The 57671-nt window shown below is 64.0% G+C and carries 50 protein-coding genes (1 of these 50 running past the window's edge); 23 read left to right on the forward strand and 27 right to left on the reverse strand.

All coding sequences use genetic code 11. The annotated features are described in order from the left end of the window. Window positions 1–543: 543 nt before the first annotated feature. From prpD to HOP58_RS02555, 6 genes are all read right to left on the reverse strand, one after another. Entirely contained in the window at window positions 544–2028 is a 1485-nt protein-coding gene (prpD, locus tag HOP58_RS02530) for a 2-methylcitrate dehydratase (protein ID WP_010627419.1), read from the reverse strand. Between the two features lie 108 nt (window positions 2029–2136). Continuing rightward, on the reverse strand, window positions 2137–3315 hold the full coding sequence (gene prpF / locus HOP58_RS02535) for a 2-methylaconitate cis-trans isomerase PrpF (RefSeq protein WP_010627418.1): 1179 nt from the start codon (window positions 3313–3315) through the stop codon (window positions 2137–2139). Window positions 3316–3383: 68 nt separating this feature from the next. Next, on the reverse strand, window positions 3384–5993 hold the full coding sequence (gene acnD / locus HOP58_RS02540) for a Fe/S-dependent 2-methylisocitrate dehydratase AcnD (protein WP_010627417.1): 2610 nt from the start codon (window positions 5991–5993) through the stop codon (window positions 3384–3386). A 78-nt stretch (window positions 5994–6071) separates the two neighbouring features. Beyond that, entirely contained in the window at window positions 6072–7199 is a 1128-nt protein-coding gene (gene prpC, locus HOP58_RS02545) for a 2-methylcitrate synthase (protein WP_010627416.1), read from the reverse strand. 49 nt (window positions 7200–7248) lie between these two features. Then, window positions 7249–8154: a methylisocitrate lyase gene (gene prpB, locus HOP58_RS02550; protein WP_234259446.1), complete on the reverse strand. Its 906-nt coding sequence runs from the start codon at window positions 8152–8154 to the stop codon at window positions 7249–7251. A gap of 32 nt (window positions 8155–8186) precedes the next feature. Further along, complete coding sequence (locus HOP58_RS02555; RefSeq protein WP_010627414.1) at window positions 8187–8900, reverse strand: GntR family transcriptional regulator; 714 nt, start codon at window positions 8898–8900, stop codon at window positions 8187–8189. A gap of 234 nt (window positions 8901–9134) precedes the next feature. On the opposite strand from HOP58_RS02555, the gene pabB reads away from it, so the two are divergent. Both pabB and HOP58_RS02565 read left to right on the forward strand, forming a co-directional pair. Further along, window positions 9135–10514 carry an aminodeoxychorismate synthase component I gene (gene pabB, locus HOP58_RS02560; RefSeq protein ID WP_035590583.1) on the forward strand — a complete coding sequence of 460 codons (1380 nt, stop codon included), beginning with the start codon at window positions 9135–9137 and terminating at the stop codon, window positions 10512–10514. Between the two features lie 113 nt (window positions 10515–10627). Beyond that, on the forward strand, window positions 10628–11248 hold the full coding sequence (locus HOP58_RS02565) for a phosphoadenosine phosphosulfate reductase family protein (RefSeq protein WP_026037996.1): 621 nt from the start codon (window positions 10628–10630) through the stop codon (window positions 11246–11248). Between the two features lie 54 nt (window positions 11249–11302). Here HOP58_RS02565 and cysB read toward each other — a convergent pair whose 3' ends face one another. The 3 genes from cysB to fdhF form a co-directional block, all read right to left on the reverse strand. Further along, on the reverse strand, window positions 11303–12271 hold the full coding sequence (gene cysB / locus HOP58_RS02570) for an HTH-type transcriptional regulator CysB (RefSeq protein WP_010627411.1): 969 nt from the start codon (window positions 12269–12271) through the stop codon (window positions 11303–11305). Window positions 12272–12398: 127 nt separating this feature from the next. Next, the gene (locus tag HOP58_RS02575; RefSeq protein ID WP_010627410.1) at window positions 12399–12884 is read right to left on the reverse strand and encodes a DUF1641 domain-containing protein; all 486 of its coding nucleotides are present in this window, start codon (window positions 12882–12884) and stop codon (window positions 12399–12401) included. After that, the gene (fdhF, locus tag HOP58_RS02580; RefSeq protein WP_234259447.1) at window positions 12884–15850 is read right to left on the reverse strand and encodes a formate dehydrogenase subunit alpha; all 2967 of its coding nucleotides are present in this window, start codon (window positions 15848–15850) and stop codon (window positions 12884–12886) included. The genes HOP58_RS02575 and fdhF overlap by 1 nt, the downstream gene beginning before the upstream one ends. 448 nt (window positions 15851–16298) lie before the next feature. On the opposite strand from fdhF, the gene trxA reads away from it, so the two are divergent. Beyond that, complete coding sequence (gene trxA, locus HOP58_RS02585; RefSeq protein WP_010627408.1) at window positions 16299–16622, forward strand: thioredoxin; 324 nt, start codon at window positions 16299–16301, stop codon at window positions 16620–16622. A gap of 12 nt (window positions 16623–16634) precedes the next feature. Here trxA and HOP58_RS02590 read toward each other — a convergent pair whose 3' ends face one another. Then, a complete protein-coding gene (locus HOP58_RS02590) occupies window positions 16635–17795 on the reverse strand; it encodes an AI-2E family transporter (RefSeq protein WP_010627407.1) in 1161 nt (386 codons plus the stop codon). A gap of 135 nt (window positions 17796–17930) precedes the next feature. Here HOP58_RS02590 and HOP58_RS02595 point away from each other — a divergent pair, with 135 nt between their 5' ends. Further along, window positions 17931–18692 (forward strand): SIMPL domain-containing protein, encoded by a 762-nt coding sequence (locus tag HOP58_RS02595; RefSeq protein ID WP_010627406.1) that lies wholly within the window; start codon window positions 17931–17933, stop codon window positions 18690–18692. Here the strand turns inward: HOP58_RS02595 and serS are convergent. Next, window positions 18670–19959 carry a serine--tRNA ligase gene (serS, locus tag HOP58_RS02600; protein WP_234259448.1) on the reverse strand — a complete coding sequence of 430 codons (1290 nt, stop codon included), beginning with the start codon at window positions 19957–19959 and terminating at the stop codon, window positions 18670–18672. The genes HOP58_RS02595 and serS overlap by 23 nt on opposite strands. Before the next feature lie 189 nt (window positions 19960–20148). Between serS and HOP58_RS02605 the strand changes: the two genes are divergently transcribed. The 9 genes from HOP58_RS02605 (at window position 20149) to HOP58_RS02645 (ending at window position 33706) form a co-directional block, all read left to right on the forward strand. Next, entirely contained in the window at window positions 20149–21924 is a 1776-nt protein-coding gene (locus HOP58_RS02605; protein ID WP_234259449.1) for an ATP-binding protein, read from the forward strand. Next, the gene (locus tag HOP58_RS02610; protein ID WP_234259450.1) at window positions 21911–23269 is read left to right on the forward strand and encodes a sigma-54 dependent transcriptional regulator; all 1359 of its coding nucleotides are present in this window, start codon (window positions 21911–21913) and stop codon (window positions 23267–23269) included. Before HOP58_RS02605 ends, HOP58_RS02610 begins: the two co-directional genes overlap by 14 nt. Before the next feature lie 205 nt (window positions 23270–23474). Continuing rightward, window positions 23475–24506, forward strand: a complete 1032-nt coding sequence (locus tag HOP58_RS02615) for a TAXI family TRAP transporter solute-binding subunit (RefSeq protein WP_234259451.1) — start codon at window positions 23475–23477, stop codon at window positions 24504–24506. A gap of 191 nt (window positions 24507–24697) precedes the next feature. Further along, the gene (locus HOP58_RS02620) at window positions 24698–26845 is read left to right on the forward strand and encodes a TRAP transporter permease (RefSeq protein WP_234259452.1); all 2148 of its coding nucleotides are present in this window, start codon (window positions 24698–24700) and stop codon (window positions 26843–26845) included. A 132-nt stretch (window positions 26846–26977) separates the two neighbouring features. Next, complete coding sequence (locus tag HOP58_RS02625) at window positions 26978–30274, forward strand: FAD-binding and (Fe-S)-binding domain-containing protein (RefSeq protein ID WP_234259453.1); 3297 nt, start codon at window positions 26978–26980, stop codon at window positions 30272–30274. A gap of 86 nt (window positions 30275–30360) precedes the next feature. After that, window positions 30361–31974, forward strand: coding sequence for an ATP-binding protein (locus HOP58_RS02630; protein ID WP_234259454.1), 1614 nt, complete (start codon window positions 30361–30363; stop codon window positions 31972–31974). Window positions 31975–32003: 29 nt separating this feature from the next. Then, window positions 32004–32723 (forward strand): response regulator transcription factor, encoded by a 720-nt coding sequence (locus tag HOP58_RS02635; protein ID WP_234259455.1) that lies wholly within the window; start codon window positions 32004–32006, stop codon window positions 32721–32723. 131 nt (window positions 32724–32854) lie between these two features. Next, the gene (locus HOP58_RS02640) at window positions 32855–33427 is read left to right on the forward strand and encodes a phosphoribosyl-AMP cyclohydrolase (RefSeq protein ID WP_234259456.1); all 573 of its coding nucleotides are present in this window, start codon (window positions 32855–32857) and stop codon (window positions 33425–33427) included. A 78-nt stretch (window positions 33428–33505) separates the two neighbouring features. Beyond that, window positions 33506–33706 carry a DUF2905 domain-containing protein gene (locus tag HOP58_RS02645; RefSeq protein ID WP_010627397.1) on the forward strand — a complete coding sequence of 67 codons (201 nt, stop codon included), beginning with the start codon at window positions 33506–33508 and terminating at the stop codon, window positions 33704–33706. Here HOP58_RS02645 and nosP read toward each other — a convergent pair. The 8 genes from nosP to trpC form a co-directional block, all read right to left on the reverse strand. Continuing rightward, window positions 33683–36040 (reverse strand): nitric oxide-sensing protein NosP, encoded by a 2358-nt coding sequence (gene nosP, locus HOP58_RS02650; RefSeq protein WP_276574756.1) that lies wholly within the window; start codon window positions 36038–36040, stop codon window positions 33683–33685. The two genes, HOP58_RS02645 and nosP, sit on opposite strands and share 24 nt — an antisense overlap. 63 nt (window positions 36041–36103) lie before the next feature. Next, window positions 36104–36583 carry a pyridoxamine 5'-phosphate oxidase family protein gene (locus tag HOP58_RS02655; protein ID WP_234259457.1) on the reverse strand — a complete coding sequence of 160 codons (480 nt, stop codon included), beginning with the start codon at window positions 36581–36583 and terminating at the stop codon, window positions 36104–36106. A gap of 66 nt (window positions 36584–36649) precedes the next feature. Continuing rightward, window positions 36650–37015, reverse strand: a complete 366-nt coding sequence (locus tag HOP58_RS02660) for an SH3 domain-containing protein (RefSeq protein WP_234259458.1) — start codon at window positions 37013–37015, stop codon at window positions 36650–36652. A gap of 63 nt (window positions 37016–37078) precedes the next feature. Further along, window positions 37079–37591, reverse strand: a complete 513-nt coding sequence (locus HOP58_RS02665; RefSeq protein ID WP_234259459.1) for a DinB family protein — start codon at window positions 37589–37591, stop codon at window positions 37079–37081. A gap of 21 nt (window positions 37592–37612) precedes the next feature. Beyond that, window positions 37613–38362: a class I SAM-dependent methyltransferase gene (locus tag HOP58_RS02670; protein WP_234259460.1), complete on the reverse strand. Its 750-nt coding sequence runs from the start codon at window positions 38360–38362 to the stop codon at window positions 37613–37615. 53 nt (window positions 38363–38415) lie between these two features. Further along, entirely contained in the window at window positions 38416–38826 is a 411-nt protein-coding gene (locus tag HOP58_RS02675) for a hypothetical protein (RefSeq protein WP_234259645.1), read from the reverse strand. Between the two features lie 79 nt (window positions 38827–38905). After that, on the reverse strand, window positions 38906–39289 hold the full coding sequence (locus HOP58_RS02680; RefSeq protein ID WP_234259461.1) for a VOC family protein: 384 nt from the start codon (window positions 39287–39289) through the stop codon (window positions 38906–38908). A gap of 130 nt (window positions 39290–39419) precedes the next feature. Then, window positions 39420–40226 carry an indole-3-glycerol phosphate synthase TrpC gene (trpC, locus tag HOP58_RS02685; RefSeq protein ID WP_234259462.1) on the reverse strand — a complete coding sequence of 269 codons (807 nt, stop codon included), beginning with the start codon at window positions 40224–40226 and terminating at the stop codon, window positions 39420–39422. 180 nt (window positions 40227–40406) lie between these two features. Here trpC and HOP58_RS02690 point away from each other — a divergent pair, with 180 nt between their 5' ends. The 4 genes from HOP58_RS02690 to HOP58_RS02705 all read left to right on the forward strand — a co-directional run bounded on the left by HOP58_RS02690 (window position 40407) and on the right by HOP58_RS02705 (window position 45366). Next, window positions 40407–41168 (forward strand): 4'-phosphopantetheinyl transferase superfamily protein, encoded by a 762-nt coding sequence (locus HOP58_RS02690; RefSeq protein WP_010627389.1) that lies wholly within the window; start codon window positions 40407–40409, stop codon window positions 41166–41168. Between the two features lie 91 nt (window positions 41169–41259). Beyond that, the gene (locus HOP58_RS02695; protein ID WP_234259463.1) at window positions 41260–41964 is read left to right on the forward strand and encodes a response regulator transcription factor; all 705 of its coding nucleotides are present in this window, start codon (window positions 41260–41262) and stop codon (window positions 41962–41964) included. Beyond that, window positions 41961–43316 (forward strand): sensor histidine kinase, encoded by a 1356-nt coding sequence (locus HOP58_RS02700; RefSeq protein ID WP_010627387.1) that lies wholly within the window; start codon window positions 41961–41963, stop codon window positions 43314–43316. The genes HOP58_RS02695 and HOP58_RS02700 overlap by 4 nt, the downstream gene beginning before the upstream one ends. Window positions 43317–43422: 106 nt before the next feature. Beyond that, complete coding sequence (locus HOP58_RS02705; RefSeq protein WP_234253904.1) at window positions 43423–45366, forward strand: TonB-dependent receptor; 1944 nt, start codon at window positions 43423–43425, stop codon at window positions 45364–45366. Window positions 45367–45502: 136 nt separating this feature from the next. Here HOP58_RS02705 and trpD read toward each other — a convergent pair whose 3' ends face one another. Both trpD and HOP58_RS02715 read right to left on the reverse strand, forming a co-directional pair. Then, a complete protein-coding gene (gene trpD / locus HOP58_RS02710; RefSeq protein ID WP_234259464.1) occupies window positions 45503–46525 on the reverse strand; it encodes an anthranilate phosphoribosyltransferase in 1023 nt (340 codons plus the stop codon). Window positions 46526–46552: 27 nt separating this feature from the next. Then, complete coding sequence (locus HOP58_RS02715) at window positions 46553–47137, reverse strand: aminodeoxychorismate/anthranilate synthase component II (protein WP_234253903.1); 585 nt, start codon at window positions 47135–47137, stop codon at window positions 46553–46555. Window positions 47138–47471: 334 nt separating this feature from the next. Here HOP58_RS02715 and HOP58_RS02720 point away from each other — a divergent pair, with 334 nt between their 5' ends. Continuing rightward, the gene (locus tag HOP58_RS02720; RefSeq protein ID WP_234259465.1) at window positions 47472–48506 is read left to right on the forward strand and encodes a zinc ABC transporter substrate-binding protein; all 1035 of its coding nucleotides are present in this window, start codon (window positions 47472–47474) and stop codon (window positions 48504–48506) included. 91 nt (window positions 48507–48597) lie between these two features. On the opposite strand, the gene trpE is transcribed toward HOP58_RS02720, so the two are convergent. The 4 genes from trpE to rpe form a co-directional block, all read right to left on the reverse strand. After that, complete coding sequence (trpE, locus tag HOP58_RS02725) at window positions 48598–50082, reverse strand: anthranilate synthase component I (protein ID WP_010627382.1); 1485 nt, start codon at window positions 50080–50082, stop codon at window positions 48598–48600. Between the two features lie 241 nt (window positions 50083–50323). Then, a complete protein-coding gene (locus HOP58_RS02730) occupies window positions 50324–50989 on the reverse strand; it encodes a phosphoglycolate phosphatase (protein WP_234259466.1) in 666 nt (221 codons plus the stop codon). Further along, a complete protein-coding gene (locus HOP58_RS02735) occupies window positions 50974–51270 on the reverse strand; it encodes a GIY-YIG nuclease family protein (RefSeq protein ID WP_234259467.1) in 297 nt (98 codons plus the stop codon). The genes HOP58_RS02730 and HOP58_RS02735 overlap by 16 nt, the downstream gene beginning before the upstream one ends. An 11-nt stretch (window positions 51271–51281) precedes the next feature. Further along, entirely contained in the window at window positions 51282–51980 is a 699-nt protein-coding gene (gene rpe / locus HOP58_RS02740) for a ribulose-phosphate 3-epimerase (protein WP_234259468.1), read from the reverse strand. Window positions 51981–52157: 177 nt separating this feature from the next. Here rpe and cysP point away from each other — a divergent pair, with 177 nt between their 5' ends. Genes cysP through HOP58_RS02760 form a run of 4 tightly spaced genes read left to right on the forward strand, consistent with a single transcriptional unit; the run spans window position 52158 to window position 55993 of the window. Next, window positions 52158–53168, forward strand: coding sequence for a thiosulfate ABC transporter substrate-binding protein CysP (gene cysP, locus HOP58_RS02745; protein ID WP_234259469.1), 1011 nt, complete (start codon window positions 52158–52160; stop codon window positions 53166–53168). Window positions 53169–53208: 40 nt separating this feature from the next. Further along, a complete protein-coding gene (cysT, locus tag HOP58_RS02750) occupies window positions 53209–54072 on the forward strand; it encodes a sulfate ABC transporter permease subunit CysT (RefSeq protein ID WP_234259470.1) in 864 nt (287 codons plus the stop codon). Continuing rightward, complete coding sequence (cysW, locus tag HOP58_RS02755; RefSeq protein ID WP_010627374.1) at window positions 54072–54899, forward strand: sulfate ABC transporter permease subunit CysW; 828 nt, start codon at window positions 54072–54074, stop codon at window positions 54897–54899. Before cysT ends, cysW begins: the two co-directional genes overlap by 1 nt. Beyond that, complete coding sequence (locus HOP58_RS02760; protein ID WP_234259472.1) at window positions 54896–55993, forward strand: TOBE-like domain-containing protein; 1098 nt, start codon at window positions 54896–54898, stop codon at window positions 55991–55993. Before cysW ends, HOP58_RS02760 begins: the two co-directional genes overlap by 4 nt. A gap of 6 nt (window positions 55994–55999) precedes the next feature. On the opposite strand, the gene HOP58_RS02765 is transcribed toward HOP58_RS02760, so the two are convergent. Next, the gene (locus tag HOP58_RS02765) at window positions 56000–56443 is read right to left on the reverse strand and encodes a GNAT family N-acetyltransferase (protein WP_234259473.1); all 444 of its coding nucleotides are present in this window, start codon (window positions 56441–56443) and stop codon (window positions 56000–56002) included. A gap of 213 nt (window positions 56444–56656) precedes the next feature. Between HOP58_RS02765 and HOP58_RS02770 the strand changes: the two genes are divergently transcribed. Continuing rightward, on the forward strand, window positions 56657–57247 hold the full coding sequence (locus tag HOP58_RS02770) for a YajG family lipoprotein (protein ID WP_010627371.1): 591 nt from the start codon (window positions 56657–56659) through the stop codon (window positions 57245–57247). A gap of 98 nt (window positions 57248–57345) precedes the next feature. On the opposite strand, the gene HOP58_RS02775 is transcribed toward HOP58_RS02770, so the two are convergent. Further along, a protein-coding gene (locus HOP58_RS02775; protein ID WP_234259474.1) for a thiopurine S-methyltransferase crosses the window boundary here: on the reverse strand, window positions 57346–57671 show its 3' portion. The gene runs 316 nt beyond the window's last position; the window shows 326 of its 642 coding nt (coding positions 317–642); its start codon lies off the right edge, out of view; it ends in the stop codon at window positions 57346–57348.

A 57671-nucleotide genomic window follows, 5' to 3' on the forward strand; every position in this document is an offset into this window, starting at 1 on the left:
CACCTCATCGACAAGCGCCCACATGAATTACCTGATCGATTGTTAAAGAGCGGCTCCTTTCCTCTTCAAGCCTCAGCCTGAAGAGCGGAGCGTCTCGCTTGCTGTCGGGGCCGTCGATCCTGCGACCGAGGGGCCTCGCCAGCGCCCTGCGAGGAAGGCGTATTCTACTGAAGCGCCGGAGTTTGTCAACTCTCTTCGAGGCCGTCACCGAGGTGACCCTGACATCGAAGACCGGCCTGAGCCGGCGACCGCAAGCCCGCTTCCGGACTTGCTTTCGAGTGGGGCGCATTCTACTGAATCCGCCGCGGGCGTCAAGTGCGAATTTTGCGAAGCGATCCGAAAAATCCAAACAACGACAACCACTTACCACTCTTCCCACCGCCTGCGACGTTGCTCGTCACCGGCAGCGGATGCGTACTTTAAGGGCTGCAGACCAAGGACGCAACCCTCCGCGTCAAAAAAATATAGCTCAGGTTTCTGGCAGCAGCCATGACGGGGATCAATTTTCTCATGACATGGCTGCTACGCCCGTGCTCGCGCCTCTCAGATGACGAACAGATCGACGAAACGATGCACCGGCATGGCTTCCAGCGCCCCCTGCTCCTTGCACAGTGAAATGATTCGCTCGCAGCGGCCGGCCGGGAAACGCGTCGCCAAGTTGCGGCGAAACTTCTCTTCCAGGATGGGGATGCCCTCGGCCCGGCGGCGGCGATGGCCGATGGGGTATTCGACTTCGATGCACTCCGTGGCAGTGCCATCGCTGAAGAAGACCTGGATGGCATTGGCGATGGAGCGTTTGTCGGCAGCCAGATAGTCCTGGGTATAGCGAGGCTCCTCGCTGACCTCCATCTTGCCCCGCAGCGTATCGATCAGCGAGTGCTGACGATGAAAGTCATCCTCGTAGTGTTCGGCGGTCAGATCGCCGAAGATCAACGGCACGGCTACCATGTACTGCAAGCAGTGGTCACGGTCCGCCGGGTTGGCTAGCTCGCCCTCCTTGGAGATGATGCGGATCGCCGATTCATGGGTGGTGATGACGATACGCTCGATCTCCTCGAGGCGGTCCTTGACCTGGGGATGTAAGCGCACTGCAGCCTCACACGCCGTCTGGGCATGGAACTCTGCCGGGAAGGCGATCTTGAACAGGATATTTTCCATCACGTAGGTGCCGAACTCGCGCTGGAAGCGAAACTTCCTCTCCCCTTCCGGTTTGATCGCCTGATCCTTGTTGGTCTTCGAGAAGAGCACGTCATAGAAACCCCACTGGGGTGCGCTGAGCACCCCGGGTATGCCCATCTCGCCACGCAGGGCAATATCGGCCAGACGCACGCCACGCGAAGTAGCATCGCCCGCGGCCCAGCTCTTGCGCGAGCCGGCATTGGGCGCATGGCGGTAGGTACGCAGACTCTGACCGTCGGCCCAGGCGTGCGATAGAGCCGACAGCAGCTGCTCCCGATTCGCCCCCATCAGGTAGGCGGCTACTGCCGTGGATGCCACCTTGACCAGTACCACATGATCCAGGCCAACTCGGTTGAAGGAGTTTTCGAGCGCCAGCACGCCCTGGATCTCGTGAGCCTTGATCATGGCCTCGAGCACGTCACGCATGATCAGCGGTGCCTCGCCCTGGGCAACTCGCTTCTGCGAGAGGTGATCCGCCACGGCGAGAATGGCACCCAGGTTGTCGGAGGGGTGCCCCCACTCGGCGGCAAGCCAGGTGTCGTTGTAGTCGAGCCAGCGCACGATGCAGCCGGTGTCCCAGGCGGCCTTGACGGGATCCAGGCGGAAGGAGGTGCCCGGCACTCGGGCGCCATGGGGCACGACGGTGCCTTCGACCAGCGGCCCCAGGTGCTTGGTGCATTCCGGGAAGCGCAGCGCCAGCAGGCCACAGCCCAGGGTATCGATGAGACAGTTGCGTGCGGTATCCAGCGCCTCGTCGCTCTCGACCCGATAGTCGAGAACGTAGTCGGCGATCATCTGCAGTTCAGGTTCGTAATCGGGACGGACGTTGCGTTCGACGGTGGCGCTCATGCTCCCTCCTGTCGCAGGCTCGATGTCGTCTCCACTTACTATAGAAAACGCTATATGAAACGCCCCGAGCCATGCGACTCGGGGCGAGTTGACGATCCCGCCGCTCTGCTAGAAGGCATCACCAGGGATGCGAACTTGCCCTTCCATCAGGACCCGCGCGCTACGGCTCATCACCGCCTTGGTCGCCGTCCACTGTCCTGCAACCTGCGAGGCCTGTGCGCCGACTCGCAGCGTGCCGGAGGGATGCCCGAAGTGCACCGCGTTGCGCTCGCCACCGCCCGCCGCCAGGTTGACCAGGGTGCCGGGCACCGCCGCCGCCGTGGCGATGGCCACCGCCGCCGTGCCCATCATGGCGTGGTGCAGCTTGCCCATGGAGAGCGCGCGCACCACGAGATCGATGTCGCCTGCCTTGATCGCCTTGCCGCTGGAAGCGACGTAATCGGCCGGCGGCGCGACGAAGGCGACCTTGGGCGTGTGCTGCCGTTCGGCCGCCTCGCTGACCTCCTTGATCAGCCCCATGCGCACGGCGGCGTGGGCACGAATCGACTCGAACATCGCCAGCGCCCGGGTATCGCCGTTGATCGCCTCCTGCAGCTCGGTGCCGCTATAGCCGATCGCTCCGGCGTTGACGAACACCGTCGGAATGCCGGCATTGATCATGGTGGCTTCGAGAGTGCCCACTCCCGGCACTTCCAGCTCGTCGACCAGGTTACCGGTAGGGAACATGGCACCTTCGCCGTCGGCCGGATCCATGAACTCGACCGCCACCTCGGCGGCCGGGAAGGTCACGCCGTCGAGTTCGAAGTCGCCGGTCTCCTGCACCTCGCCGTTGGTGATCGGAACACGCGAGACGATGGTCTTGCCGATGTTGGCCTGCCAGATCCGCACCGTGGCGATACCGTTCTCGGGAATTCGCTCGGGGTCCACCAGGCCGTTGCTGATGGCGAAGGGGCCGACGGCGGCGGAGAGGTTGCCGCAGTTGCCGCTCCAGTCGACGAAGGGCTTGTCGATGGAGACCTGACCGAACAGGTAGTCGACGTCGTGATCTGGGCTTTCGCTCTTCGACAGGATCACCGTCTTGCTGGTGCTGGAGGTGGCCCCACCCATGCCGTCGATCTGCTTCTGGTACGGGTCGGGGCTGCCGATGACGCGTAGCAGCAAGGCATCACGGGCCGGACCGGGCCGGCGTGCCGCCTCGGGCAAATCCTCCAGACGAAAGAAGACGCCCTTGCTGGTACCGCCACGCATGTAGGTGGCGGGAATCTTGATTTGAGGAACGTGGGCCATGGCGCTCGCTTCCTGAAATGACGGAGAACCCCGGCGATGTCCGCCGGGGCGTTCACGCGATGTGTGGATCAGGCCACCGCTTCGGACTCGAGGAAGTCCTGGGCGAAGCGCTGCAGCACGCCACCGGCGGAGTAGACCGTGACCTCCTCGGCGGTATCCAGACGGCAGATCACCGGCACCCGCTCGACTTCACCGGACTTGCGGTGAATGACCAGCTCGAGCGTTGCCCGGGGAGCCGGCTTGCCTTCCACATCGTAGGTCTCGGTGCCGTCGAGCTTGAGCGTATGCCGCGTGGTGCCCTCCTGGAACTGCAGCGGCATCACACCCATGCCTACCAGGTTGGTGCGGTGAATGCGCTCGAAGCCCTCGGCGACGATCGCCTCCACTCCGGCCAATGCCACGCCCTTGGCCGCCCAGTCGCGGGAGCTGCCCTGGCCGTAGTCGGCTCCGGCAATGACGATCAGCGGCTGGCCGCGCTCCATGTAGGTCTCGATGGCTTCCCACATGCGCGTCACCTTGCCTTCCGGCTCGATGCGCGCCAGCGAGCCCTGGATCACTTCGCCCTTGTCGTCCCGCACCATCTCGTTGAACAGCTTGGGGTTGGCCAGCGTGGCCCGTTGGGCGGTGAGATGGTCGCCACGGTGGGTGGCGTAGGAGTTGAAGTCCTCCTCCGGCAGGCCCATCTTGGCCAGGTACTCGCCCGCCGCACTGTCCAACAGGATGGCGTTGGAGGGCGACAGGTGGTCGGTGGTGATGTTGTCCGGCAGGATCGCCAGCGGGCGCATGCCCTTCAGCGCACGCTCACGCGCCATGTTGCCTTCCCAATAGGGCGGCCGGCGAATGTAGGTGCTCTGCGGGCGCCAGTCGTAAAGCGGGCTCTTGGCCTGCTCCACCTCGTCGAGGTTGAACATCGGGATATAGACCTGCTTGAACTGCTCGGGCTTGACGTGCTTACCGACGATGGCGTCGATCTCCTCGTCGGAGGGCCACAGCTCCTTGAGCGTGACCGGCTTGCCGTCCTTGTCATAGCCCAGCGCGTCCTTCTCGATGTCGAAGCGAACGGTACCGGCGATGGCGTAGGCCACCACCAGCGGCGGCGAGGCCAGGAAGGCTTGCTTGGCGTAGGGGTGGATGCGCCCGTCGAAGTTGCGGTTGCCGGACAGCACCGCAGTGGCATACAGATCGCGGTCGATGATCTCCTGCTGGATCTCCGGGCGCAGCGCGCCGGACATGCCGTTACAGGTGGTGCAGGCGTAGGCGACGATGCCGAAGCCGAGCTTTTCGAGCTCCGGCAGCAGGCCAGCCTCCTCCAGATAGAGACGGGCGACCTTGGAGCCAGGGGCAAAAGACGATTTCACCCACGGCTTGCGCACGAGACCCAGCTCGTTGGCCTTCTTGGCCACCAGCCCCGCCGCCACCACGTTGCGCGGGTTGGAGGTGTTGGTGCAGCTGGTGATGGCGGCGATAATCACCGCGCCGTCGGGCATCCTGCCGGCTTTTTCCTCCGCCAGCGCCAGCTCCAGGTTGGCGGCGATGCCGCGCTCGGCCAGCGCCGAGGTCGGCAGGCGACGATGGGGGTTGGAGGGGCCTGCCATGTTGCGCTCGACGGTGGAGAGGTCGAACGTCAGCACGCGTTCGTACTCGGCGTTCTTCAGGCTGTCGCCCCACAGCCCCACGGTCTTGGCGTAGTTCTCGACCAGCGCCACCTGCTCCGGCTCGCGGCCGGTGATGGTCAGGTAGTCGAGGGTCTGCTGGTCGATGTAGAACATCGCCGCGGTGGCGCCATACTCCGGCGTCATGTTGGAGATGGTGGCGCGGTCGCCGATGGTCAGGCTATCGGCACCTTCACCGAAGAACTCCAGATAGGCGCCTACTACCCGCTCCTGGCGCAGAAACTCGGTGATCGCCAGCACGATGTCGGTGGCGGTGATGCCGGGCTGGCGCTTGCCGGTCAGCTCCACGCCGATAATGTCGGGCAGGCGCATCATCGAGGGGCGGCCGAGCATCACGGTTTCCGCCTCCAGACCGCCCACGCCGATGGCAATGACCCCCAGGCAGTCGATGTGCGGAGTATGGCTGTCGGTGCCCACACAGGTGTCGGGGTAGGCGACACCATCGCGAGCCTGGATCACCGGCGACATCTTCTCCAGGTTGATCTGGTGCATGATGCCGTTGCCGGCAGGGATCACGTCGACGTTCTTGAACGCGGTGCGGGTCCAGTCGATGAAGTGGAAGCGGTCCTCGTTGCGGCGATCCTCGATGGCGCGGTTCTTGTCGAAGGCATCGGGGTCGTCGCCGCCGCACTCCACGGCCAGGGAGTGGTCGACGATCAGTTGGGTCGGCACCACCGGGTTGACCTTGGCCGGGTCGCCGCCCTTCTCGGCGATGGCATCGCGCAGGCCGGCCAGATCGACCAGCGCCGTCTGGCCGAGGATGTCATGGCACACCACTCGCGCCGGATACCAGGGGAAATCCAGGTCGCGCTTGCGTTCGATCAGCTGCTTGAGCGCGTCAGTGAGCAGCTCCGGCTCGCAGCGGCGCACCAGCTGCTCGGCCAGTACGCGAGAGGTATAAGGAAGGGTGTCGTAGGCACCGGGCTGGATCTCCTCGACGGCCTCACGCACGTCGAAGTAGTCCAGCTCGGTGCCGGGAAGCGATTTGCGGTATTGAGTATTCATGAGTCGACGGTCTTCGCGTGGTGTTGGATCGGGCGAGGGAGAGAGACGGCCCGCAGGCCGCCTCGTGCGGACGCTGGCTCAGTCACGCTCCTCGATCGGTACCCACTGGCTCTTCTCCGGGCCGACGTAGTCGGCGCTGGGGCGAATGATGCGGTTGTTGGCGCGCTGCTCGAAGACATGGGCACACCAGCCGGTGACGCGCGAACAGACGAAGATCGGCGTGAACAGCTTGGTGGGGATGTCCATGAAGTGATAGGCGCTGGCGTGGAAGAAGTCGGCGTTGCAGAACAGCTTCTTCTCGCGCCACATGACGTCCTCGACCCGCACGGAGACGGGATAGAGCACGGTGTCGCCGACGTCCTGGGCCAGCCGTTCGGACCACTCCTTGATGATGGCGTTGCGCGGATCGGACTCGCGATAGATCGCATGCCCGAAGCCCATGATCTTCTCCTTGCGCTCGAGCATCCCCATGATCTCGCGCTCGGCCTCTTCCGGCGACTTCCAGTTCTCGATCATGTCCATCGCCGCCTCGTTGGCACCGCCATGTAGCGGGCCGCGCAGCGAGCCGATGGCGCCGGTCACGCAGGAGTGCATGTCGGAGAGCGTCGAGGCGCAGACGCGCGCCGTAAAGGTTGAGGCGTTGAACTCGTGCTCGGCATAGAGAATGAGCGAGACGTTCATCACCCGGGCATGCAGCTCGGAGGGCGCTTCGTCACGCAGCAAGTGCAGGAAGTGAGCGCCTACGGACTCGTCGTCGGTCTCGGTCTCGATGCGCACGCCGTCATGGCTGAAGCGATACCAGTAGCAGATGATCGAAGGCAGCACCGCCAGCAGGCGGTCGGAAACGTCCTGTTGCTCGTCGAAGCTCTCCTCGGTCTCGAGGTTGCCGAGCATGGAGGCACCGGTACGCATCACGTCCATGGGGTGGGCGCTGGCCGGGATCTGCTCGAGCACGGTCTTGAGTGCCTGGGGCAGGCCACGCAGCCCCTTGAGCTTGGTCACGTAGGCATCGAGTTCGGCCTGATTGGGCAGCTTGCCCTTGAGCAGCAGGTAGGCGACCTCTTCGAAGCGCGCCTTCTCGGCCAGTTCCTTGATGTCAAAGCCGCGGTAGGTCAGGCCGGAGCCGGTCTGGCCTACGGTACACAGGGCCGTACTACCGGCGCTCTGGCCGCGCAGACCGGCACCGCCGATGGGTTTGTCTGACATGTCGTGTCTCCTTGCTATGGCGTTTTATTGTCGGCGTAGCGGGTCGGACTCAGTTGTCCGTTCCCTTCTCGGCAAGCTGGTTTTCAGCAAACAGCGCATCGAGCTTCTGCTCGAAGGCGTGATAGTTGAGGAAGTCGTAGAGCTCGTCGCGGGTCTGCATCAGCTCGACCACATCCCGCTGATGGCCCTTGTCATGAATGCTCTGATAGACCTTCAACGCCGCCGCGTTCATGGCGCGGAAGGCCGATAGCGGATAGAGCACCATACGACAGCCAACCTCGCCGAGCTCCTGCTGGGTGAACAGCGGCGTGGCGCCGAACTCGGTGATGTTGGCCAGGATCGGCGCATCGACCCGCTCGCAGAAGGCGCGATAGTCGTCGAGGGTGTGCACCGCTTCGGCGAAGATGGCGTCGGCGCCGGCCTCGATGCAGGCATTGGCGCGATCGATGGCGGCATCGAGCCCCTCTTTCTGGAAGGCATCGGTACGTGCGATCAGGTAGAAGTCCGGGTCGATGCGAGCATCGGCGGCGGCCTTGATACGGTCGACCATCTCCTGTTTGGAGACGATCTCCTTGTTGGGACGGTGGCCGCAGCGCTTCTGCGCCACCTGGTCCTCGAGGTGCACGGCAGCCACGCCGGCGCGCTGCATCTCCTTGACGGTGCGCGAAATATTGAAAGCCCCGCCCCAACCGGTGTCGATGTCCACCAGCAGCGGCAGGTCGGTGGCGCCGCAGATCCGGTGTGCGTCCTGCACCACATCGTTCATGCTGGTCATGCCCAGATCGGGCAGCCCGAAGGAAGCGTTGGCCACCCCACCACCGGAAAGATAGATGGCCTGATGCCCCACGCGCTCGGCCATCATTGCGGTATAGGCATTGATGGTACCGACGATGGGCAGCGGGCGGTTGGCCTCGAGAGCGGCACGAAAGCGAGCGCCGGCGGTGGGTCGTGTCATGACGGAATTCCTCTTGGTATTCGGACGGGCTTCTAAACGGTTTCTTCGGCCTGCTGCTGCTTGAGAGTGGCGGCATAACGGTCGGCCACGTTGGCCCGCGAAGCGCTGACATGGCGCCGCATCAGCAGCTCGGCCAGTTCGGCGTCGCCGGCTTCGATGGCATCGACGATGCGATGGTGCTCGACGAAGGCCCGCTGTGGCCGGGTACCGCTGGCACTGAACTGGGTACGGTAGAGCCGCACCAGGTAGTAGAGGTCGTCGCACAGCATGGTCATCAGCATGCGGTTGTGGCTGCCCTGGACGATGCGATAATGGAAGTCGAGATCGCCTTCGCGCTGATAGTAGGCTTCGCCACTCTTGAGATCGGCCTGACGTTCGTGCAGCGCCAGCACCTCGCGCAGCCCGGCGATCTCCTCGCGGGTCATGTTTTGGGCGGCCAGGCGGGCGGCCATGCTCTCCAGCGCCTCGCGCACGTCGAACAGCTCGAGCAGCTCCTTCATCGAGAGCTTGACCACCCGGGCACCGACATGGGGCACTCGTTCGATCAGGCGGTGGGCCTCGAGGCGGCGCATCGCCTCGCGCAGCGGGCCGCGGGAGATGCCGTAGGTCTTCGACAGACCCGGCTCGGTGATCTTGCTGCCCGGCGCCAGCTCGCCGCGGACGATGGCATCCTGCAGCTGATGGAAGACCCGCTCGGCCAGGGTGCGGACTTCAGGGGATGTTTGTTCTGGAGCGACTGAGTTCATGGCAATTGTCGACAATTAAGGAGTGAAGAAACTTTAGACACTGCTCTGGCACGGGTCAACCTTCCACAAGCCGCCATTTCGTACGCCTTTGGTTGTAGACAATGAGAAGCTGCGAAGCTACGGTGTCGACAATCGTCACAGCGTTGACGACAAGTCGTTAACAGGCCAACGACTTTCACGACAAAAGGCTCGCCACCCCCTAGAATGAGTCGCCTGTTCCGAAAGGCCCCCCTGATGACTGCAAGACTCGAGATAACACCGCTGCCCTATGGCGAGGATCCGCTTGCCTATTTCCAGGCGCTGCGCCAGCGCCCCGGGGCCGTCCTGCTCGACAGCGGCAAGCCTGCCGCACCGGGCGGTCGCTACGACATCATCAGCAGCGACCCCGTGTCGGTGCTCACCGTCGACGGCAAGGGGGTCATCCGCATCGACGGCGAGGTGCAGCACGGCCGTGACCCATTCATGGCCCAGCAAACCCTGCTGGAGAGCCTGGCTCTCGAGGTGCCATCCAACGATCTCCCCTTTCTCGGTGGCCTGATCGGCTACTGGGGCTACGACCTGGGCCGCTCTCTAGAGCCGGTGGGCAACTCGGCCCAGGAAAGCGTCTGCCTGCCTGCCAGCCGTACGGGGCTCTACGACTGGGCGCTGATACAGGATCATCAGCGGCAGGAGAGCTGGCTGGTGGCGACGGCCGAGCGGCGCTTGCAGGTGATGGAGTGGCTGCGTGGCAGCGCCGACCCCACCTCGGCCTTCGGACTGCTCGCCCCTTTCACAGGCGAGATGGACCGCGACGGCTATGCCAGACGGTTTGCTGCGGTGCAGGACTACATTCGGGCCGGTGACTGCTACCAGATCAACCTGGCCCAGCGCTTCAGCGCACCGTACAGCGGCGATCTCTGGGACGCCTACCTGCGCCTGCGCCTGGCCACACCCACACCGTTTGCCGGCTTCATGGCCTGGCCTTCAGAGCGAGGTGAGCAGGCCATCCTGTCCCTCTCTCCCGAGCGCTTCCTGCTGTGCGAATCGGACGGCCACGTCGAGACACGCCCGATCAAGGGCACTCGCCCCCGAGGCGGCACGCCCGATGAGGATTGGCAGCTCGCCATGGAGCTGATCTCGAGTCTCAAGGATCGCGCCGAGAACGTGATGATCGTCGATCTGCTGCGCAACGACCTGGGGCGCGTGTGCCAGCCGGGTAGCGTACGGGTACCGCAGCTCTGCGGGCTGGAGAGCTACGCCAACGTGCACCATCTGGTCAGCATCGTGTGCGGCAGACTGGCGACGGGGAAGCGTTCGCTGGACCTGTTGGCGGCCGCCTTTCCCGGCGGCTCTATCACCGGCGCACCCAAGGTGCGAGCGATGCAGATCATCGACGAACTGGAGCCGAGCCGCAGAAGCGTGTACTGCGGCAGCCTGGGCTTCGTCGACGTGCGCGGCAACATGGACACCTCGATTGCCATCCGCACCGCCGTGGCCGACGGGGAGCACATCCATCTTTGGGGCGGCGGCGGGCTGGTGGCCGACTCCAACGTCGAGGCCGAATACGCCGAGACCCTGGACAAAATCCGCCACCTCATGCAAGCGTTGGCCCAGCCAAAGCACCAAGAGGAATAAGAAGAGCCCTTTAATCTTTCATTTGGCTATATTTATCCAATGAAACGATATTGGGGCCCTGTCAGCCGCCTTTGGTAGGGTATGGCCCAAACACGGTCAACGACTCTGGAGCCATCATGGCAACACTCGATGCGATCAATCAGGAACTGGGCAATGATCCCGATGGGCTTATTCGCTGGGCTCTGACGCAGGGCCAGCGCCCTATCGTCACCACCAATTTCCGCCCCTTCGAAGCGGTCATCCTGCATATGGTGACACAACAGCGGCCCGACATTCCGGTGGTCTGGATGGATCACGGCTACAACACAGAGGCGACCTATCGCTTCGCCGACGCGCTGGTCAAGCGGCTCGACCTCAATCTGATCAGCTATATACCGCAGCGCACCCGCGCTCATCGTGAAGCGGTGGATGGCCCCATGCCGGGCATCGACGATCCGCGCCACGAGGCGTTCACGCGAGAGGTCAAGCTGGAGCCGTTCGAGCGGGCGCTACGCGAAATGGCCCCGGACGTGTGGTTCACCGCGCTGCGCGCCGAGGACACCCCCGAACGCGCCCGCATGCAGCCTGTCAGCAAGAACGCCGATGGGCTACTCAAGGTCTCTCCTTTGCTGCACTGGAGCGCCAAGGAGCTCTACCAGTACCTGCAGCAGCACGACCTGCCCAACGAGTTCGATTATTTCGATCCCACCAAGGTGGAAGCGAAGCGGGAGTGCGGGCTGCATCTGCAGCACTGACTTTCACCCGCACCCAGTAAAAAGCGGGCCGCGCGATGCGCGGCCCGCTTTTTTCTAGCGCATCGGCAGCTCGATGTCGTCGAACAGCTCCGCCTCATGGCGCGGCCCCGCAGCAAGTGCCGCATCGACCAGATCGCGGTCGAGATGGCCGGCAAAGCCCTTGACGAAATCGTACATGTAGCCGCGCATGAAGGTGCCCCGGCGAATGCCGATCTTGGTGACCGAACTTTCGAACAAGTGGCCCGCCTCGAGGGCAACGAGATCCTCGTCGAGGGTTTCGTCATACGCCATGTGAGCGACGATGCCGACGCCCAGGCCGAGCCGCACGTAGGTCTTGATCACGTCGGCATCGGCGGCGGTGAGTACCACGTTGGGGGTGAGCCCCCTGGCACGGAAGGCATCGTCGAGCTGGGAGCGCCCGGTGAAGCCGAACACGTAGGTCACGAGCGCCTGCTCGGCCAGACGCTCGAGGGTCAGCTCGCCCTCGGCCAGCGGATGACCACGCGGCACCAGGACACAGCGGTTCCAGCGGTAACAGGGTAGCAGCACCAGATCGGCGAACAGCTCGAGCGACTCGGTGCAGATGGCGAAATCGGCCATGCCATCGCTGACCATCTGGGCAATCTGCTTGGGCGTGCCCTGCTGCATGTGCAGGGCGACATCAGGGTATTTGCGGGTGAATTCGCCGATCACCGGCGGCAAGGCGTAGCGGGCCTGAGTGTGCGTGGTGGCGATCGAGAGGCTGCCGCGCCGCTCGTCGCTGTGCTCCTGGGCCACCTGCTTGATGTTGTCGGTCAGGCGCAGCACTTGCCCGGCCAGCTCGACGATGGATTCCCCCGCAGGCGTGACGCGGGTGAGATGCTTGCCGCTGCGGGCGAAGATCTCGACGCCCAGCTCGTCTTCCAGCAGCCGAATCTGCTTGGAGATACCGGGCTGGGACGTATACAGGCTCTGGGCCGTTGCCGACACGTTGAGGTTGTGCCGGGTAACTTCCCACACATAGCGAAGCTGCTGCAGTTTCATGGTCGACACGACTCCCTGACGCCCGGCAAAAGATGCATTGGTGATTAGACATTACTGCCTAATCACCAAATAGCATAACGTCAAAAGCGCCTTCCGACCATGAGAGCGACGCGGCTTGCCACTAGCGTCAGGGGCCGCTGGTCGGCTTTCCGAAATAGTCGCTGACCGGCTTGTCCACCGGCTTGTCGAGTCGCTCGGCGAACGCCTTGAGGCCATCCACCAGCGGCGCCACCGCACGCCACAGCTCATCGTCGTTGAGCATGCGGTAAACGCCACTGACACCGGGAGCATCGCCCCCCTCCTGCACCGGTCGATGCTGGCCGATACATTCGAGCGCCTCCTTGACGGCGAAGGTCACCCGATAGAAACGCTCCGGTGGAACCTCCGACAGCATCATGCCGAGAATCGCCAGGTTCTGAATGGCGTTGAGAGTGGACTCCTTACCCAGCCCATCCACCACCACGCTGGCGATGCTGGTGTTGGCACCGACCACGTCATTGGCCAGGCGCAACACGCCATGCTCGTGGAGCGTCTGCAGCAGCTGTGCCAGCTCTTCATGGGCATCGGGGCCGATTTTGGGCGGCGTCACGTCGTGCGAAATTCGTTCGGCCATCACATTTTCCTCGGGTTGGACTGCTGGGCGGGCGGCGGCGTGTAGTCTCCCCGCATCCACTTCACTTCGACCTCGACGCCCTGCTTCGGCGTAGGCCGGCCATAGCGGTAGTTGTGAGCAGGCAAAGGCGGAGCGCCGCGCTTGTCGAGCACCTCGAGCTTCACTGCGGTTTCCTTGTAGGCCGGGGTCTGCACGTCTGGGTCATTGTGCTCACCGGTGAGCAGATTGACCCCCGTCTTGCCGAAATGAATCGGCATGAACAACGTTTTGCCGCGCACCCGGTCGGTGATGACCGCGGGGAACTCGATGCTGTCGCGGCGCGAAGTTATCCGTACCCAGGTGCCCTCCTCGATGCCGCGCTCGGCGGCAAGCTCCGGGCTGACCTCGACGAAACCGTGCGGAAGCTGCTGCCGGATCCCTTCGCTGCGCCCCGTCTGATTGGTGCCCTGGAACTGCTCGCGCAGCCGGCCGTTGTCCAGCAGCAGGTCGTACTCGTCGTCGGGCGCCTCTTCGGGCGGCTGCCACTCCAGCGGGTGCAGATTGGCCTTGCCGTCCTCGTTGGCGAAGCCGTCGGTGTAGAGCAGCGGCGAGTCGGTGCCGTCCGCCGCAACCGGCCATAGCTGGGACTTCCAGCCCTCGAGCCGCGCATAGCTGACCCCGGCGAACATCGGCGCGATGCGGGCGCACTCCGCCATGATCTCGGAGGGATGGGTGTAGCCCCAGTCGTGTCCCATGCGAGCAGCGAGATCGGTCAGGATACGCCAGTCGGGACGGCTGTCGCCCAGCGGTTCCAGCACCTGGTAGGAGCGCTGGATGCGACGCTCGGTGTTGACGTAGGTGCCCTCCTGCTCGACGCTGGGACAGGCAGGCAGCACCACATCGGCGTACTCAGCGGTACGGCTGAGAAATACGTCCTGCACCACCATGAACTCGAGCTTCTCGAAGCCGGAGAGCACGTTGTGGGTATTGGAGTCGGAAAAGGCCGTCTCCTCGCCGACGATATACATCGCCTTGATCTCGCCCTCGTCGGCTGCCTGTACCATCAGGAAATTGCCATAGCCGGCTTCAGCTGAAAGCTCTTCCGGCGAGATGCCCCACCCTTCGGCCCAGCGCTTTCTCGCTTCTTCGTCCTCTACGTGCTCGTAGCCAGGATAGCGGTCACGCAGGCAGCCGAAGTCGCTCGCCCCCTGCACGTTGTTGTGGCCGCGCATGGGGTAGCCGCCGGTACCCGGCTTGCCGTAGTTGCCGGTGACCAGCAGCAGGTTGGAGAGTGCCGTGCTGGCGTCCGATCCACGGCTGTGCTGGGTGATGCCCATGGCCCACAGCAGACAGACGCTCTGCGCCCGGCCGATGGTCTCGGCGGCCTCGGCCAGATCCTGACGCGCGATGCCCGTCTCGGCCTCGGCGAACTCCAGGGTGAAAGGCGCGAGGGACTGGCGATACTCCTCTACGCCGTTGACCCAGCGTGCGAGGAACTCGTGATCGGCCAGATCGTGATCGAACATGTAGCGCGACAGCGCCGAGGCCCAGATCAGATCGGTGCCGGAGTTCGGCCGCAGGAACAGGTCCGCCCGTTCGGCCATCTCGTGCTTGCGCGGGTCGATCACAATCAGCTTCTGCCCGCGCAGCTTCTGTGCCGCCTTGATGCGGGCGGCGATCACCGGATGGTTCTCGGCGGTATTGCTGCCGACGATCACCACCACCTCGGCCTGCTCAATGTCCTCGATGGTGCCGGCATCACCGCCGTAGCCGACGGTACGGAACAGCCCCTTGGTGGCCGGGTTCTGGCAGTAGCGCGAGGAGTTGTCGACGTTGTTGGTGCCGATGATGCGACGGGCGATCTTCTGCACCAGGTAGGCCTGCTCGTTGGTGCCCTTGCTCGAGCCGATGAAGCCCAGGCTGTCCGGGCCGTGGGCCTCGCGCACCTCGAGCAGACGGCGCGCCACCAGGTCCAGAGCCTCGTCCCAGCTCGCTTCGCGAAAGCGGCCGTTGTCGCGTATCAGCGGCATGGTCAGGCGCTGCTCACTGTTGACGAAGTCCCAGGCGAACTTGCCCTTGATGCAGGTGGAGATGCCGTTGGCCGGCGCCTCGGCTACCGGTTGCACTTTGAGGATGTGGCGGTCGCGGGTCCACATCTCGAAGGAGCAGCCGACGCCGCAATAGGTGCACACCGTCTTGGTGCGCTTGATCTCGGGCTGGCGCATGTGCATGTCGATTTCCGAAAGCCCCGAGACCGGCACTGCCCCCGTTGTCGTCTCGAGCTTCTTGATGATCTCGATCATCGGCCGCTTGAGCGACCAAGGCATGGCAGTGAACGGACCCGCCTTGCCGTCCATGCTGTTCTCCATCAGCGCATTGCACGGACAGACGGTGACGCAGTGGCCGCAGTGCACGCAGCTGGAGTCGTTGATCTGCTCGCCACCATCCCACAGCACACGCGGGTTCTCGCTGGAAAAGTCGATGGAGAGCGTCTCGTTTACCTCGACGTTCTGGCACGCCTCCACGCAGCGGCCGCAGAGGATGCACTGGTCGGGATCGTAGGTATAGAAAGGGCTCGAGGTGTCCTTCTCGTGAGGTTTGCGCTGAAACTCGTAGCGCTGAATGGGGATCTGCATATCCACCATGGTGTTGTGCAGCGTGCAGTCGCCGTTGTTGTTCTCGCACACGGTGCAGTAGAGCTCGTGCTTGGCTAGCAGGCGATCCATGCCCTCTTCCCGGGCGGCCCGGGCCCGCTGGCTGCCGAGGCTCAGCGACAGGCCCTCAGTGCTCTTCAGCGTGCAACCGCGCTTGAGCTCGCCGTCGACCTCGACCCAGCAGGCATCACAGGTTTCCAGAGCACCCAGCGAAGGGTGGTAGCAGACGTGCGGAAGATCGACGCCTCGCTCCTTAAGAAAATCGATAAGCGGCTGATCGGCCCGACCGCTGAGTAACTGCCCATCCAACACGACCGTACAGCGTGTCGTCATGTCCCGGCATCTCCCTGTCGAGGCCCGGCGACGAGCTGCCATTGCTTCACGATGCGACGAGATCGGCCATCCACATGGCGCTCGGAGCCAAGCCATGTCCATATACCTTCTGCTCCGTGCTATGCACGTTAGTCAATGGCACTTGGCTTGTCTAAACTGTCGAAAGGTGGCTCAACGAAAAACCGCTTCTCGATCAGATAGCTATCGAACAGGCAGACAACAATCGGCACACAGCGGCAACGAGAGCTCACCAAAACGAGATGTCCCGCAACAACGACCCGCCAGGCTGTGAAGGTGGGTGAGTCAGCGTCAGCGATGGGAGCTCAGGAAGAGCGCTTGCATGGGCATTTGCCAGAGACACGACTGCCCGCTACCATCTGCCGACCGGACGTGCCCAATGCATGTCACCCGATTCGCTCGATGTAGCGCAACGTAACTGGAGAATCACATGGCCAATAACGTCGATGTCACCAATGCCAACTTCGAGCAGGAAGTCCTGAAGGCTGAGCAAACCGTACTGCTGAAGTTCTGGGCCCCCTGGTGCGGCCCGTGCAAGGTCATGGCTCCGGTGATCGACGAGGTTGCCGAAGAGCGAGTCGACAACCTCAAGGTGGTCAGCATCAACGTCGACGACGCCCCGGAGATCGCCGCCGAGCAGGGCGTGCGCGGCGTTCCTACCGTGATGCTGTTCAAGTCGGGCTCCAAGGTCGCCTCGCTGGTCGGCGCTCAGTCCAAGTCTCAGCTGGTGCAGTTCATCGACCAGAACGCCTGATCCCTGTAGGTATCACCGCTCGTCTCGCCCCGGCTCCTGCCGGGGCGATTTCGTCATGAGCGAGGGCTGACTCGCCTCGTCCCCGGGTGCGCTCACCACTTCCACCGTAGCGACACGATCGGTCATGGGCCGCTTGCCCGGCCCCAGCATGTAGGCCATCCAGCGGGTCTGGGGATGACTGTCCAGGGCGATCTTGAGCGTCATGGTCAGCACCACCGAGAGCAGCATGCCGACCACCCCCAACATCCAGCCCCACACCACCAGCGAGAGAAAGGCCACGAAGGTCGACAGACCCAAGGCACGCCCCATCAACCGCGGCTCGACCAGGTTGCCCAGCACGAAGTTGATGCCCAGGTAGGCCATGGCCAGGCCGAAGGCCTCGGCCAGGCCGCCCTCCTGAGACAGCAGCAACAGCAGAACCGGTGGGACCGCGGCTATGGCAGAACCGATATTGGGGATGTAGTTGAGAGCAAAGGCCAGCACGCCCCACAGCAGCGGGAAGTCCACACCGGCCAGCAGGCAGGCCAACCAGGCCATCACTCCCGTGAGCAGACTGACGAAGGTCTTGACCGCCAGATAGCGCTTGAGGGTTTCGCTGAACTCCTGAAAGCGGCGCAAGCTGGCTTCCGGGTCGTCAAGGGCGAAAGCCACCTTGCGGCGAAAATTGAGGGTCTCGAACATCATGAAGACCACCAACAGCGCCACCACCATGCTCTGCATCAGCAGGTTACCGAGCCCACCCAGCAGGAACGACAGCCAGCCCCCCTCATCTTCTCCTTCGACCAGGCCGGCAAGCGTATCCGGATTGATCGCCAGCCCCATGGCCGCGAGGCTGTCGAGCACGTTTAGGTAGTGTTCGTAAAGCCGCCTCTCGATGCCCGGCAGGGCTTCGATGAAAGTGCCGAAAGCGTTGACCACCAGCAGCCCCACCAGCGACAGGAAGCCGCCGATCACCAGCAGCGTGACCAGCACCGCCAGACGCGGACTCAGACCCAGCCGCTGCAGCCAGTTCACCGGCGACGTACAGATCACGGCGATGAACAGACCCAGCAGGATCGGAATGATCAGGTCGGCACCGGCGCGAATGCCGGCAACGATGATCACCAGCGCTGCCAGCGCCAGCGTGAGATTGAGCGGAAGCCCGTAGCGCACATTGTCGTCGCGGTGAAGCATGCCATCTATCCATGTGTGGCGTGTCCTGCTTATCATGACCCGTACCGGTCGGGTGCACAAACTTGCCGGCCTCGGCTCGGCCAACTACTCAACCTGCCCCCCTGATTAGTCATCATTGCCGTATGGAGGCTACTGATGTTCACGATGCGTTTACACTGTCTATTGCTGGGCAGCCTGCTGATGACAGCTCCGCTGATGACCACCGCTGCGCTAGCCGATGAGCCTCGCGGTCGGTTGGTCGCTCAGGCTGAGGCCCAACTCGATGTGGTTCCGGATCGCGCCACGCTCAGCGCCCGGTTGTGGGAGCGCACCCCGGCGGTGGCGCAACATGAGGAAGAGACCGACAGCCATGCACTGCGCGAGGCTCGGGATCGACTGGAGGAGCGAGCAGCAACCTTGATTCGCGCCTTGGAGGAGGCCGGGGTGGAACGTGACGACATCAGCGCCGGCTCGCTTGCGGTGCAACCGGAATATGTTTCTCCCCGACGCAGCGACGGTGATCAGGAGCTGCTGGTGCGCACTCGTCTCGAACGCCCTTTCCAGGTTCGGGTCGATGACCTGGAGCGACTGCCGCGACTGCTTGATGCGCTGACCGAGGCTGGCGTCAATGCCATGGATGGCATCACCTATGACCTCACCGATCGCGACGCCGCGACCGATGAAGCGCTGGTGATGGCGCTGGAAAAGGCAAGTCGCAAGGCCGAGCTGATGGCTCGCACCATGAACGTGACGCTAGGCTCGGTGGTAAATATCAGCGAGACGCGCTCTCCGATCTATGTGCCACGCATGATGGCAATGAGCGCCGACGCCCGTGAGAGCGCCGGACAGGTCGACTACAGCCCGGGGACTATCGTCATCGAGGCGGGTGTCAGCGTCAGCTGGGAGATCGAGAATTGAGGGTGGCAAGTCCGCCCAGATAGGGGCGCAGCGCCTCGGGCACGGTGATGGAGCCATCGGCGTTCTGATGGTTCTCCATCACCGCAATGAGGCAGCGTCCCACCGCCAGGCCCGAGCCGTTGAGGGTGTGCAGCAACTGCGGCTTCTTCTGCTCGGGATGACGGAAACGCGCCTGCATGCGTCGCGCCTGGAAATCCTCGCAGTTGGAGACCGAAGATATCTCGCGGTAGGTCTGCTGGCTCGGCAGCCACACTTCCAGGTCGTAGGTCTTGGCCGCACCGAAGCCCATGTCCCCGGTACACAGCGTGACGACCCGGTAAGGCAGCTCGAGCGCCTGCAGGATCGCCTCGGCGTGACCGCGCATCTCTTCGAGCGCCGCGTAGCTCGTCTCCGGCTCCACCAGTTGCACCATCTCGACCTTGTCGAACTGATGCTGGCGAATCATGCCGCGGGTGTCGCGACCATGGGAGCCCGCCTCGCTGCGAAAGCACGGCGTATGGGCGGTGAGCTTGAGCGGCAGCACCTTGTGGTCGAGGATCTCGTCGCGGGCGAAGTTGGTCAGCGGCACCTCGGCAGTGGGAATCAGATGATAGCTGCGCTCGTCATCCAGCCGGAACAGATCCTCGCCGAACTTGGGCAGCTGCCCGGTGCCGAACAGCGAGGCCTCGTTGACCATGTAGGGGACGTAGCACTCCTCGTAGCCGTGCTCGAGGGTCTGCTTGTCGAGCATGAACTGGGTCAGCGCCCGGTGCAGACGAGCGATCTGCCCGCGCATCACGGCGAAGCGTGAGCCGGTCAACTTGGCCGCCAGCTCGAAGTCCAGCTCGCCCTTGAGCCCGCCCAGGTCGACGTGATCGCGCACCTCGAAGTCGAACTCACGCGGCGTGCCCCAGCGGTGCAGCTCGACGTTGTCCTCCTCGCTCTCGCCTACCGGCACACTTTCGTGGGGCAGGTTGGGAAGCCCGCTGACCAGGGCATCCCACTCCTCCTGAACTTCCGCCAGCTGTCGCTTGGCGGCATCGAGGCGGTCGCCGAGATCGCTCACCTCGTCGAGCAGCGGCTGGATGTCCTCGCCGGATGCCTTGGCCTTGCCGATCGCCTTGGAGCGGGTGTTGCGCTCGTTCTGCAGGGACTCGGTCTCGGTCTGCAAATCGCGACGCCGGGACTCCAGCGCCTCGAGCCGCTCGGTATCGAGGGTAAAGCCACGTTTGGCCAGTCGTTGGGCAACCGTATCGAGGTCGCTGCGCAGCAGTTTGGGATCGAGCATGGAATCCGGTCCGTAACAGTCGGTGAATCGGAAAATCGAGCCGTCCATTGTAGGCAAAAGGCCGGGAGGGCGCCACGCGCCCGCCTTCCCCGAACGTCCGGATGGCCCTATCATCCTCTCCATGTCGCTCATCCATACCCTTCGTCTCGCCGCCGCGCCTTACCCCCTGCCACCGCCAGGGTGGTCGGCGTGACCCCGCGCACCTGGCGCCTCGCCCTGCTGATGGGCTGCGGACTGCTGGTGGCCGCCGGGCTCTGGGCGATATGGCAGTGGCAATATACCCAGGCGGCGCGTGAGGCCGAGCGCCATGCCCAGACGCGCCTGGCGCTCTATACCACCACCCTGCAAGGGGCTCTGGAGAGCTTCGCCTACCTGCCGGGACTGCTGGTTCGCCAGCCCCAGGTGCAAGCGGTGCTGCTAGACGAAGCGGGGATTTTCGATGCGCAGGTCAACGCTCACCTGGCCGAGGTAGCCGAGCGCTCCGGCGCCGAGGCGATCTTCCTGATGGATGCCGAAGGCGTGACCGTGGCGGCCAGCAACCACGCCAGCGAGGACAGCTTCCTCGGCCACCGCTACCCCTTCCGCCCCTACTTCCGCGACGCCATGGCAGCGGGCCAGGGAGAATTCTTCGCTATCGGCAGCACCACCAGTCGACCGGGCTACTTCGTCTCCGCCGCCGTGACGGGCGGGACCGAAGGCGCCCCCTTGGGCGTGCTCGCTCTCAAGGTCTCTCTGGAGTCGCTGCAGGAGAGCTGGCGGCGCGCTGGCGAGAAGGTGCTGCTCTCCGACGCCAACGGCGTGGTGATCCTCTCCAGCCGCCCGGAGTGGCGCTACCGCCGCCTCGGCGAGCTCTCGCCCGATGCACTGGAGGAGATCCGCGACCAGCGCCAGTTCCTCGACGAGCCACTGCCTCCTCTGGGCGAGCGACTGGCCGACGGCTCCCTGCGCATCGGCGGCGACGACCTGGGTGAGCGCTTCCTCGATCTGAGCCTGCCCCAGGCCACCCTGGGCTGGACCATGCACTATCTGGCGCCGGTACGCCCGCTCTACGTCAGCGCCCGCAACGCCCTGCTGGCCGCCGCCGGCGCCACTCTCGCCCTGCTGCTGCTAGGGCTCTGGCTGCGCGAACGGCAGAGGCGTCAACGCCTGCGCGACCGTGAGGCCAACATCATCCGCGAGTCCAACGAGCGCCTGGAGATCCGTGTGGCCGAGCGCACCCGGGAACTGGAGGCAGCCCAGGCCGAACTGGTGCAGGCCGGCAAGCTGGCCGCCCTGGGCACCATGGCCGCCGGCATCGCCCACGAACTCAACCAGCCGCTGTCGGGCATCCGCACCTTCGCCGCCAACGGCGAGCGGCTACTCGCCCGTGGCCGCCCGGAGGCCGCCGAATCCAACTTCCTGCGCATTCAGGCGCTGTGCGAACGCCAGGACGCGCTGATCCGCCAGCTCAAACTGTTCGCCCGTCGCGGCGACCGCCAGGAGCCGGTGGATCTGGCCGAGCGGCTCGACTTCGTGCTGGAGCTGCTCGACGAACGCCTCACCGAGCAGGCAGTGAACCTGGTGCGCCCCGAGCCTCTGCGGCCACCGCTGCGGATAATGGGCGACCCGCTGCGCCTCGAGCAGTTGGTCACCAACCTGCTGCGCAATGCTCTCGACGCCCTACGCGGCGTCACCGCACCGCGCCTGGAGATCAGCCTGCGGCGTGAAGGCGGGCAGGTGGTGCTCGGCGTGGCCGACAACGGACCGGGAATCGAGGAGGACGCCCTGTCGCGCCTCTTCGATCCCTTCTTCACCACCAAGGCGGTGGGCGACGGCCTGGGTCTGGGGCTGTTCATCTGCTTCGGCATCGTCCAGGACCTGGGCGGGAGCATCGCCGCCGCCAACCGACCCGAAGGCGGCGCCCTTTTCCGGGTGGCCCTGCCTGCCGCCCCCGCTGCCTCAGGAGAGCCCCATGGCGAGCGTTGACGAACTGCCGATCTGGCTGGTGGATGACGACCCCGATGTACGCGAGTCGCTCGGCCAGTGGCTCGAAGTATCGGACCTGGCGGTGCGCCCCTTCGCCGAAGCCACAGCAGCCCTGGCGGCGCTGGCCGCCGGCGACGCCTGTGGCGTGCTGGTCAGCGACGTGAAGATGCCTGGCATGGATGGCCTGGCACTGCTGGATGCAGTGCAGCGCCTCGAAGAGCCACCACCGGTGGTGCTGATCACCGGCCATGGCGACGTGCCCATGGCGGTAACTGCTATGCAGGCCGGCGCCTGGGACTTCGTCGAGAAGCCCTACTCCCCGGAGCGCCTCGAGGAGTGCGTGCGCCGCGCGCTCGAACGGCGCCGTCTGGCCCTAGAGAATCGCCGCCTGCGCCACGCCCTGCGAGAGGGCGATCTGGCCGGCCGCCTGCTGGGGCGGGCGCCAGCCATGCTGCGCCTGCGCGACCAGCTTGCCAACCTGGCGCCGGTGCGTGCCAACGTGCTGGTGCACGGCGAGACCGGCAGCGGCAAGGAGGTGGTGGCGCGCTGCCTCCACGACCTCGGCCCCGGCCCCGATGCCCCTTTCGTGGCCCTCAACTGCGGCGCCCTGGCCCCCGAGCTGATCGAGTCGGAGCTCTTCGGCCACGAGAAGGGCGCCTTCACCGGCGCCCAGGAACGGCGCATTGGCAAGCTGGAGCATGCCAGCGGCGGTACGCTGTTCCTCGACGAGGTGGAATCGCTGCCGCTAGCGGCCCAGGTCAAGCTGCTGCGCGCCCTGCAGGAGGGTGAGATCACCCGCCTGGGCAGCAACGCCGTGCAGCGGATCGACCTGCGGGTGGTAGCGGCCACCAAGGTGGACCTACTGGCTCTGGCCGCCGAAGGCGGCTTTCGCGAGGACCTCTACTACCGGCTGGCCATCGCCGAGCTGGCTCTGCCGCCGCTGCGCGAGCGCCGCGAGGACATCGCCCTGCTCTTCCGCCACTTCTGTCATCAGGCCGCTGAGGTCCACGACCGCCCCCTGCGCGATCCTGACGCCGCTATGCTTCAGGCCCTCGAACGTCACACCTGGCCGGGCAATCTGCGAGAGCTGCGCAACGCTGCCACCCGTTTCATTCTTGGGCTGGAGATCCCCTGCCTGGGCACGGCCGCCACCGCGGACGATGACTCCCTGGCCGCCCAGGTGACCGCCTTCGAAGCAGCCCTGCTGCGTGCCGCCCTGGGCCGTCATGGCGGCAACATCCAGGCGGTAATGGACGAGCTGGAGCTGCCGCGCCGCACCCTCAACCAGAAGATGCAGAAGCACGGCTTGCGCCGCGAAGCCTTCCTCGACGGCGACGAGAGTTAAGCCTGCTCCATCCATCGGCAAGATCTTGCCGACAGGGTGCTACCACGTCGGCAAAAAATTGCCGACAGCACCCACCCAGGCCCAGTCCGTGTTGCGGTTTCTCATCTCAACTCACTGAAATACATAGGGTGTCACCGAAGCTGGCAGGCTTGTCGCTATGTCAGAGCGTCTCATAACCACAACGCTCGACATACGGAGACCCGCCATGCACAAGCGCCAGTTCCTCAAGTCCGCCCTCTGCCTTGCCACCGCCGCCGCCCTTGGCCTCGGTGCCGCAACCGCGACCGCCAGCCCCGACAACGGCAGCGAAGGGGGTCAGTACATCATGGGTACCGCCACCACCGGCGGCACCTTCTACCCGGTGGGCGTCGCCCTCTCCACCCTGGTCCGCGTCAAACTGGAGCCGACCCACAACATCTCGGTCTCCGCCATCAGCTCCGCCGGCTCCGCCGAGAACCTGCGTCTGATGGACGACAATGAGGCCCAGTTCGGCATCCTCCAGGCTCTCTACGGCGCCTGGGCCTGGCACGGCGAAGGCCCGGTCCCCAAGGCCTACGACAACGTACGCTCCATCTCCATGCTGTGGCAGAACGTCGAGCACTTCGTGATGCGCAGCAACCGGGTGGAGAGCGGTACCATCGACGACCTGTCCAACCTCTACGGCCGCGGCTTCTCCATCGGCGCCCGCAACTCGGGTACCGAAGGCTCCGGTCGGCAGATTCTTGCCGGTCTCGAGATCGACCCCGAGCAGATGAACCTCGCCTACCTGGGCTACGGCCCCAGCGCCGACTCCATGCAAAACGGCAACATCGACGGCATGAACATTCCCGCCGGGGTGCCCGCCTCCGCGGTGACCAGCGCCTTCGCCAACATGGGCAGCAACATCTCCATCCTGAATGTGACGGAAGAGCAGCTCGAGCGGATCAACGCCGACTACCCGGTATGGACCTCCTACGAGATTCCCGCCGGCACCTACCCGAGCCAGGACGAGCCGGTTCACACCATCGCCCAGCCCAACATTCTGGTGGTCAACGCCGACGTCCCGGAAGAGCACGTCTACCAGATCACCAAGGCGATGTTCGAGAACCTGCCCTTCCTCAACAACATCCATCCGGCGACCCGCGACATGGCCCTCGAGAAGGCCCTGGACGGCCTGCCCATGCCACTGCACCCCGGCGCTGCCCGCTACTTCCAGGAGCAGGGGCTGGTCATCCCCGCGCATCTGCTGGAGGGCTAAGGCAACGCTGATTTTCTGCTGCGCCCCCAGGGGCGCCGGGGCAGGCCGAAGAGAAGGTCTTTTTCCAGGGAAGGAAAAGGTAGCGCCCAGGGACGGGCTCACCGCGCCTCCTCGCCGGTCTGTCGCCGGCAAGCCCCGAGCCTGACCACCGACAACGCCTTCTCATCCACGCCAGCTCCGCGAGAACGCCCATGAACGCAACGCCCACTCCCGAGGTGCGCGACGAAGCCGCCAGCGAAGCCCCCGAGCGCCTCGAGCACCCCTGGCTCGGCCGGGTGCTGTTCGCCCTGGCCATCGTCGTGGCCCTGTCACATCTCTACTTCAACACTCTCGGTACCCTCTCCGAGGTGTGGGTCAGCGCCCTGCACTTCGGTATGTTCGGCCTGCTCTGTGCCCTCTCGGTGCCCATGCTCAAGGCCCGCTCCGTCGGCGGTGCCCGCCTGGTGCTGGCGGTGGACATCCTGCTCGGCCTGGCGGCGCTGGGCTGCGCCTTCTACCTGATCGGCTTCGAAGACGCCCTCTACGCCCGCGGGGTACGCTTCTCCACCGCCGACTGGGTCGTCTCCATCGTCGCCCTCGGCCTGGTGCTGGAGTTCGCTCGCCGCACCACCGGTTGGTTCATCCCCCTGCTCTGCCTGGTGGCGCTCACCTACGTAGCCTGGTGGGGACGTCATGTAGGCGGAGTCTTCGGCTTCCCCGGCCTCTCCTGGGAGACGGTGCTGTTCCGCAGCTATCTGGGAGGCGACGGCATGCTGGGCTCCATCGCCCGCATCTCCTGGTCCTACGTCTTCATGTTCATCCTGTTCGGCGCCTTCCTGGTACGCTCCGGCGCCGGCGACTTCATCATCGAGCTGGCCCGCTGCGCTGCCGGACGCTTCATTGGCGGCCCCGGCTTCGTCGCGGTCTTCTCCTCCGGGTTGATGGGCTCGGTGTCCGGCTCCAGCGTCGCCAACACGGTCTCCACCGGGGTGATCACCATCCCGTTGATGCGCAAGGCCGGCTTCCCGCCGCGCTTCGCCGCCGGGGTCGAGGCCGCGGCCTCCACCGGCGGCCAGCTGATGCCCCCGGTGATGGGCGCCGGCGCCTTCATCATGGCCTCCTATACCCAGGTCTCCTACCTCACCATCATCGGCGTGGCGGCCCTGCCGGCGCTGCTCTACTTCCTCTCGGTGGCGATGTTCGTGCGCATCGAGGCCAAGCGTAGCGGCGCCCAGCACGTCGAGGCCGAAGAGGCGCCGCGCTTCCTCGAGGTGCTCAAGGGCGGCTGGCACTTCCTGCTACCGCTTGTGGTGCTGGTGGCCGCGCTGATCTACGGCTTCACCCCTACTTACGCCGCCGGCATCGCCATCCTCTCGGTGGTGGTGGCCTCCTGGCTGTCGCGCAACCCCATGACCCCGACGGTGGTGATGGAGGCCCTGGTACTCGGCACCCGTAACATGATCACCACGGCGATCCTGCTGCTCACCGTGGGGCTGATCGTCAACGTGGTCTCCACTACCGGCATCGGCAATACCTTCTCGCTGATGATCACCGACTGGGCCGGCGGCAGCCTGCTGATCACCATGGTGCTGATCGCCATCGCTTCCCTGGTGCTGGGCATGGGCCTGCCGGTCACCGCCGCCTATATCGTGCTGGGCACCCTCTCGGCGCCGGCCCTCTACGGCCTGATGGCCCACGGCCAACTGATGGAGCTGCTGATGGCCGGTCAGTTGCCCGAGCAGGCCAAGGCGATCTTCATGCTTGCCGCCCCGGAGAGCCTGGAGGCCCTGAGTGCTCCCATGGACGCAGCCAGCGCCCGCGAGCTGCTCACCCTGGTGCCCGACGATTTCCGCCGCCAGCTCTACGAACAGGCGCTCTCGCCCCACACCCTGACCCTGCTGCTGGTGGCGGCCCACATGGTGATCTTCTGGCTCTCCCAGGACTCCAACGTCACCCCGCCGGTGTGCCTCACGGCGTTTGCCGCCGCGGCCATCGCCAGGACACCGCCGATGCGCACCGGCTTCACCGCCTGGAAGATCGCCAAGGGGCTCTACATCATCCCTCTGCTGTTCGTCTGGTCGCCGCTGATCACCGGCTCCCCCGCCGAGATGCTCACGGTGTTCGCCTTCGCCCTGTTCGGCATTTATGCCATCATCGCCGGCCTCGAGGGCTTCCTGGAGCATGAACTGCCCTGGTGGCTGCGCCTGGCGATGTTCCCCATGGGCGCCCTGATGCTCTGGCCCCACGACCAGTTGGCACTGGACTTCCTGGGCCTGGCACTGTTCCTCGCCACTCTGGCGTGGAGCGCCCGGGCCGGCCGCACCTCGGCCACTGCCCTGCCCGCTCCCGGCCACGCCTGAGTCCACGCCTCGACATCCCGCCGCGGCTCCTGGCCGTGGCGGGATGCGCCCCACCACCCTCTCGCGGTAAAGTAGCGTCATTCCCTGCCGGCCCGCCCCCGGGTGGCATCAAACGACCGAATACGACTAGCCATGATCGCAAGACTGGATACCGCCGACGCTCCCGCCATCGAGGGCCTGGGCGCGCATTACCTGCGTTTTCTCGAGGCGCTGAAGGCCTCCGGCTTCGAGGGTGAGATCGCCCCGGACTACGCCAGCCGCACCGTGCTGGCCACCGACAACTCGATCTACCAGCGCCTGCCCCAGGCGGCACTGTTCCCGCGCCACGCCGAGGACCTCGAAAGCATCGCCCGGCTCGCCGCCGAGCCCAAGCATCGCCAGGTGGTGCTCACGCCCCGCGGCGGCGGCACCGGCACCAACGGCCAGTCGCTCACCGACGGGCTGGTGGTGGACGTTTCCCGTCACATGAACCGGATACTCGAGATCGACGTGGAGAACCGCCGTGTGCGAGTGCAGGCCGGCGTGGTCAAGGACCAGCTCAACGCGGCGCTGAAGCCTCATGGGCTGTTCTTCGCCCCGGACCTCTCCACCTCCAACCGCGCCACCATCGGCGGCATGATCTCCACCGACGCCAGCGGCCAGGGCAGCTGCGAGTACGGCAAGACCCGCGACCACGTGCTCGAACTCGACAGCGTACTGCTCGGCGGCGAGCGGCTGGTCAGCCGCCCGGTGGACGATAGCGAGCTGGATACGCTGTGCCACCACAGCGGCGCGATCGGCAACGCCTACCGCACCGCACGGGAGATCATCGACACCCAGCGCGAGCTGATCGCGGCCAAGTTCCCGCCGCTCAACCGCTGCCTGACCGGCTACGACCTGGCGCATCTCAGGGACGCGCAAGGCCGCCTCGACATGAACAGCCTGCTGTGCGGCTCCGAGGGCTCGCTGGGTTTCCTCAACGAAGCAGTGCTCAACGTGCTGCCGATCCCCAAGCACTCGACCCTGGTCAACGTGCGTTATGCCGGCTTCATGGATGCCCTACGCGACGCCAAGGCCTTGATGGGCTCTTCACAGGACCAGCCGCAGGCGCTTGCGGCGAAACCCACTTCCATCGAGACGGTGGACGACAAGGTGCTGCTGCTGGCCATGGAGGACTTCGTCTGGGACAGCGTGGCGGAGTTCTTTCCCAGCGGGGCACCCCAGGGATCTGCCGAGGACGATACCGTCACGGCCGAACGCCAGGCGGTGGCCATTCGCGGCATCAACCTGATCGAGTTCAACGACGACGACCCCGATCGGCTCGCCGAGCGGGTGGCCGCCTTCTGCCGCCACCTGGAAACGGATGAGAGCGTGCCCCGCCTCGGTTACACCCTGGCCCAGGGTCGCGCCCAGATCCAGCAGGTCTACGGCATGCGCAAGCGCGCCGTGGGGCTGCTGGGCAATGCCAAGGTCGACGAGAAGGGCGAGAAGCGGCCGATCCCCTTCGTCGAGGACACCGCGGTGCCGCCGGAGCATCTGGCCGACTTCATCGCTGAGTTCCGCGCCGCGCTGGACGCCCGCGGGCTCAGCTATGGCATGTTCGGCCACGTCGATGCCGGCGTGCTCCACGTGCGCCCCGCCATCGACATGAAGGACCCCGAGCAGGAGCGGCTGATCCGCGAAGTCTCCGACGAGGTGGCCGAGCTGACCCACAAGTACGGTGGCCTGCTGTGGGGCGAGCACGGCAAGGGCGTACGCTCCGAGTACGCGCCCAAGTTCTTCGGCGAGCTCTACCCCAGCCTGCAGCGGGTCAAGGCTGCCTTCGACCCGCACAATCAGCTGAACCCGGGCAAGATCGCGACTCCCATCAACCCGCCCGAAGCCGCGGGGCTCTCTATCCCGCCCGAAGCCGCGGTGCCCTCCATCCCGCCCGAAGCCGCGGGCACAGCGTCGACAACTAGCGTCAGCGAGGATGCGGTGAAGTGGGTCGACCCGGGCCTGCTGACCATCGACGGCGTGCCCACCCGCGGCCAGCTCGACCGCCAGATTGACGAGCGCGTGTGGCAGGCCCATGCCGCCACGGTGTACTGCAACGGCAACGGCGCCTGCTACAACTACGATCCCGACGATGCCATGTGCCCCTCGTGGAAAGCGACCCGCGACCGCATCCATTCACCCAAGGGACGCGCCAGCCTCGTCCGCGAGTGGCTGCGCCTGCAGGGCAATGCCGGGATCGACCTGGTCGAAGAGGCAAAAGCGAAGCGCCGCGATGGGGTGTGGGGCTTCATAACCTCCTTTCCGGCGCGGGCGCGCAACACCTGGCGCCGCCGCGACGAGGCCGACTTCTCCCATGAGGTTTACGACGCCATGGCGGGCTGCCTGGCCTGCAAGTCCTGCGCCGGTCAGTGCCCGATCAAGGTCAACGTGCCGGACTCGCGCTCGCAGTTCCTCGAGGTCTACCACGGCCGCTACCTGCGTCCGGTGCGGGACTACCTGATCGGCGGCATGGAGTTCTTCGTGCCCTATCTCGCCCACGCCGCACCGCTGTACAACGCCGCGCTGAATCAGCGCCTGGTGGACCGCCTGCTGTCGCGACACGTCGGCCTGGTCGACAGCCCGCGCCTCGCGCGCGCACGGCTGGCCAAGCAGCTGCGCACCTGGGGCATCGCCGAGGCCACGCCGATCTCGCTGGGCCTGCTCAGCGAGGCGCAGAAGGCCAGAAGCGTGGTGATCGTGCAGGACGCCTTCACCAGCCACTTCGAAGCCGAACTGGTGCTGGACATCGTCGAGCTGCTCTCACGCCTGGACATCAAGGTGTTCGTCGCCCCCTATACGGCCAACGGCAAACCGCTGCACGTGCAGGGCTTCCTCGGCGCATTCGAGCGCACCGCGGAGAAGCAGGCGCGGCGGCTGCGCGCCCTGGCCGAGTTCGGCGTGCCGCTGGTGGGCATCGACCCGGCCATGACGCTCACTTACCGCCAGGAGTACGTGAAGGCGCTGGGGCCCAATGCCGTGCCCGAGGTGCTGATGCTACAGGAGTGGCTGGTGGCGCAAGGCAAGCGTCTGGTGCCGCCGGCTCTCGCCCGGGAGCTCGAGAAACTCGACGACCCGAGCTTCCGGCTGCTCTCCCACTGCACCGAGAAGACCAGCGCTCCGGGCAGCCCCAAGGCGTGGCAGCAGGTGTTCGCCGTCTTCGGCTTCGAGCTCGAGCTCATTGCCAGCGGCTGCTGTGGCATGTCCGGCACCTACGGCCATGAAGCGCGCAATCTGGAAACCTCGAAGACCATCTATGCCCAGTCGTGGCAGCCGGTGGTCGAGAACGAGGCCAACCAGGGCCGCCTGCTGGCCACCGGTTATTCCTGCCGCAGCCAGGCCAGCCGCCTCTCCGGCCAGGCCCTGCCGCACCCGCTGCAGGGAATTCTGACCCACCTGCGCCGGCTGAACTGGTAACCAGAAAGGCCGGCGCCGCCGGCCTTTCGAAGGCTATTCGGCTGCTGAACCGATAGCGCCTCGAAATACACCGGAGTTCGATTGCCATGTTTCAACGCCGCCTTGGAGTTGCGCTGATCGCCCTCACACTGCTGGCGCTGATACAGGGTGGCGTCGCCGTATGGGCCATCGATGGCGCCCGGCAGAAAGTCGAGCTCGGTCGCCTCTCCAGCGACCTGCATACCGGTTTTCTGGCGCTATCAGACAGCAAGCACAGGCTGCAGACCTGGCTATCCCGCGCCCAGCATGAAGCCAGCCCCGACCCTGAGCAGCGCTACGTTCTGCTCGAGGAAATGCGTTCACACCTGGTGCGGCTACACCAGCTCAGCGAAACGCTGGCCGACCGTGCGCTGGTAGAGACGGAGCAGCCCGCCAGCCTGATCGAGGAGCGCCGGACGGCGCTGAACGTCTTCGACCAGTTTCTCGATACGCTGGAACGCCAGGAGACTGCCCCGCCATTCGACATCGAACCAAGCGATCTGAATCAATTCGAGGGACGCGACCTGCGCCTGATGATGGCCGATACCCTGTCCCGTGAACGCACGCTGCTCGCCAAACAGCGCAACGAGGCCGACCGCTCCTTGCAGCAATTGATGCGGATGGTGATTCTGACCACGCTGACCCTGAGCGCCATCATCTTGCTGGTGTTCTGGCATTTCGCTCGCGCTCTGCGTCGCCCCATCGGCGAGTTGATGCGTGGCGCCCAGGCACTGCAGCGCGGCGAGCTGAGCCACCGCCTCGACGACAACCTTCAGGACGAGTTCGGTCGCATCGCTGCCCATATGAACCATATGGCCAGCGAACTGGATCAACACCGCCGCACCGAACGCGATCGTCAGCAGCGTCTGGAAGACCTGGTCGAAACGCGCACGCGAGAGCTGGAGCAGGCGCTGGAAAGACTCAGGCAGCTGTCACAGCAGCGCCAGCAGCTGCTGGAGGACATCAGTCATGAGTTGCGCACCCCGGCCACCTCGATACGCGGTGAGGCCGAAATCACGCTGCGCGGCCAACCACGCAGCGAAGCCGAATATCGCCAGGCACTGCAACGCATTGCCGGCGATGCCGCCCACCTGAGTGGCGTCATCAGCGACCTGCTGACCATGGCGCGCAGCGATATCGCCGAATGGCAGATACAGCACAAGCCTCTCGACCCACTCTTGCCATTGCGCGATGCCATTGGCCAGGCTTCCACCCTGGGCAGGCTGCGCGGCATCAGCGTGACCCCAGGCCACCTGGAGACTGCCACGCTGCTCGGCGATTCGCAGCGACTCCAACAGGTATTCAGCATTCTGCTCGATAACGCCATTCAGTATTCGCACCCCGGCGGCCAGGTCAACGTCGAAGCACGCGTCGTCAAGCACCAGACTGCCTTTGTCTGGGAGCTGAGAATTCGCGACCATGGCATCGGGCTGGCACCGCAGGAGGCCTCTCGCATTTTCGAGCGCGGCTATCGCAGCGCTGAGGCTCGCCGCCACCGCCCTGATGGACAGGGCGTTGGGTTGGCCATTGCCATGCTGCTGATGCGGCTGCACGGTGGCCAACTCCAACTGGAGAGCATGGCCGATGGCGGATGTCTGGCCCTGCTTCGTCTGCCGGTGCACATGCCTGAAGCCAGCGGACCTTCAACCGACACGCTCAGCCCGTCGGTTGCTCCCGCCTGACTTCCGCCAGACTCACGGAGAGTGTCGTTATGCACATCGTGATCATCGAAGACGACCCACGTATTCGTGACTTCCTCCAGCGCGGACTGGCGGCCGAAGGGCACCAGGTAAAGAGCTTCAGCGAGGGCCAACCAGCGCTGGTGTATCTCGTCCAGGCGGCACGAGATTCAGAAGTCGCGCCGCCGCCCGTCGTCATCCTGGACCGCCTGCTGCCGGATATTGGTGGACTCGAGGTTTGCCGCAGTCTGCGTACTGCCGGCGTCACCTTCCCGATCCTGATGCTGACCGCCCTGGACAGCATCGAGGATCGCGTCTCGGGGCTCGAGGCCGGCGCCGACGACTATCTGATCAAGCCTTTTGCCTTCGAGGAGCTCCTGGCCCGGCTCAGCGCCGTTTCACGCCGGCATGCGGGGCACGCGCCGTCGGAGCAGCGCGTCGTGCGTGTCGGCGACCTGGAACTCGACCGCGATCAGCGTCGGGTCACACGTGCCGGCCGGCGGATCGAGCTCACACCAAAAGAGCTCGCCATCCTCGAGCTGCTAATGTCCGCTCCCGGCAAGCTGTTCAGTCGCGAGCGTATTCTCGCCAGCGTATGGGGAGCACATGAAGATCCGCTGACCAATATCGTCAATGTCTATATCCGACGCTTACGTCAAAAGCTGGACGACGAACATACCAAGGAGTCGCTGATCACGACCCAGCGCGGCTTTGGCTACCGGCTCGAAGCCCCTTCGGTAACTCAGCTGTAACCGTTCACCTTCCGTTAATCCTGCCGGTCCTCCTTGTTCATCGGAAGGCGATCGGAACGCATTGCAGCCTGCGCTATGCTGGCCAGGCTTTATCGCTATCCCATAACGAGTTCACCGACAGGAGACGAATGATGAAATTCAAGACACTGATCACTGCAATGGCCCTCGGACTCGGCCTGGGTACTACTAGTCTGGCAAGTGCCGCACAAGTCACGCACCTGGGTGGAGACATCACCGAAGAGCAGGTGCTGGCGGCACAGCAAGCCTGGGGCGACGCTCTGGTTGCCATTTCCAATACCTACGAGGCGGAGGGCATTGACGCCGCCCGCGAACTGGCACAGGAAGTGATCGACAGCGCCTACGGCTACGACATGGGCGCCGTGCTCTTCAAACCCACCCTGGCCGCCGCGCCGCAAACTTTCCGCACGACACCCGAAGGCGCGCTGGCCTACTTCGTCGGCCACAGCGATGAGTACAGTGAAGACAGTGGCTTTGCCCTGAAGGGCTGGCAGGAAGTCACCATCGAAAATGCCGCCATTTTGATCAGCGGTGACGTCGCCCTGACCATGGGCAACGTCTCCATTCTCGATGCCGACGGCAACACCACCACCGTGGACAAGACCTGGGGCTATCACCTGGACGATGAAGGCACCCTGCGTATCGTGCTGCACCACTCCTCTCTGCCCTTCAGCCCAGAGGAATAAGCGCAAGCCAACCTCAACCGTACCGGCAGCCGCCGGTACGGTTCGTCCTCGGCAAGCGCACACGGAAGGGGAGGCAGGATGTCCCGCACCCTGATCGTCATCGGCCTGTGTATCGTTCTCATCGGCCTGTTCTGGCCATGGCTCTCCAAGCTGCCCCTTGGCCAGCTGCCGGGAGATATCGTCGTACGACGCGAGAACTTCTCGTTCTACTTTCCTATGACCACCATGATCCTGTTGAGTCTGCTCATCAGCGGGTTATTGTGGCTGTTCAACCGCTGAAGCGCTTTCGTCCGGTATGCGCCGAATTGGCAGCCAGAGGGTGAAGGTCGTTCCCTCTCCGGGGCGGCTATCCAGCTCGATGCGCCCTCCGTGCTTCTGCACGATGCCATAGGAGAGCGAGAGGCCAAGTCCGGTGCCCTGACCGACAGGTTTGGTGGTGAAGAAAGGGTCGAAGATACGCGACTGCAGCTCGGCAGGTATCCCCGCCCCGTCATCGGCAAAAGCGAGCCACACCTGATCGCCTTCGCAGCCGGTGCGCAACGTGATGGTGCCGTGGTCCTCGATTGCCTGAGCCGCATTGACCAGCAGATTGAGGAAGACCTGGTTGAGCTGAGCCGGCACGCACTCGACCGCCGGCAGTTGGCCATACTCCCTTACTATCGTGGCCTTGTACTTGATCTCATTGGTCGCCACGTTGAGCGTGCTCTCCAGGCCCTGATGAAGATCGGCAAGCTGCCAGTCGGTAGCACCGGTACGGGAGAAATCGCGCAGATCCTGAACGATACGCCGTACCCGGGCCGTACCGTCGATCGACTCGGCAATCAGCGCACCGACATCCTCGCGCAGATAGTCCAGTTCGAGCTCCGTCTTGAGCTGGGCGATCCGCTCGGCCGCCTCGCTCGTCAATGACGGCTCGACCGTCTCGTAGAGGTCGACCAGGCGCAGCAGATCGTCGATGTACTGATGCAGAGTGTTGAGGTTGGAGCTGACGAAGCCGATGGGATTGTTGATCTCATGGGCGACACCCGCGGCAAGCTGGCCGATCGAAGCGAGCTTCTCCGACTGAAGCAGCTGATTGTGGGCTTCTTCCAATTTACCGATGAGGACTTGCTGCTCCTCCCTCTCACGCTCCAGCGCCACGAGAGCCTCGCGCCGCTCACGGATCTCCCGTTCCATATCCTCCTGCACCTGCTGCAGGGCACGATTGATCTGCTCGTTCTCGCGCAGCGCCGATTCCAACTCCTTGGTTCGCGCCCGCACCTGATCCTCCAGCATCACCGCGGTCTGGAAGAGACTGAAACCGGAGCCGCGCACGCTGGTGCTGCGCTCGGCTCGATCCATCAAGGCCTGCACCATCTTCTGCAACTGCTCGGCTCCAAGCTGTCGCCGCGGCATCGGCTGAGCGGCATCGGATTGCATCACCCGTTCCGTACGGCTGCCTGACAGGCTCCACCCACTCGACGAGCCGCTCGTTTCGCTATGGTCACAAGCGCCAATGGCGATGCCCGTCAGCGTCTGATTCATGTGCACGCCACCGTATTGCTCACCATAGGTGCTGAAACCGACCGCATTATGGCGATCGAAAATCGCTTCCACCGACGCCTTGGTATTCTTCTGCGAGACCTCCAGGTTGCGCAGAATGCAGTCACAGGCAAGCACCAGCTGCGGCGGGCCCAACTCTTCGCTCAGCTGTCCCATGGTCGCCTCCAGATCGGAGACCAGATCCATTCCCTGGGCCACGCGCAGGACCAGCCCTTCGTCAATGGCGCTGTAGAAAGTCAGGCTGCCGTCCGGCCCGACCTTCTGTATCGAGCGTACATAATCGGTGCCATCAATCAGCACGACCACCGGCGCAGCAGCGAAATGGTGCGGCTCGAGCGCCTCCACCGAGACGCCGATCAACTCGGCATAAGCCTGAGCGGCGGGTATGCCATTGATCTCGTAAACGATCCGCTGCTCCGCATCGGCCCGGGTGACGACCAGGCGCTCCTCCAGCGAGAGGAAGTGCTGGGTCTTGAACAGACGGAACGGGTAGTCGCTCTTCAATACGGTCAGCACGGCACTGTCACTGTGGAAAGCCCCGTCATGGAATACCTGGGTTTGGCTGAAACACAGGTCGTCGCCCGCCGAGCCGCCCACCAGCACGATATCGCCCAATGCCGTTTGCAGCGTTCGTGCCACCTGCTCTTCTCGGACGGAGAGGCCATCGATGAGCAGAAAACCGAAGCTGTTGCCGCCGCTCGGTCTTGTCGCCCGCTCACCGAGTTGCTGTAGCAGCGTATCGGTGAACGCCTGGCCACGGGCGATGCTGAACTGCTGAAGGGTATCCAGTCGTCCGGTGACCGCCGTACAGCTGCCGGCCGGGAAACTTACGCCGGTGAGCGTGTGGTCGAGATAGCCCAGAGGGCCGATCTCCCCCGCAGTGGTACACCCCACCACGGGGATGTCGCCGAACAGACGGTTCATCTCGTCAGCCAGCGCTGCCAGATCGTAGTGGCTGGAACAGAAGAACAGCACCAACTCGGGATCGGGCTGCACCACCCCCTGATGAAACTCGCGAACGGCAGTGCGAGCATCCTCAGCACGGCTCTGCATGCTACGAATCCGGCTCATGGCGGCTCTCCCCTCGTGGGCCTTTCCTATTGTTATCGGCTGAGGTCGCTGAAGGTTGAGGTTTTAGCCATGCTCCTCTCTGCTAACCCCATAGGCACGAAGCGCAGAGCGGATCTGGGATTCTTCGGTGGTCTCTGCGGGATAGAACCTGTAGCTGGGAGCGAGGATAGGCTCAACGGCCGTGGGGCTCACCACGAGAACGCTATGAATCGGAAAGCGCTCCCCGGCCATTTCGAGAAGCGGCTCGGCCCAACGAGAGAAGTCCGCAGCTCGTGCTTTCACTTCACGTGCAACACCCGTCACCTTGAAGCCTTTTTGCACGAAAATATCGATGAAGCTCAAGCATACCTTCTCATTGACTCGGATATTCCTGGAAGAGGTCGGAGAAGCGATGTTCGCCACCACTACTGTCGTGTCATCCAGGACCGCGAATATCTCCTTGGGGGAAACGTTGGGCTGTCCAGCTTCATCGGAGGTGGCCAGCCAACAGAGAACGCTGCGCTCTACCGCCTCTCGCACCTCTGTCGTTATCAAATCCGTCACGGCAGTTCCCTTTTTGTTGAATGATGCAGCGCTTCGTCCCCTGCAGCTGGCACAGCAAAACTCCCTTTAATCATCGACTTTCTTCAGGTTTTCTAGCGGCACCCAGCCCGGTTCCGTATCGTCAGCTTTCTCACACCATAGCCAGCCATTCAGCTCCCTCTTGCCGACCAGCAACTCTCCTTGCACTACATTGAGTTCTCTCGCCGTATAGTCATCGAGCGCACGCCCAGTCGAGCCATCCAGAAATTCAATGATCTGGCCAGGCACCCAGCCTGGCTCCTGCCCTGGCGCGCTGCAAAAGAACCAGTTCTCCCAGCCCGCCTTACCCTCGTATTTTTCCCCAACGGTGAGAGGGGTCCCCTTTTTGAAAGTAATGGGGGTGGGGAACTCGCTCACATAAGGAGTGACGACAAGATATTTGGAGATGCTCATATATTCTCCTTGAATCAACACTTCTACCAGAGCACGCAGCCTGTTGTTACACCCTATGAAAATTCAGCAAGAAGAACCAGGTCCCCTGCGCCCGGGTTCGCTGATGTGCAAAAACTTGGTGTAGAGGTCACGGGGTGGTGTCACCGAGATGGATTTCAGCACTTGGCCAACGTTGCCACGGTGATACCCACCGTGAACGACCACATGCAACAGCATTTCCTCTCGGGTCATGCGCCCTGCATCCCCATCGGTGAAGGTAAACGCCAGGGCTTCGGATAAGACCGAGTCGTTCAGCTTGGCGACATAATCAACGTACCAAGCGTCCGTTTCCGTTACCTCTCCATGCAGCTGGCTGAGAGCCGGAGTCTCTTCGGTGTTGGTTGCATCGAATGGAGACGGATCCCCACTCAGGTGTGCTCGAAAGATGCGATCGACGACATAAATATGGTTGAGCGTTCGAATGCATGTGTGTAGTTCAGCGGCATAACTTGGCGGTAAGTTGGCAAGCAGGGTGAACAGCTCGGCATTGGCCCAGGCCTTGTAGGCAAACAGGGACTGCAGAGAATTAAGAGACATGAGGGTTTCCTTTGGCTGGGCCTATGACGAGTGCAGAAGCGTGGGGACAAATGAATCATCAGCGCCAATACTGTTTTCGGTGCGCTTCGACAGCCAGGCGTGAATCAAGCCGGCCTGGAAGAACTGCACGGGTGGCTCGAAGCCTCCGGCCTCGATGATGGCGGCCACCTTGCTTGGCGGCAGGACGCCGACGTCATTGGCATAGGCCTTGCGCATGCGCGCTATCCCCTCGGGGGTAATATCCGCCTGCGCCATCATGTTCATCCAGGCGCGCAGCAACACCTCATACTCGGGTGATGCCACATCCGAGGCCAAATCAGAGCTGGCGAGAAGACCACCCGGCTTGAGTCTGCGGGCTATTTGGTGGAAGAAGTCGGAACGCGCCTGCTGGTCGAGAATGAACTGCGACACCAGCAAGCAGGTCGCAGCATCGAATACCTGGGCGCCAGGAAGCGATTCCAGATAGCCCTCGTGAAATTGACAGCGCCCCGAGAAGCCCTCCGTTTCTGCCTGCTTTCGGCAGATGTCCAGCATCGCACCAGAAGGCTCTACGGCAGTGAACTTCCAAGTAGGATGGTTGTGAGCAAGGTGAGACAGCTCCGCTCCCGTTCCTACCCCGACACAAAGGACGTGTGCACCTTCGGGTAGCTCGGCAAAGGCCGCATCCAGCAACATGTGCAGGCAACTCCGAATCGGCAACGTCTTCGCCCACTGCGCGTCGTAGCTGGAAGCTTGCTGATCGAACAATGCCTTGATTTCATCTTGGTTCATCGCTTTCCCTGCTTGTTTGCCGTCTCAAGAAGGCCACACACTGCTGCCCAGCATCAGTTGGCCACTGCGATATACCACTTGGGCTTCATGCGTCCGAAGTCTCTTCGAACATTGGATTTCAAGCCTTTCTTGGAATCAAGCACGAGCGCATTGCCCCCGTCCCTGACAAAAACGACCCAGTGCCAGAATGGCTTTCCCCGCTCCACCCTCCATTTAATCGCCAGAAGCGCCTTGTCTGGAAGCCGCTCCCAAGCCTCGAAAGGGATTTTCCTTGAGCCGACTGAAACATTGAGTTCGCGCAACAGCCTGCGAACATGCTCGGTACTCGACCATAGTGTCGGGTCCTCGGCATAAATACCCAGAGAGCTGGCCTTCCTCTTGGCCTCGGCGTAGGTGATGCCGGCGATGGCAGCGCTCGCGGCAATACCGCAGCCGGATATTTCTTCTTGAATGACCGGTTTCATGCACTCGTCCATCGCGCTTTGGCTATCTTCCACTGCTGTCATCGCCATTTCATTGCATTCTCTGTAGCGGCAATGTTCTCTACCTCATCGAATGAAGCCCGATAGAGTTGCCCTCGGTATCGGCGATCAGCGCCGCAAAGCCATAGTCGCCAATGGAGATTTTCTCCTGAAGCACCTTGCCGCCACTGGCAGCCGCCCGTGCCACCTGATCAGCGCAGTCTTCACAGGTAAAGTAGACGACCGTACCCGTACCGCTGGTGCCGGGCTGCCAGTTGGCACTCTTCACGAGCGCTCCCGAACTTCCCGCAGCCGCCTCCATGGCACCGGGGAAGGCCAGCATCTCTTCATCGGGGCTGGGGCTCGGCAGTTGTTCCAGTTGCACGTCGAACACAGCCTCGTAGAAGGCTTTTGCCCGCGCCATGTCCTGCACGTAGATCTCGAACCAGCAAACCGGCTTCATCATGCTACCGTCTCCCAATGGATGCCAAACAACTTGCCCCCTCCCCCTCGAACGAGCATAGGCGAATTCGGCGTCTGCCGACGAAAAAGGGCAGCCAACGCGGCTGCCCTTTTGGTCCCTGATTTCCACCCGCTCAGTAGAACAGCCGCCGCAGCGCTTCACCCGGCTCCTGCTCGCGCATGAAGGCCTCACCGACCAGGAAACCATGCACGTCGTGCTCGCGCATGCGCAGCACGTCGGCCTGGGTGTGAATGCCGGACTCCGTCACCACGGTGACCCCGGCGGGAATGCGCGGCAGCAGCTCCAGCGTGGTTTCCAGGCGAGTCTCGAAAGTATGCAGGTTACGGTTGTTGATGCCCACCAGGCCGATGCCGAGCTTGAGCGCGCGCTCGAGTTCCAGGGCGTCGTGCACCTCGACCAGCACGTCCATGCCCAGCGCCGTAGACTGCTGGTAGAGGTCGGCCATCTGGGCATCTTCCAGGGCGGCAACGATCAGCAGGATGCAGTCGGCGCCGATGGCGCGCGCCTCGCTGACCTGATAGCCATGCACGATGAAGTCCTTGCGGATTACCGGCAGCTCGCACGCCTCACGCGCGGCGATGAGGAAGTCCTCATGGCCCTGGAAGAAGTCGGCGTCGGTCAGCACCGAGAGACAGGCGGCACCGCCGGCAGCATAGCTCGCCGCAATCTCGGCAGGCTGGAAGTCCTCGCGGATCACGCCCTTGGAGGGCGAGGCCTTCTTGATCTCGGCGATCACTGCCGGATCACCCTCGGCAATGTTCCGATCGAGAGCCGCGATGAAACCGCGGGGAGCGCTCTGCCGCTCGGCCAAGGTCAGCAGCTCGGCTTCGGACACGGCGCGGCTGCGCTCTGCCACTTCCTCGTCCTTGCGGGCCAGGATGCGGGTGAGAATGGTCGGGGCGTCCTTGGTTGGGCTCATGGTGCTGTCTCGGTACGGGCGGCGCTGGCCGCGGTTGAAGCCGGTGAGCGACCCATATTACCTACCTGCGGTTCGACATGGAACGCGAGGCTACCCAAAGTCGGCGTATCGCCCGCCTCTCTCCGGCTCGAAGCGTCAGGATACATGACGCCAGCCAGTGGCCCATGCAAGAATTCGCCCATGGACAGCTCCTCTTCTTTGATCGACCCTTTTGTCGGCCCTTTCACCAGCGACTGGCCCTGGGCCTCGTCCCTTCCGGGTGCTCGCCTGGTGGCGGCACGTTTCGATCCAGACCGCTTCGATGAGCCGAACGTTGGGCCCCTTCCCTTTGAACGGGGTAGCATCGCGCTCCCGCCCCGCTTGCATGGCGCCATTGCCAAACGGCGGGCGGAATACGTTGCCGGGCGGCTGTGCGCACGCCGTGCCCTGCGCCTGCTGGATGGCAGGGACGCAACCCCAAGCATGAACGAGGATCGCTCACCATGCTGGCCCGCAGGCTGTGTGGGCGCCATCACTCACAGCGACGGCTGGGCAGCGGCACTGGTCGCCCATCGCCAGACCTATCAGGGTGTCGGTCTCGATGCCGAGCGGTTGCTGAACGAGGAGCAGGCCCGCCGGCTCGCAACAAGGGTACTGACCGCCGAAGAGATCGTCCGCATGCGAGCGCTGCCGCCGTCGAGCGTGGGGCTGATGGTCAGCACCACCTTCTCCCTCAAGGAGAGCCTGTTCAAGGCGCTCTACCCACTGGTGGGCCGCATGTTCCACTTTCCCGCCGCTGAACTCATGGCCTGGCATGGCATCGGCCCCGTTCGCCTGCGTCTGCTGGAAGACCTGGGCAACGGTTGGACAGTCGGCCGCGAGGTCACCGGCATGGTCTGCCTGCTTGAAGACAGAGTCCTGAGTCTGGTGGCTCTACCAGCTTCAGCGGCTGACAGAGACTGACCCCTTATTGCCGCCAATATGAGACATATTGTCATTTGCACTTTCACGGCATACGATAACAATTATCGTATACACATGGAGTGTAGGGCCAATGCCCTCAGCCGCACCACGCAGGCCACATATCCTGGTAGTCGAGGACGACCGAACGCTGAGCGGGCAGATCGCCAGCCTCCTGGAGAGCAAGGGATACCGGACCTGCCAATGCTATGAGGGGGAAGTCGCACTGCTCTCCGCCCTTGGCCAACACTTCGACCTGATACTACTGGACGTCTTGCTGCCAAAGCTGAATGGCTTTGACGTGCTCGACAGGCTGCGCAAGACGCGCCAGACGCCCGTCATGATGCTCACCGCCTGCGGCGCAGAAGAAGAACGCATCCTTGGCTACCGTCGTGGCGCCGACGATTACGTGCCCAAGCCATTTGGCTTCACCGAACTCATGTTGCGTATCGACGCCCTGCTCCGACGTACCCTGGGCAATACCGATCAGCGTGGCGACCCCAACGAGCTAACGCTGGGCTCGCTCAAGCTCGACCGAGGCAACCTGGACGTTCGTCACAATGGTGTTCCCATCGCTCTGACTCCCATCCAGTTCCGTCTACTCTGGTCACTGGCGCTCCACCAGGGCGAGGTGCTGAGCAAACCCTATCTGTACCAGTTGGTGCTGGAGCGCGAGTTTAGCCGCTACGACCGCAGTCTCGACATGCATCTGAGCCGGGTACGTCGCAAACTGACCATGGCGGGAATGGCCGCCGACCGCCTGCAGACGGTGCACGGCAAGGGATACTGCTTCCTGTGACTAGGCGCCTGTTCTGGAAGCTGTGCGGGCCCCTGGCGCTTGGTACTCTGGTTCTGGTCTGGGTGGTCACTTTCCTGGGCGACGAAACCGAGCAGAAGATGAGTTTCATCGCCGCGCAGCATCAGCAAACCTTGAAACATTGGGGCACCACAGCCGAGCAGCTCTACTATGCCGGCGACGAGCAGGCTCTGGCCGACTGGCTCGCGGAGCTACAGGCCCGCGAGAACACCTGGGCCGCCGTGGTGCGCTCCGATGTCCAGCCTTTGGCGGGAAGTACTCTGTCGGCACAGTTCCAGGAGGGGTTTCGATTGGGGCGCAACGTGGAGTGGAAGATTCACCTCTACTTCACAGAGAACCCGATCATGGATCTCACGTTCGCCGATGGCCACACTCATTTTCTGGTGACCCTGCCTCAGCGCATGCGCCCCGGCACCTACCTGCCCGAGGTCAAGCTGCTACTCAAGGTAGCCTTGCCGCTCGCCGTGCTGATGCTGCTCGCATCGGTGATCTATCACTACTTGATGGGGCCATTACGTCAGTTGGAGTTGGCCACTCGGGCCTTCAGCGAAGGCAACCTGGGAGTTCGGGTACGCCCTCTGCTCGGTAACCGCAGCGACGAACTCACCGCTCTGGCCGAAACCTTCGACCGCATGGCCGAGCGTACCGGCGACCTCATCCTCACCCAGCGCCAGCTGATCGCCGACCTCTCCCATGAACTGCGCACTCCGCTGACCCGAATCGACATGGCGGTAAGCTGCGCGGAGGAGGGCATCGATACGCAAGACTTCCTGCCTCGCATCCGCCGTGAATGTCGTGTGATGCGCAGCTTGGTGGAAGATGCCCTTACGCTGGCTTGGCTGGAAAACGAGCAGCCAAGTCTCGATCACGACAACCTGGACCTCACCGACCTACTCGACAGCATCATCGAAGATGCCCGGTATGAATATCCGGCGCACGTCATCGAAAGCTCGCTGCCCGACCAGGCGGAGATCAGCGGCAGCAGCCAGCGGGCCCTGGCACAGGCAATCGAGAACGTGATCCGCAATGCCTGCCTCTATACCCCAGGTGGCGGTCACGTCCGGGTGACGCTGCAGCCAGACGGCGACGGCTACCGGCTCACTATCGACGATGAGGGACCTGGCGTGGCCGACGACCAATTGGAGCTGATTTTCACGCCCTTCTACCGCACCGTTCAGGCCCGTGACGACCGGCCGGATGGCCACGGCCTGGGCTTGGCCCTGGCGCGCCGACAGATCGAAGCGGCGGGCGGTTGGATTCGCGCCGCGAACCGCAGCGGGGGTGGTCTAAGAATGACGCTCTGGTTTCCTGAAGCCCGCTCGAGGCGGGCATGAGGTACAGGAGGTAACAATTGTAAAAGCAATTCACTTTTCATAGCGGCTAACAAAGAATGCGCTCCAAATAAGAATACTTATCACTCAAAGGAGCTCGGATCATTCTATGATATCTCTATCTACCCGCGGCAACGCCTGGCCGCTCAATCCCTTGTGGCTGGCTATTGCTCTTGTCAGCGCCAGTCCCGCCGTACTGGCCCAAAACGGTCCTCAACAGCTCGACACTCTGCAGATCACCGGGGAACGTGTCAGCGAGAGCGGCCAGAGCGTCAGCGCAGAGGCGCTCGAGCGTCGCCAAGCTTCCGAGCTGCAGGATATCTTTGCCGACATGCCCGACGTCGCCGTAGGGGGCGGGGCGCCGGCCGCTCAAAAGGTCTACGTGCGTGGGCTGGAAGACACCATGCTCAACGTTACCGTGGACGGAGCCACTCAGTCCGGGTATCTGTTCCATCACCAGGGCCGCCTGGTGGTCGAGCCGGAGCTGCTCAAGCAGGTCGATATCGTCGCCGGCGCCGGGGAGGCGACCAACGGTCCCGGCGCGCTGGGTGGCGCCATTCGCTTCGTGACCAAGGACCCTGAGGATCTGCTGCGTCCAGGCCAGAGCTTCGGCGCACTGCTGAAAGGTGGCTATTTCAGCAACACCGATGGCTACCGGGCCTCCGCTTCGCTCTACGGCAGACTCACCGATAACTGGAGCGGCCTGGCCATGCTGACCCAGACCGATCACGGCGACTACAAGGATGCCGACGGCAACACTCAGCCCTACACGGGCAGCGAGAGGTTCACCGGCTTCGCCAAGCTGGTGGGGCAGCTCACCGATGAGCAGCGGCTCCGGTTGAGCTACGAGCGCAGCGAGGACGAAGCCTATCGCCTGCATCGCCCCCACTGGATTCCCAGCGCACGCAACGCCCCCATCGACCAGGAAGTGGTGCGCGAGACGGTGACCGGGAACTACGGCTTCACCTCGAGCAAAAATGACTGGCTCGATCTGGACCTGACGCTATATCACACCGAGGCATCTCTGGAGCACATTAATGGCCCCTTCGGCGACTATATCGGCGCCATGCAGAGCCACGGCGGCGACCTGCGCAACCACAGCCAGGTCGGCGACCTCACCCTGACTTACGGTGTCGACTACCGCAAGGACGAGGCCCGCCTGCGCAGTCCTCTGTACGGTACCGACCGCGAAGAAGGTAGCGTGGTAGGCCTTTACCTGCAGAACCACTATCAGTTGACCGAGCGCCTGCGGCTCAGTGCCGGTGCGCGTCATGATTGGTTCGAGCTGGACGAGCACCTGACCGGCAACTCCTTCAGCGAATCCGGCTGGAGCCCCAACCTGGGCCTGCGCTTCGACGCCACCGAACAGCTGACCTTGCATGGCGGCTGGGCGCGCGCCATTCGTGGCACCCAGGTCAAGGAGCTGTTCGTGCTCGACTATTATCGCAATGCGGAGGATCGCAAGGAAGAAGTCGCCGAGAACGTCGAGCTGGGCGCCACCTATCGCTACGGCAACCTCTATCTGGCGGCGGAAGTGTTCGAGACGCGCATCGACGACGTGGTGGGTCAGGTCACGCCTGCCGTACTTGGCAATCTGGGCGAGCTCAAGACCCGTGGCTTCAACGCCCGGATCGGCTACGACTGGGATCGCCTGGAGGCCTCGCTCGCCTACAGCCGTGCCAGGCCCGAGCTCGAAGGTGTACCGCTCAGCGACGATGATATGGCCATTGGCACCAGCATCGGCGATACCTGGGTGGCCAACGTGAACTTCCAGGCCACTGACGATATCGATCTCGGCTGGACGGGACGCTTTGCGGAGCGACTGACCAAGGTGGCCGATGGTTACCCAGAGAAGGCCGGCTATGGCGTCAACGACATCTATGCCAGCTGGCATCCGCTGGTCGGTGATCAGTTGACGCTGTCGCTGCGAGTCAACAACGTCTTCGACAAACAGTACTTCGATCACGCCAGCTACGGCGATGCCGGCGACGTTGCTCACGGCCTGCCCGACCCCGGCCGTGATTTCCGCCTCAGCGCCACCTATCGCTTTTGACCCGAATAACGGTGAAGCCATAGCCAGAAACGCATAGCCAAAAACGAGAAGGCCAAAAACGAGAGGGGACGCCGTATGGCGACCCCTCTGGTGTTTGCTGCGCTTGGCTGGCCGTGGCTGCGCTGCAGGTCACGGCTCAGGAAACCAGCACGCGGGTGAAGTCGGCAAGCTCCTTCATCTTTTCCAGCGGCAGCTTGGAGGCCTGGGCGTCCTGGGCCATCATCACGCCTTCCTTCAACGTATCGGCGATACCGGCACAGTAGAGTGCCGCTCCGGCGTTGAGGGAGACGATGTCGGCCGCCGGCCCCTCGCCCACCAGCGCCTCGCGCACCAGCCGCAGGCTGTCCTCGGCGCTGACCACCTTCAAGGGGCTCAGTGCCTGCCGCTCGATGCCGAAGTCCTCGGGTGCGATGGTGTAACGACGAATCTCGCCGTCCTTGAGCTCGGCGACCTGGGTCGGCGCAGCCAGGGAGATCTCGTCGAGACCGTCCTCGGCGTGAACCACCATGACGTGACGGCTACCAAGCTGACGCAGCACCTCGGCCATCAGCGGCACCAGCTCGGCCGAGTAGACCCCAAGCACCTGGTTCGGCGCCCCGGCGGGGTTGGTCAACGGCCCGAGAATGTTGAACAGGGTACGCACTCCCATCTCGCGCCGCGGGCCAATGGCAAAGCGCATGGCGGGATGATGGTTGGGGGCGAACATGAAGCCTACACCGACGTGCTCGATGCAGCGCGCCACCTGCTCCGGCCGGAGGTCGAGATGAATGCCCGCCATGTCGAACAGATCGGCGCTGCCCGAAGAGGATGAAACGCTGCGATTGCCGTGCTTGGCCACCTGGGCGCCGGCAGCCGCAGCAACGAAGCTGGAAGCGGTCGAGACGTTGAACAGGTTGGCGCCGTCGCCGCCGGTACCGACGATGTCCACCACGTTCTCGCTGCGCTGAAGGTGGACACGCTTCATCAGCTCGCGCATCACCTGGGCGGCGGCACCGATCTCCTCGGCCGTCTCCCCCTTCATCGCCAGACCGACCAGAAAACCGCCGATCTGCGCATCGCTGGCCTCGCCGGTCATGATCTGCTGCATGACGGCATGGGTCTGGTCGAAACTAAGGTTTTCACGGCGCATCACCGCGGCAATGGCGTCTCGCATCTGCATGGGCAGGCACTCCTCTATACGGGCGGCTCAGCGGCGCTTGAGAAAATTGGCCAGCAGCTCATGCCCCTGACGCGTCAGAATCGACTCCGGGTGGAACTGCACGCCTTCGATATCCAGCTCACGGTGACGCAGCCCCATGATCAGACCGGGGGTCACGTCGTCATCGTCGGTCCAGGAGGTCACCTCGAGGCACTCGGGCAGCGTGTCGGCTTCCACGACCAGTGAATGGTAGCGCGTGACCTCCAGCGGATCCTCGAGGCCGGTGAAGACACCAAGACCATTATGGCGGATGCGTGAGGTCTTGCCGTGCATCACCTGCGGGGCGCGTACCACCTTGCCGCCGTAGACCTGACCGATCGCCTGATGGCCGAGGCAGATGCCGAGGATCGGCAAACGACCGGCGAAGTGTTGAATGGCAGCCAGCGAGATGCCCGCCTCGTTGGGGGTGCAAGGACCGGGCGAGATCACCAGATGGCTCGGCGCCAGCGCTTCCATCTGCTCCAGGGTGATGGCGTCGTTGCGATAGGTGGCCACCTCGGCACCAAGTTCGCCAAGATACTGCACCACGTTGAAGGTGAAGCTGTCATAGTTGTCTATCATCAGCACGGACATGGCGAGAAGGTCCTGTTCCAGCGAATCTTTTCAATGTTTCGTCGTGCGCGGCCGGCCATGCAGTTCTGCTGCGGACACAAAAAAGCCGCCCGACGGCGGCATTTCGTTCAGTCGTCAGCGCGCCGCCCCTCGCTCAGGAGCGCCACCACTGGATCGAATTCGGCATATAGGCGTTTGCGTTCATGACGCAATAGTGCCGCCCAGGCAGCCGAGCTGTCAACGCAAGATGCCCCCGGCCGGCGCGTTCATCAGCGGCCAGGACAGTCGCGGCTGGCCAGCGTACCTCCCAGTCTCTATCATCGGGCAGTGCGCTACCGCGAAAAGGAGATTGACGATGCGCTTTACCCGCCGTGCCTGTATCTGGCTGACCCTGCCTCTAGCCGCCATGGTCGGCAGCGTTACGGCAGCGGCAGCCAATCCCAAAGTGGTCGCCAGCTTCTCGATTCTTGGCGACCTGGTCAACAAAGTCGGCGGTAACGATATCGAACTGGTGGTGCTGACCCCGGTAGGGGCCGAAGTCCATGAGTGGGAGCTGACACCCAACAATTTCATTGCCCTGGAGGATGCCGACCTCGTCTTCTACAACGGCTACCAGCTCGAGCAGTGGATGCGCCAGGTTTACGCCACGGTGGGCAACCGGGCACCGCTGGTGCCGGTGGCGGAAGCCACGGAATACCCGACTCAACCCATCGTCACGGGTGAATACACCGGCGAGCCCGACCCGCACCTGTGGATGGACCCGCGCGCCGTGGCAGCCTACATGAAGGTGATTGCCGACCAGCTCAGCGAGCTCCACCCCGAGGCCGCCGACAACTTCCAGGCGCGCGCCGCCGCTGCCAGGGAAACCCTCGCTCGACTACACGAAGAGATCGGCGAGATACTCGCGCCGATTCCCGAGGAGCAACGCTTGCTGATCACCACGGAAGCGGCTTTCGTCTATTTCGCCGATGCCTACGGCTTTCGTCATGACGGCGTGTGGGGCAGCAATGCCGAAACCGAGGGCTCGCCCCAGCAGGTCATGCGCATCGTCGACTTGATCGAGCAGGCCCAGCCAGGCGCCCTGTTCTGGGAAAGCACACTCTCGGACCGCTACATTCGCAGCATCGCCGCCGACACGGAGCTGCCGATTGCCGGCCCGCTGTATGTCGACTCCCTCAGCGAACCCGATGGCGATGCCACCAACTACGTTGCCATGATGCGTCACAACGCCAAGCTGATCCGCACCGCCCTGACGTTGGGCGAAGAGGAAGAGAAAGCAGACGAAGAGAGCAACGCCGAAGCCGACGCGGTAGAGGGTGAGGAGTCGGCAGAAGGTGAAGATGTGGAAAAGAACGAAGAGGTAGAGCGGGACGACACCGAGGACGCATAAGGCATCTCTCGTCTCAGTTCGCAAACGGCGCCCCTGCTACGAAGGGGCGCCGTTTGCCGTATGGCCAAGCGTAGAGAATTCAAGAAAGTGCCTAGAGGTTATCCAAGCCCTTCTCGGCCATGGCCACGGCACGGAAGATGGCGCGCCCCTTGTTGAGCGTCTCCTGCCACTCCAGCTCGGGCACGGAATCGGCCACCACGCCGGCCCCGGCCTGCACGTGTAGCTCACCATCCTTGATCACCGCGGTACGAATGGCGATGGCGGTGTCCATGTTGCCGTGCCAGGAAAGATACCCTACCGCGCCGGAATAGATGCCGCGCTTGACCGGCTCCAGCTCGTCGATGATTTCCATGGCGCGGATCTTGGGTGCCCCCGAAAGCGTGCCCGCCGGGAAGGTGGCGCGCAGCACGTCCATGGCGCTGAGGCCCGGCTTCAGGCGTCCGGTGACGTTGGAAACGATGTGCATCACGTGAGAGTAGCGCTCCACTGCCATCTGATCGGTCACCTGTACCGACCCCGTCTCGCTGATGCGCCCCACGTCGTTGCGCCCCAGGTCGATCAGCATGAGGTGTTCGGCGATCTCCTTGGGATCGGCCAGCAGCTCGGCCTCGAGTGCCCGGTCCTCCTCCTCGGTCTTGCCGCGCACCCGGGTGCCGGCGATGGGCCGTACCGTGACCTCGCCCTCCTCCAGCCGGGTGAGAATCTCCGGAGAGGAGCCCACCACATGGTGGTCGTCCAGGTTGAAGAAGAACATGTAGGGCGAGGGGTTGAGGCTGCGCAGCGCGCGGTACAGGTCCAGCGGCGAGGCACGATAGGGAATCGACATGCGCTGCGAAGGGACGCACTGCATGACGTCGCCGGCCAGCACGTACTCCTTGATCTTCTCCACCGCCGCCTTGAAACCGGCCTCGGTGAAGCCCGAGGTGAAGTGTCCCTCTTCCACCGCGCTGCGTCCGGTGCCGGGACTGGCGGCTTGGACACCTGCGCTGCGCAGGCGCCGCTCCAGGCCCTCGAGGCGCGCCACCGCCGTGGCAAAGGCATCCGCAGCGGCGGGGTCGGCATGGGTCCACAGCGTCAGCCGGCCCGAGAGGTTATCGAACACCACCAGCTCGTCGCACACCATCAGCAGAATGTCGGGCACGCCCAGCGGATCGGGTTTCTCCACGCCTCTGAGACGCGGTTCGATGTAGCGAATGGTGTCGTAGCCGAAGTAACCCACCAGACCGCCGTCGAAGCGCGGCTGGTCATCGAGGTTGGGCACCCGGAAACGCCCCTGGAACTCCTCGATCCAGGCCAGCGGATCCTCCACCTCCACACGCTCGATGCATTCGCCCTGGCGTACGTGGCTGACAGTGAAGCCGCGCACTTCGATGCGCTCGTGAGAAGGCAGGCCGATGATCGAGTAGCGTCCCCACTTTTCGCCGCCCTGCACCGATTCCAGCAGGAAGGTCCAGGGCTCGTCGGCCAGCTTGAGATAGGTCGACAGCGGCGTATCGAGATCGGCCAGCACCTCGCGGGTGACCGGAATGCGGTTGTAACCGGCCTCGGCCAGCGCAAGGAAACGTTCGGGAGTCATCATGACGGAGCCCTCGAGATATGACGGTGACGGATGGTGAATCAGGGTGATGCTTCAGCGAGCTTCACCATCGCCAAGCGGCGGGCTGGGCAGAAAATAGCACCGTCGTGTCAGCTGCCCGACGCAGGCAACCACGGGTTAAGGAGTCGTCATGCAGCATCATGCTGTCCATCGAAGCGTTTCCCGCAGGAATAGGCAAACGGAAGGATTCCGAGGTCATTGATAAGGATCGAAAATCACCCTAAACGAGTTCCGCCAGTGAATCAACCAGCGCATCCGGGCGGCTATCGTGCACCGGTTCGCCATGGTTGTAACCATAGGGCACGGCCAGGGTGCGGAAGCCGGCGGCCTGACCGGCGGCAACGTCGTGACGGGAGTCGCCCACCATCAGACAGGCCGAGGGCGGCAGGCCGAATTGCGCCGCCACGTGCAGCAGCGGTGCCGGGTCGGGCTTCTTCTGCGGCAGGCTGTCGCCACCCAGGCATAGCGCGAAGTGAGCTTCGAGCCCGAACTGCGCCAGGATCGGGAGGATGAACGCGAACGGCTTGTTGGTGACCAGCGTCAGGATCCTGTCGCCGTCCCGCAAAGCATCCAGCGCTTCGCGCACGCCGGGATAGAGCCGCGTGCGTGAGCCGGGGTCGCGCCCGTAGTGTGCGAGAAAGGCCTCGTGAGCCCGCGCCAGCAGCACCTCGTCGGGGGACGCGTGCCGGGCGAAGGTCAGTGCCCGCTCCATCAACTTCAGCGAGCCGTTGCCCACCCAGTCGCGCACCCGCGCCTCGCCGGCGACGGGCAGCCCCAGCTCGACCAGGCTGGCATCCACGGCCACCGCCAGGTCGGGCACGGAGTCCACCAGGGTGCCGTCCAGGTCGAAGCTGATCAGGCGTATGTCGTTCAGGATGGGGTGCATGGCAACTCCTCTTGGCCCTGCCGGTCTTGCAACCAGCTTCTCTTGCGCGCTGCCGAGAGACGCTTGACCTCGGCCTCGAGGCGTAGCGCTTCGCCGTGGCTGCCCACCGGCTCATGATGCACCAGTGCCAGCGGCCCGCGCCCGCGCAGGGCCTTGGCGCCCCGCCCGGCCTCATGCTGCGCCAGGCGCCGCTCGACGTCGGTGGTGATGCCGGTGTAGAGCATCCCCTGCCGGGTTTCGACCATGTAGAGGTACCACGTAACGGGCAACGGATCGTCCATCGCGCGCCTGGCTACACCATCGCCAACTGCTCGCGGAAGGCGCGGATGACGCTGTCGTAACGGTTGGGGTCACCGTCGCGACCGGCGCTGAAGATCGCCGAACCGGCAACGAAGGTATCGGCACCGGCCCGGGCGATCTCGGCGATGTTGTCGACTTTCACCCCGCCGTCGATCTCAAGGCGAATGTCGCGGCCCGAGGCATCGATACGACGGCGCGCCTCGCGCAGCTTGTCCAGCGTGCCCGGGATGAAGGCCTGCCCACCGAAACCAGGATTGACGCTCATCAGCAGGATCATGTCGACCTTGTCCATCACGTAATCGAGGTAGGACAGAGGCGTTGCCGGGTTGAACACTAGGCCGGCCTTGCAGCCGCCGCTGCGGATCAGCTGCAGCGAGCGATCGATATGCTCGGATGCCTCCGGGTGGAAGGTAATGTAGCTTGCCCCGGCATCGATGAAGTCGCCGATCAGACGATCCACCGGCTTGACCATCAGGTGAGCGTCGATGGGGGCGGTGACGCCATGCTTGCGCAGCGCCTCGCACACCATGGGGCCGATGGTCAGATTGGGCACGTAATGGTTGTCCATCACGTCGAAGTGGACGATGTCCGCCCCGGCGGCCAGGACCCGGTCGACTTCCTCGCCCAGCCGGGCGAAATCGGCGGAGAGGATGGAGGGGGCAATCAGGAAGTCGCGGTTCATGTCGCTCATGGGAATAACAGCCATCGCACGGGAAAGAGGCGTCATATTAACAGACTGCCCCGACCGCCGGGCACCCGACAGACACCGCCAATGAAGCTTATAGAGAAATAGAATAAAAACACGGATTGTAATTCCACTTTGCCGGACATACTCTTGCTACCAAGTTCCCTTTGCCGGAGACGTCCCATGCGACTTCCCTCTCTTCGCCGCACCCTCATCGCCGCTGCCCTGGGTCTTGGCCTGGCAGCGCCGGCGGTGGCTGCCGAGCGCGAGATCCTCAACTCCTCCTACGACATCGCCCGCGAGCTGTTCGCCGCGATCAATCCCGAGTTCCGCAACCACTGGCAGGCGGAACACGGTGAAGAGATCGGCGTTCAGCAGTCCCATGGCGGCTCCTCGGCCCAGGCCCGTGCCATTCTGCAGGGTCTGCGCGCCGACGTGGTGACCTACAACCAGGTGACCGACGTGCAGGTGCTGGCCGATGCCGGCCTGGTGGCCGAGGACTGGCAGGAGCAGTTGCCCAACAACGCCTCGCCCTACTACTCCACCACCGCCTTCCTGGTGCGCAAGGACAACCCCAAGGGCATCGAGAGCTGGGACGATCTGGTGCGTGAAGACGTGCGCATGGTCTTCCCCAATCCCAAGACCTCGGGTAACGGCCGCTACACCTACCTGGCCGCCTGGGGCTTCGCTCAGCAGCAGTTCGACGGCGATGAAGAGCAGATCCACGACTTCATGCGCACCTTCCTGCGCAACGTGGCAGTGTTCGACACCGGCGGTCGCGGCGCCACCACCAGCTTCATCGAGCGTGGTCTGGGCGACGTGCTGATCAGCTTCGAGTCCGAGGTCAACAACATTCGCCAGGAGTACGGCGAGGAAGACTACGAAGTGATCGTGCCGCCGGTCAGCATCCTGGCCGAGTTCCCGGTGGCGGTGGTCGAGCCCAACGCCGAGCGTAACGGCAATCTCGACCTGGCCAAAGCCTATGTGGAGTACCTCTACAGCGAAGAGGCCCAGCGTCAGTTGGCCGGCTTCAACTATCGCGTGCATCACGAGACGGTCGTCGAAGAGTTCGCCGATCACTTCCCCGAGACCGAGTTGCTGCTGGTAGAAGACATTGCCGGCAGCTGGGAAGAAGCGATGGAAACCCATTTCGGTAGCGGCGGGTTGCTCGACCAGCTGCAACGCCGCCGCTGATAGCGACGGCGCCTGACATGCCCGACGCAAGCGAGACACGATGAGTAGTCGTTCCTTCGCCATCGGCCTCGGCAGCACCCCCAAGCGGGTGCTGCCGGGCTTCGGTTTGTCGCTCGGCATCAGCCTGACCTTCGTCTCGCTGATGCTGTTGCTGCCCATGACCGGCCTGTTCGGCCAGTTGGCGGGGCTCAGCCTGGCCGAGTACTGGGCCATCATCACCAACGAGCGGGTGGTGGCAAGCTACGTGGTGACCATTGGAGCCGCCGCCGTGGCAGCCATCGTCAACGCCGCCTTCGGCCTGCTGCTGGCCTGGGTACTGGTGCGCTACACCTTCCCCGGCAAGCGCCTGCTCGATGCACTGATGGACCTGCCCTTCGCCCTGCCCACCGCCGTGGCCGGCATCACCCTGGCCACGCTCTACTCCAGCAACGGCTGGATGGGGCAACTGCTCGAACCACTCGGGCTGCAGGTGGCCTACACCTGGGTGGGCATCGCCCTGGCCATGTCCTTCACCAGCATCCCCTTCGTGGTGCGCACGGTGCAGCCGGTGCTGGAGGACATGCCCCACGAGATGGACGAGGCCGCGCTTACCCTCGGCGCCTCGGACTTCACCGGCTTTCGCCGCGTGATCCTGCCGCACCTGTGGCCGGCCCTGGTGACCGGTACCGGGCTTGCCTTCGTGCGCTCGCTGGGTGAATTCGGCGCGATCATCTTCATCGCCGGCAACATGCCCTACGAGACCGAGATCACCGCGCTGATGATCTTCGTGCGCCTGCAGGAGTACGACTACGCCGGCGCCTCGGCCATCGCCTCGGTGGTGCTGTTCGTCTCGCTGGCCCTGCTGCTCGCCATCAACATCTGGCAGGGCCGCTTCATCAAGCGCCTGCATGGAGGACACGGCTGATGCAACGAATCGGAGATGGCGTCGCCGTTAGGCGCCTGCTGATCGGCGCCGCCGTAGTGCTGGCGGCGCTGTTCCTGCTGCTGCCGCTGGTGGCGATCTTCGCCCAGGCCTTCGCCCGGGGCATCGACGTGTTCTGGGCCAACGTCACCAACCACTACACCCTGGCGGCGATCCAGCTGACCCTGTTCATCGCCGTGCTGACGATTCCGGTGTGCCTGGTGTTCGGCGTGGCGCTGGCCTGGCTGGTGACCCGCTTCCGCTTCCCGGGGCGGCGCATCCTGCAGACCCTGATCGACATTCCCTTCGCCGTCTCCCCGGTGGTGGCGGGGCTGGTCTACCTGCTGCTCTACGGCCGCACCGGCTGGCTGGGCAGCTGGCTGGACGGCCACGACATCCAGTTGATGTTCGCCTGGCCCGGCATCCTGCTGGTGACCATCTTCGTCACCTGCCCGTTCGTTGCCCGCGAGCTGATCCCGCTGATGCAGGCCCAGGGCTCCCGCGAGGAAGAGGCCGCCGTGACCCTGGGCGCCCCGGGCTGGACGATCTTCCGCCGGGTCACGCTGCCCAACATCCGCTGGGCGCTGCTCTACGGCGTGATCCTGACCAACGCCCGGGCGGTCGGCGAGTTCGGCGCCGTCTCCGTGGTCTCCGGCGCCATCCGCGGCCAGACCAACACCCTGCCGCTGCACCTGGAGCAGCTCTATCAGGACTACAATACCGTGGGCGCCTTTGCCAGCGCATCGCTGCTGGCATTGATTGCCCTGCTCACGCTGGTCGCCAAGGCCGGCCTGGAATGGCGCGCTGCGCGCCGGGAGGTTCACTCATGAGCATCCGCCTTCACGAGATCGGCAAGCACTTCGGCAGAACCCAGGCGCTGGAGCCGATCGATCTGGACATCGCCGAAGGCGAGCTGGTCGGCCTGCTGGGTCCGTCCGGTTCCGGCAAGACCACTCTGTTGCGCATCATTGCCGGACTGGAGACGGCGGATAACGTCGCCGGCGCCCGCATTCTGTTCGGCGAGCGCGACGTGACCCATCTGCACGTGCGCGACCGGCGCATCGGCTTCGTCTTTCAGCACTACGCGCTGTTCCGGCACATGACGGTGTTCGACAACGTGGCCTTCGGTCTCACGGTGATGCCGCGCAAGAGCCGCCCTTCGAGCGGCGAGATCCGCAGCCGGGTGCATCGCCTGCTGGAGATGGTCAAGCTCGAGCACATGGCCCACCGCTACCCCGCCCAGCTCTCCGGCGGTCAGCAGCAGCGGGTCTCGCTGGCGCGTGCCCTGGCCCTGCGCCCCGACGTGCTGCTGCTCGACGAACCCTTCGGCGCGCTGGATGCCAAGGTGCGCCAGGAGCTGCGCCGCTGGCTGCGCCACCTGCACGACGAGCTCAACTTCACCAGCCTGTTCGTCACCCACGACCAGGAAGAGGCGCTGGAGCTCTCCGACCGCGTGGTGGTGATGAGCAACGGTCGCATCGAGCAGATCGACACCCCCGACGAACTCTATCGTCATCCGGCCAACCGCTTCGTGTTCGAGTTCCTGGGCGACGTCAATCACCTCGAAGGCACGGTGCGCGACGGCGTGCTGACCTGCGGTGACGCCCGTCTGGCCGTGGACCTCGAGGATGGTCCCGAAGAGCTGCTGCTGCGCCCCCACGAGCTCGAACTCGCACCCAGCGCTACGCAGCACGCTCACCTGCCGGTGTGCGTGACCGCTATCTCGCCGGTGGGAGCCGAAGTGCGCGTGGAGCTGGAGGCAGACTGGCTGGGCGAACCCTGGCTGGCCACGGTGAGCCACGCCGATTACGAAAGGCTCCATCTCACCCGCGGCACGCGTCTGTACGCCATTCCCCGGCGCTGGCATCGATTTCCCGATGAGCGCACCCAGCAGACCGCCCCCACCCCCGAAACGGTGAGCTGAGGGGCATCAGTCGGCCTCGCTTGGCGTCCGCGACCAGACCATGAGCGTCTCCTCCTCACCGCTGAGCGGCTCCGTGCGCTCCTCGAGAATCTTGAAGCCCAGGCGGTGATAGAAGGAGACGGCACGCACGTTACGTGAATAGACGCACAGGGTAATCCGCTCCCGCTTGCTCATGGCATGGGCCATCAGGTGGGTGCCGTGACCGAAGCTCTGCAGCTCAGGATCGATGAACAGCGCCTCAAGGTGTTCGTCGTTGAGTGCGGCAAATCCCACGGCGCGCCCGGCGGCCTCGAGCACGTAGGTCTCCGCACCGGGCAGGTAGAGGTTCGCCATGTCTTCGGCGCGTTCGCGCCAGAACCCGGCGGGGATGAAGTCATGGGCCAGCAGCGAGGCACGCAGCCAGATGTCGACGAGCTGCGGAATGTCCTCGGTCGTGGCAGGGCGTATCATGCAGTATCTTCCTCTCCTGAGAGGCGAAAAGCTCGATCTTCGTCGAGTGAAAAACAGAGTGTAACCGTAATGCCTACGCCTGGCGCAACGCTGTTGCCCGCAACGCGCTGGCGATATACTGCGCAAGTGACTGAAGCGAGCACTCTTATACGCTTCACGCACGGCCAAGCTCGGGCCACCCCCTGGCCCCGCAAGACGAATCCGGGAGCGAGAATGAATCGACGTAATGCCTTGTGTGCCGCAGCCGTTCTGTTGGCCACCGCCCTGCTGACCGGCTGCGCCAGCCCCCATTACCTCCAGTTGAACCCACAGCGCAGCACCGCCGTTCCCCAGACAGGCAGCGGCCAGGCCGTAACGGTAGCCGCCGTGGACGAGCGCGACAGCGATGTGATCGGCACTCGCACCGGCAGCGCCATGTCTACGGCAGTGATTACCGTCAGCGCCCACGAGCTGATACCGAACCTGCAGCGCGAGGCAGAGCGGGCCGTTCGCGACATGGGCTTTTCACCGACCAGCGAGCCGGGTAGCGGTCGCCCTGGCCTGACGGTCACGATGCTGCACCTCGGCTACGAGCGTGGCGAGAACCGCCCGGTCATCGATGAAGCACGGATGGAAGCGGTACTCGAGGTCAAAGTGACCAACCAGGGCACCACCTACACCGGCACCTACACCGCTCGCCGCACCCAGAGCTACGCCGTGCGCCCGGGGCGTGACGCCAACCGCCGCATGCTCAACGACCTGATCGGCGACGCCCTGGATCGCGCCTTCAGCGACCCGGAGCTGGCTCAGCTGCTGGCCCGCTGAGCCTCTTGGCCTCAGGCCACATCATGCCCAGCCGCACCATGCGAAAGGGCCGCCCACCGGACGGCCCTTTGGCGTTTGATACCACCCACGATTGCCACTCAAGTCAAAGGCCCGCGCCGGGTAAGCGCCCACACGCTCTCACGAAACCCGCTGCCCGCCTCCGGCTCGCCATCCTCCAGGTGAGTGACCTGAAAATTGGGCTCGAACAACTCGCGAACCTCATCGGCCGGCACGTGATAAGGCGGGCCGGCGCTTTCGTCTCCCGGTGCGCGCGACAGCGAGATCAGCAGCCCGCGCATGCCGGGCGGAATCAGCTGCGCGAGATGAAAAGCGTAGCGTTGGCGGGTAGCGGGCGGCAGAGCGATCAGCGCGGCACGATCATAGAAGGCACCGATCTCGGCCGCCTGATCGATATGAAAATGGA

The sequence above is a fragment of the Halomonas sp. MCCC 1A11062 genome (genome assembly GCF_021404355.1).
GTDB classification, from domain to species: Bacteria; Pseudomonadota; Gammaproteobacteria; order Pseudomonadales; family Halomonadaceae; genus Halomonas; species Halomonas aerodenitrificans.

Coding starts and splice junctions, on each gene's coding strand:
- prpD (WP_010627419.1), bottom strand. CDS start 2,028: ATGAGCGCCACCGTCGAACGCAACGTCCGTCCCGATTACGAACCTGAA.
- prpF (WP_010627418.1), bottom strand. CDS start 3,315: ATGGCCCACGTTCCTCAAATCAAGATTCCCGCCACCTACATGCGTGGC.
- acnD (WP_010627417.1), bottom strand. CDS start 5,993: ATGAATACTCAATACCGCAAATCGCTTCCCGGCACCGAGCTGGACTAC.
- prpC (WP_010627416.1), bottom strand. CDS start 7,199: ATGTCAGACAAACCCATCGGCGGTGCCGGTCTGCGCGGCCAGAGCGCC.
- prpB (WP_234259446.1), bottom strand. CDS start 8,154: ATGACACGACCCACCGCCGGCGCTCGCTTTCGTGCCGCTCTCGAGGCC.
- HOP58_RS02555 (WP_010627414.1), bottom strand. CDS start 8,900: ATGAACTCAGTCGCTCCAGAACAAACATCCCCTGAAGTCCGCACCCTG.
- pabB (WP_035590583.1), top strand. CDS start 9,135: ATGACTGCAAGACTCGAGATAACACCGCTGCCCTATGGCGAGGATCCG.
- cysB (WP_010627411.1), bottom strand. CDS start 12,271: ATGAAACTGCAGCAGCTTCGCTATGTGTGGGAAGTTACCCGGCACAAC.
- HOP58_RS02575 (WP_010627410.1), bottom strand. CDS start 12,884: ATGGCCGAACGAATTTCGCACGACGTGACGCCGCCCAAAATCGGCCCC.
- fdhF (WP_234259447.1), bottom strand. CDS start 15,850: ATGACGACACGCTGTACGGTCGTGTTGGATGGGCAGTTACTCAGCGGT.
- trxA (WP_010627408.1), top strand. CDS start 16,299: ATGGCCAATAACGTCGATGTCACCAATGCCAACTTCGAGCAGGAAGTC.
- HOP58_RS02590 (WP_010627407.1), bottom strand. CDS start 17,795: ATGCTTCACCGCGACGACAATGTGCGCTACGGGCTTCCGCTCAATCTC.
- HOP58_RS02595 (WP_010627406.1), top strand. CDS start 17,931: ATGTTCACGATGCGTTTACACTGTCTATTGCTGGGCAGCCTGCTGATG.
- serS (WP_234259448.1), bottom strand. CDS start 19,959: ATGCTCGATCCCAAACTGCTGCGCAGCGACCTCGATACGGTTGCCCAA.
- HOP58_RS02610 (WP_234259450.1), top strand. CDS start 21,911: ATGGCGAGCGTTGACGAACTGCCGATCTGGCTGGTGGATGACGACCCC.
- HOP58_RS02615 (WP_234259451.1), top strand. CDS start 23,475: ATGCACAAGCGCCAGTTCCTCAAGTCCGCCCTCTGCCTTGCCACCGCC.
- HOP58_RS02620 (WP_234259452.1), top strand. CDS start 24,698: ATGAACGCAACGCCCACTCCCGAGGTGCGCGACGAAGCCGCCAGCGAA.
- HOP58_RS02625 (WP_234259453.1), top strand. CDS start 26,978: ATGATCGCAAGACTGGATACCGCCGACGCTCCCGCCATCGAGGGCCTG.
- HOP58_RS02630 (WP_234259454.1), top strand. CDS start 30,361: ATGTTTCAACGCCGCCTTGGAGTTGCGCTGATCGCCCTCACACTGCTG.
- HOP58_RS02635 (WP_234259455.1), top strand. CDS start 32,004: ATGCACATCGTGATCATCGAAGACGACCCACGTATTCGTGACTTCCTC.
- HOP58_RS02640 (WP_234259456.1), top strand. CDS start 32,855: ATGAAATTCAAGACACTGATCACTGCAATGGCCCTCGGACTCGGCCTG.
- HOP58_RS02645 (WP_010627397.1), top strand. CDS start 33,506: ATGTCCCGCACCCTGATCGTCATCGGCCTGTGTATCGTTCTCATCGGC.
- nosP (WP_276574756.1), bottom strand. CDS start 36,040: ATGAGCCGGATTCGTAGCATGCAGAGCCGTGCTGAGGATGCTCGCACT.
- HOP58_RS02660 (WP_234259458.1), bottom strand. CDS start 37,015: ATGAGCATCTCCAAATATCTTGTCGTCACTCCTTATGTGAGCGAGTTC.
- HOP58_RS02665 (WP_234259459.1), bottom strand. CDS start 37,591: ATGTCTCTTAATTCTCTGCAGTCCCTGTTTGCCTACAAGGCCTGGGCC.
- HOP58_RS02670 (WP_234259460.1), bottom strand. CDS start 38,362: ATGAACCAAGATGAAATCAAGGCATTGTTCGATCAGCAAGCTTCCAGC.
- HOP58_RS02675 (WP_234259645.1), bottom strand. CDS start 38,826: ATGAAACCGGTCATTCAAGAAGAAATATCCGGCTGCGGTATTGCCGCG.
- HOP58_RS02680 (WP_234259461.1), bottom strand. CDS start 39,289: ATGATGAAGCCGGTTTGCTGGTTCGAGATCTACGTGCAGGACATGGCG.
- trpC (WP_234259462.1), bottom strand. CDS start 40,226: ATGAGCCCAACCAAGGACGCCCCGACCATTCTCACCCGCATCCTGGCC.
- HOP58_RS02690 (WP_010627389.1), top strand. CDS start 40,407: ATGGACAGCTCCTCTTCTTTGATCGACCCTTTTGTCGGCCCTTTCACC.
- HOP58_RS02695 (WP_234259463.1), top strand. CDS start 41,260: ATGCCCTCAGCCGCACCACGCAGGCCACATATCCTGGTAGTCGAGGAC.
- HOP58_RS02705 (WP_234253904.1), top strand. CDS start 43,423: ATGATATCTCTATCTACCCGCGGCAACGCCTGGCCGCTCAATCCCTTG.
- trpD (WP_234259464.1), bottom strand. CDS start 46,525: ATGCAGATGCGAGACGCCATTGCCGCGGTGATGCGCCGTGAAAACCTT.
- HOP58_RS02715 (WP_234253903.1), bottom strand. CDS start 47,137: ATGTCCGTGCTGATGATAGACAACTATGACAGCTTCACCTTCAACGTG.
- HOP58_RS02720 (WP_234259465.1), top strand. CDS start 47,472: ATGCGCTTTACCCGCCGTGCCTGTATCTGGCTGACCCTGCCTCTAGCC.
- trpE (WP_010627382.1), bottom strand. CDS start 50,082: ATGACTCCCGAACGTTTCCTTGCGCTGGCCGAGGCCGGTTACAACCGC.
- HOP58_RS02730 (WP_234259466.1), bottom strand. CDS start 50,989: ATGCACCCCATCCTGAACGACATACGCCTGATCAGCTTCGACCTGGAC.
- HOP58_RS02735 (WP_234259467.1), bottom strand. CDS start 51,270: ATGGACGATCCGTTGCCCGTTACGTGGTACCTCTACATGGTCGAAACC.
- rpe (WP_234259468.1), bottom strand. CDS start 51,980: ATGAGCGACATGAACCGCGACTTCCTGATTGCCCCCTCCATCCTCTCC.
- cysP (WP_234259469.1), top strand. CDS start 52,158: ATGCGACTTCCCTCTCTTCGCCGCACCCTCATCGCCGCTGCCCTGGGT.
- cysT (WP_234259470.1), top strand. CDS start 53,209: ATGAGTAGTCGTTCCTTCGCCATCGGCCTCGGCAGCACCCCCAAGCGG.
- cysW (WP_010627374.1), top strand. CDS start 54,072: ATGCAACGAATCGGAGATGGCGTCGCCGTTAGGCGCCTGCTGATCGGC.
- HOP58_RS02760 (WP_234259472.1), top strand. CDS start 54,896: ATGAGCATCCGCCTTCACGAGATCGGCAAGCACTTCGGCAGAACCCAG.
- HOP58_RS02765 (WP_234259473.1), bottom strand. CDS start 56,443: ATGATACGCCCTGCCACGACCGAGGACATTCCGCAGCTCGTCGACATC.
- HOP58_RS02770 (WP_010627371.1), top strand. CDS start 56,657: ATGAATCGACGTAATGCCTTGTGTGCCGCAGCCGTTCTGTTGGCCACC.